The organism is Isoptericola sp. S6320L, assembly GCF_023015685.1.
Lineage (GTDB): Bacteria > Actinomycetota > Actinomycetes > Actinomycetales > Cellulomonadaceae > Isoptericola > Isoptericola halotolerans_A.
In genome coordinates this window covers 1-53,416 of record NZ_JALKAT010000026.1, presented here as the reverse complement: position 1 = coordinate 53,416, position 53,416 = coordinate 1, and the positions used below count along the sequence as shown (strand labels likewise).

42 protein-coding genes and 1 pseudogene are annotated in these 53,416 nt (G+C 73.4%); 5 read left to right on the top strand and 38 right to left on the bottom strand.

The annotated features are described in order from the left end of the window. Positions 1-145: 145 nt before the first annotated feature. Positions 146-973 (bottom strand): hypothetical protein, encoded by an 828-nt coding sequence (locus MWU57_RS13535; protein WP_246909714.1) that lies wholly within the window; start codon positions 971-973, stop codon positions 146-148. Positions 974-1,169: 196 nt separating this feature from the next. Here MWU57_RS13535 and MWU57_RS13530 point away from each other — a divergent pair, with 196 nt between their 5' ends. Beyond that, positions 1,170-1,430, top strand: coding sequence for a hypothetical protein (locus MWU57_RS13530; protein WP_106265073.1), 261 nt, complete (start codon positions 1,170-1,172; stop codon positions 1,428-1,430). Positions 1,431-1,470: 40 nt separating this feature from the next. On the opposite strand, the gene MWU57_RS13525 is transcribed toward MWU57_RS13530, so the two are convergent. The 20 genes and pseudogenes from MWU57_RS13525 to MWU57_RS13435 form a co-directional block, all read right to left on the bottom strand. Further along, positions 1,471-2,118, bottom strand: a complete 648-nt coding sequence (locus MWU57_RS13525; RefSeq protein WP_106265071.1) for a hypothetical protein — start codon at positions 2,116-2,118, stop codon at positions 1,471-1,473. After that, entirely contained in the window at positions 2,115-2,750 is a 636-nt protein-coding gene (locus MWU57_RS13520; protein WP_106265069.1) for a hypothetical protein, read from the bottom strand. Before MWU57_RS13520 ends, MWU57_RS13525 begins: the two co-directional genes overlap by 4 nt. Beyond that, positions 2,747-4,210, bottom strand: a complete 1,464-nt coding sequence (locus tag MWU57_RS13515) for a hypothetical protein (protein ID WP_246909712.1) — start codon at positions 4,208-4,210, stop codon at positions 2,747-2,749. The genes MWU57_RS13520 and MWU57_RS13515 overlap by 4 nt, the downstream gene beginning before the upstream one ends. A 14-nt stretch (positions 4,211-4,224) precedes the next feature. Next, positions 4,225-4,527, bottom strand: coding sequence for a hypothetical protein (locus MWU57_RS13510; protein WP_106265065.1), 303 nt, complete (start codon positions 4,525-4,527; stop codon positions 4,225-4,227). A 107-nt stretch (positions 4,528-4,634) separates the two neighbouring features. Continuing rightward, complete coding sequence (locus MWU57_RS13505) at positions 4,635-9,128, bottom strand: FtsK/SpoIIIE domain-containing protein (RefSeq protein WP_246909710.1); 4,494 nt, start codon at positions 9,126-9,128, stop codon at positions 4,635-4,637. 33 nt (positions 9,129-9,161) lie between these two features. Further along, positions 9,162-9,422 (bottom strand): hypothetical protein, encoded by a 261-nt coding sequence (locus MWU57_RS13500; protein ID WP_246909708.1) that lies wholly within the window; start codon positions 9,420-9,422, stop codon positions 9,162-9,164. Beyond that, positions 9,419-10,120, bottom strand: coding sequence for a hypothetical protein (locus MWU57_RS13495; protein WP_106265059.1), 702 nt, complete (start codon positions 10,118-10,120; stop codon positions 9,419-9,421). Before MWU57_RS13495 ends, MWU57_RS13500 begins: the two co-directional genes overlap by 4 nt. Then, positions 10,113-11,762, bottom strand: a complete 1,650-nt coding sequence (locus tag MWU57_RS13490) for a serine/threonine-protein kinase (RefSeq protein WP_246909706.1) — start codon at positions 11,760-11,762, stop codon at positions 10,113-10,115. Before MWU57_RS13490 ends, MWU57_RS13495 begins: the two co-directional genes overlap by 8 nt. Further along, positions 11,763-13,379, bottom strand: coding sequence for an FHA domain-containing protein (locus MWU57_RS18470; RefSeq protein WP_246909704.1), 1,617 nt, complete (start codon positions 13,377-13,379; stop codon positions 11,763-11,765). It lies immediately after the preceding gene. Further along, positions 13,376-14,212 (bottom strand): PP2C family serine/threonine-protein phosphatase, encoded by an 837-nt coding sequence (locus MWU57_RS13480; protein WP_106265053.1) that lies wholly within the window; start codon positions 14,210-14,212, stop codon positions 13,376-13,378. Before MWU57_RS13480 ends, MWU57_RS18470 begins: the two co-directional genes overlap by 4 nt. After that, positions 14,209-15,681 (bottom strand): RDD family protein, encoded by a 1,473-nt coding sequence (locus MWU57_RS13475; protein ID WP_246909701.1) that lies wholly within the window; start codon positions 15,679-15,681, stop codon positions 14,209-14,211. Before MWU57_RS13475 ends, MWU57_RS13480 begins: the two co-directional genes overlap by 4 nt. After that, positions 15,678-18,191 (bottom strand): transglutaminase-like domain-containing protein, encoded by a 2,514-nt coding sequence (locus tag MWU57_RS13470; RefSeq protein WP_246909699.1) that lies wholly within the window; start codon positions 18,189-18,191, stop codon positions 15,678-15,680. The genes MWU57_RS13475 and MWU57_RS13470 overlap by 4 nt, the downstream gene beginning before the upstream one ends. Beyond that, positions 18,184-19,536: a DUF58 domain-containing protein gene (locus tag MWU57_RS13465; RefSeq protein ID WP_106265047.1), complete on the bottom strand. Its 1,353-nt coding sequence runs from the start codon at positions 19,534-19,536 to the stop codon at positions 18,184-18,186. The genes MWU57_RS13470 and MWU57_RS13465 overlap by 8 nt, the downstream gene beginning before the upstream one ends. A 70-nt stretch (positions 19,537-19,606) precedes the next feature. Continuing rightward, positions 19,607-20,581 carry a MoxR family ATPase gene (locus tag MWU57_RS13460; protein ID WP_106265046.1) on the bottom strand — a complete coding sequence of 325 codons (975 nt, stop codon included), beginning with the start codon at positions 20,579-20,581 and terminating at the stop codon, positions 19,607-19,609. A 61-nt stretch (positions 20,582-20,642) separates the two neighbouring features. Further along, a complete protein-coding gene (locus MWU57_RS13455) occupies positions 20,643-26,690 on the bottom strand; it encodes an Ig-like domain-containing protein (protein WP_246909697.1) in 6,048 nt (2,015 codons plus the stop codon). A gap of 155 nt (positions 26,691-26,845) precedes the next feature. Further along, positions 26,846-27,892, bottom strand: coding sequence for an FAD-dependent oxidoreductase (locus MWU57_RS13450; RefSeq protein ID WP_246909694.1), 1,047 nt, complete (start codon positions 27,890-27,892; stop codon positions 26,846-26,848). Further along, positions 27,889-28,434, bottom strand: coding sequence for an isoprenylcysteine carboxyl methyltransferase family protein (locus MWU57_RS13445; RefSeq protein WP_246909691.1), 546 nt, complete (start codon positions 28,432-28,434; stop codon positions 27,889-27,891). The genes MWU57_RS13450 and MWU57_RS13445 overlap by 4 nt, the downstream gene beginning before the upstream one ends. Further along, positions 28,431-28,865 (bottom strand): 3-oxoacyl-[acyl-carrier-protein] synthase III C-terminal domain-containing protein, encoded by a 435-nt coding sequence (locus MWU57_RS18465; protein WP_308221180.1) that lies wholly within the window; start codon positions 28,863-28,865, stop codon positions 28,431-28,433. The genes MWU57_RS13445 and MWU57_RS18465 overlap by 4 nt, the downstream gene beginning before the upstream one ends. 48 nt (positions 28,866-28,913) lie before the next feature. Then, positions 28,914-29,513, bottom strand: a pseudogene (locus MWU57_RS18460) (type III polyketide synthase); the annotation flags it as partial. Positions 29,514-29,555: 42 nt separating this feature from the next. Then, positions 29,556-29,936: a cupin domain-containing protein gene (locus MWU57_RS13435; protein ID WP_243400813.1), complete on the bottom strand. Its 381-nt coding sequence runs from the start codon at positions 29,934-29,936 to the stop codon at positions 29,556-29,558. Between the two features lie 54 nt (positions 29,937-29,990). Between MWU57_RS13435 and MWU57_RS13430 the strand changes: the two genes are divergently transcribed. Continuing rightward, entirely contained in the window at positions 29,991-30,833 is an 843-nt protein-coding gene (locus tag MWU57_RS13430) for a UbiA family prenyltransferase (RefSeq protein WP_246909688.1), read from the top strand. Positions 30,834-30,843: 10 nt separating this feature from the next. On the opposite strand, the gene MWU57_RS13425 is transcribed toward MWU57_RS13430, so the two are convergent. Beyond that, the gene (locus MWU57_RS13425; RefSeq protein ID WP_246909687.1) at positions 30,844-31,443 is read right to left on the bottom strand and encodes a hypothetical protein; all 600 of its coding nucleotides are present in this window, start codon (positions 31,441-31,443) and stop codon (positions 30,844-30,846) included. Positions 31,444-31,564: 121 nt separating this feature from the next. Here MWU57_RS13425 and MWU57_RS13420 point away from each other — a divergent pair, with 121 nt between their 5' ends. Together MWU57_RS13420 and MWU57_RS13415 are read left to right on the top strand one after the other, a co-directional pair. Then, on the top strand, positions 31,565-32,143 hold the full coding sequence (locus MWU57_RS13420) for an A24 family peptidase (protein ID WP_246909686.1): 579 nt from the start codon (positions 31,565-31,567) through the stop codon (positions 32,141-32,143). Between the two features lie 220 nt (positions 32,144-32,363). Then, complete coding sequence (locus tag MWU57_RS13415; protein WP_246909685.1) at positions 32,364-33,854, top strand: S1 family peptidase; 1,491 nt, start codon at positions 32,364-32,366, stop codon at positions 33,852-33,854. Positions 33,855-33,944: 90 nt separating this feature from the next. Here the strand turns inward: MWU57_RS13415 and MWU57_RS13410 are convergent, their stop codons facing one another. From MWU57_RS13410 to MWU57_RS13335, 16 genes are all read right to left on the bottom strand, one after another. Beyond that, entirely contained in the window at positions 33,945-34,988 is a 1,044-nt protein-coding gene (locus tag MWU57_RS13410) for a polyprenyl synthetase family protein (RefSeq protein WP_106265031.1), read from the bottom strand. Positions 34,989-35,032: 44 nt separating this feature from the next. Next, positions 35,033-36,775, bottom strand: a complete 1,743-nt coding sequence (nuoN, locus tag MWU57_RS13405; protein ID WP_246909684.1) for an NADH-quinone oxidoreductase subunit NuoN — start codon at positions 36,773-36,775, stop codon at positions 35,033-35,035. Beyond that, positions 36,772-38,382 (bottom strand): NADH-quinone oxidoreductase subunit M, encoded by a 1,611-nt coding sequence (locus MWU57_RS13400; protein WP_246909683.1) that lies wholly within the window; start codon positions 38,380-38,382, stop codon positions 36,772-36,774. Before MWU57_RS13400 ends, nuoN begins: the two co-directional genes overlap by 4 nt. 15 nt (positions 38,383-38,397) lie before the next feature. Continuing rightward, positions 38,398-40,347 carry an NADH-quinone oxidoreductase subunit L gene (gene nuoL, locus MWU57_RS13395; protein WP_246909717.1) on the bottom strand — a complete coding sequence of 650 codons (1,950 nt, stop codon included), beginning with the start codon at positions 40,345-40,347 and terminating at the stop codon, positions 38,398-38,400. 20 nt (positions 40,348-40,367) lie between these two features. Beyond that, positions 40,368-40,667: an NADH-quinone oxidoreductase subunit NuoK gene (nuoK, locus tag MWU57_RS13390; protein WP_106265027.1), complete on the bottom strand. Its 300-nt coding sequence runs from the start codon at positions 40,665-40,667 to the stop codon at positions 40,368-40,370. Further along, a complete protein-coding gene (locus tag MWU57_RS13385; RefSeq protein ID WP_106265025.1) occupies positions 40,667-41,464 on the bottom strand; it encodes an NADH-quinone oxidoreductase subunit J in 798 nt (265 codons plus the stop codon). Before MWU57_RS13385 ends, nuoK begins: the two co-directional genes overlap by 1 nt. Continuing rightward, the gene (nuoI, locus tag MWU57_RS13380; protein WP_246909682.1) at positions 41,461-42,285 is read right to left on the bottom strand and encodes an NADH-quinone oxidoreductase subunit NuoI; all 825 of its coding nucleotides are present in this window, start codon (positions 42,283-42,285) and stop codon (positions 41,461-41,463) included. Before nuoI ends, MWU57_RS13385 begins: the two co-directional genes overlap by 4 nt. After that, entirely contained in the window at positions 42,282-43,619 is a 1,338-nt protein-coding gene (gene nuoH, locus MWU57_RS13375) for an NADH-quinone oxidoreductase subunit NuoH (protein WP_246909681.1), read from the bottom strand. The genes nuoI and nuoH overlap by 4 nt, the downstream gene beginning before the upstream one ends. Continuing rightward, positions 43,616-46,249, bottom strand: a complete 2,634-nt coding sequence (locus MWU57_RS13370) for an NADH-quinone oxidoreductase subunit G (RefSeq protein WP_246909679.1) — start codon at positions 46,247-46,249, stop codon at positions 43,616-43,618. Before MWU57_RS13370 ends, nuoH begins: the two co-directional genes overlap by 4 nt. Next, positions 46,246-47,586, bottom strand: a complete 1,341-nt coding sequence (nuoF, locus tag MWU57_RS13365; protein ID WP_106265017.1) for an NADH-quinone oxidoreductase subunit NuoF — start codon at positions 47,584-47,586, stop codon at positions 46,246-46,248. Before nuoF ends, MWU57_RS13370 begins: the two co-directional genes overlap by 4 nt. Then, complete coding sequence (nuoE, locus tag MWU57_RS13360) at positions 47,579-48,427, bottom strand: NADH-quinone oxidoreductase subunit NuoE (RefSeq protein ID WP_106265015.1); 849 nt, start codon at positions 48,425-48,427, stop codon at positions 47,579-47,581. The genes nuoF and nuoE overlap by 8 nt, the downstream gene beginning before the upstream one ends. Continuing rightward, positions 48,424-49,794 (bottom strand): NADH-quinone oxidoreductase subunit D, encoded by a 1,371-nt coding sequence (locus MWU57_RS13355; RefSeq protein ID WP_246909677.1) that lies wholly within the window; start codon positions 49,792-49,794, stop codon positions 48,424-48,426. Before MWU57_RS13355 ends, nuoE begins: the two co-directional genes overlap by 4 nt. After that, positions 49,791-50,558, bottom strand: a complete 768-nt coding sequence (locus MWU57_RS13350; RefSeq protein ID WP_246909676.1) for an NADH-quinone oxidoreductase subunit C — start codon at positions 50,556-50,558, stop codon at positions 49,791-49,793. Before MWU57_RS13350 ends, MWU57_RS13355 begins: the two co-directional genes overlap by 4 nt. Then, entirely contained in the window at positions 50,555-51,106 is a 552-nt protein-coding gene (locus tag MWU57_RS13345) for an NADH-quinone oxidoreductase subunit B family protein (protein ID WP_106265009.1), read from the bottom strand. Before MWU57_RS13345 ends, MWU57_RS13350 begins: the two co-directional genes overlap by 4 nt. A gap of 58 nt (positions 51,107-51,164) precedes the next feature. Further along, positions 51,165-51,527: an NADH-quinone oxidoreductase subunit A gene (locus tag MWU57_RS13340; RefSeq protein ID WP_106265007.1), complete on the bottom strand. Its 363-nt coding sequence runs from the start codon at positions 51,525-51,527 to the stop codon at positions 51,165-51,167. Positions 51,528-51,673: 146 nt separating this feature from the next. Further along, positions 51,674-52,999, bottom strand: coding sequence for a geranylgeranyl reductase family protein (locus tag MWU57_RS13335; protein WP_246909675.1), 1,326 nt, complete (start codon positions 52,997-52,999; stop codon positions 51,674-51,676). A gap of 223 nt (positions 53,000-53,222) precedes the next feature. Between MWU57_RS13335 and MWU57_RS13330 the strand changes: the two genes are divergently transcribed. Beyond that, complete coding sequence (locus MWU57_RS13330; protein WP_165799945.1) at positions 53,223-53,381, top strand: hypothetical protein; 159 nt, start codon at positions 53,223-53,225, stop codon at positions 53,379-53,381. Positions 53,382-53,416 lie beyond the last annotated feature (35 nt).

Here is a 53,416-nt window from a genome sequence, read left to right as displayed (position 1 = left end):
GTCGTACGTCACGTTCATGTTCGCCATGACAAAACTCCTCGTTCGTCGCCTCGGCCGGCCCCCTTGCCGGCCGCCCGTCGTCGAGCACGACCCTATCCGCCGCCGCGAGCAACGGTCGATGGGCAGACCTCCCCAAGCCGACCCCTCAGCCCGCGTCCTCCACGCCCTCGCCGAGCCGGCGCTCACGCTGCCTGCGCAGCTCCGTCAGGCGCCGCGACCGCTGCTCGGCGGTCAGCTCACCGACCCCGCCGTCCGGCAGGGGCCCCACCGGTCCGGAGAGACGCGCGCGGAACGCCCGGACGCCCAGCACCGCCGACGTCGCCAGCAGCACGACGGCGAGGAGACCCGCCACCAGATGCACGGCGCCGGACACCCCCGGGACCAGGGCGGTGATCGCCGCCGGCCAGGCCAACCCGGCCGGGAGCATCGCCAGGACGGTCCGGCCGTCCACGCTCCAGCCGGCGGCGTAGAACCGCATGACGGCGTCCGTGAACGGGGTGGCGCGCACCGGCTGCAGGGAGAGGGCGACCCGACCCACGGTGGGTGGGCCCAGGCTGCTGCCCCATACCGCGGTGGACGTGCGCGACAACCGTTCGCCGCGGTAGTCGCTCCGCAGCGCCCGCACCGCATAGGTGAAGGACAGCACCGCGAGCGGCCACGACGCCGTCAGGACGTACCAGCCGCCCGCACCGATCGCCAGGGCGAGGACCGGCAGGCCGACGACCACCAGCCCGAGGACTCCGAGCGGGGTCGTCAAGCGGTCCTCGACCCCCGCCACGAGCCCTTCGGAGTCGACGAAGGCCAGGTACGGGACCGACCCCACCAGGAGCAGGACCGCGAGCAGCCAGATCGTCGTCCAGACGAGCCCCACCAGCAGGTACCCCAGCGGCCGCAGCACCAGGGCCGCCCGGCCGGGTGGTTCCGCACCACCGCCGGCCGCCGTCCCCGCCGCGCCGTTGCTGCTCTCCGGCATGTTCGTCCCCGTCCGCACGCTCGGGCCATGGTCGTGGCGCCCTCGACGCCTGCCGGAACCCTAGACCACGGGAACGCACCGACGTCGTCCCACCACGTGGCACGATGGCGTAGGTCCGCGCCCACGGCCAAGGAGCCGCCGGGCGGGCGGACGACGCAAGATGTTGACCTGCAGGCCTCGACACAGGAGCAGACGGATGGCGAACAAGAAGGACACCGATGCCCGGGCCGGCCAGGCCATGCGGCCGGCGAGCTACGCTCTCGGCGCTGCCGTGGTGATCTGCGTGCTCGGGGTCGTCGCCAACGTCGCCGCACCGAGCGCCTTCGCGGCGGTCGGCGGCTGGGTCACGGTCGTCGTGGTCCTGCTCCTCGTGTCCGTCTGGGCCGGCCTGTCGATGGTCCGGCGGACGAACCAGAACGTGGCCCGCATGGAGGACGACTCCAGCACCGGGGCCTGACCCACAGGAGCCTGACCTCCGCGGACCGCGCGGCCCGTCGTCAGGCGGACGCGCGGTCGCCCTCGTCGTCGTCCAGGAACTCGATGGAGTCCACGATCTCGTCGAACAGCACGGCGAACGGCTCCGCCGAGGGGATGTCGGAGACGTTGACGCGGACGAAGAGCATCCGGGACGGATCCTTCGGGTGCGGCATGTGGTACTCGAGCCGCATCGTGAGCACCTGGACGGCCTCGTCGCCGTCACCGGCGCGGCCCTGCGTCATCTCGACGACACGGGCGGCCGGCCGGCCGTTGCGCTGCACCGCGACCTCGCCGTCCGGGTACGCGGCGCGCAGCGCGCCCTCGTCGTCGCCCTCCGCGAGGAACGGGAGCGCCGCGGCGGGCCACTCGTCGTCCGTCATGAGCAGCGCCGCAGGGAACGGGACGCCCGGAGCGATCTCCAGCGACATCAGGTACGTGTGCACACCAGCGCCCACGGCCTCGCGGGCCGTGGCGATGAGCTCCTCGACCGCCTGGCGGCGCATGCGTGCCAGCTGGTCCGCGGTGCCGACCTGCCGTCGCACGAGCTTCTTGATGAACGCCGTCGCCCGCTCGGCGGAGTCCAGCGGGATGCTGACCCATGTACCGGGCACGATCACCCGCACCTCACCGCCGAGAACCTTCAGCTCCGGGGATGCGCCCTGCGTCATGCCGTCTCCGTCTCCACCGAGAGCCCCTCGAGCAGCTCGAGCATCTCCTGCGGCATGTCCTCGAACGTCCCCACGCTGCGTGCCACCGCCGTCACCTCGACCATGTCGCGGGAGCCGGCGGGGAAGACCCCGAGCACGACCCGCTCCTCGAGCGTGCCGCTGCCGTCCTCGCCGAGCTCACCGAAGTGGGTGATCATCGCGTGCAGCCCGGTGACGTCCCCCGCCGCGACGGTGCCGTCGAACCGGCCCGCGAACGCGTAGTCGTGCTCGTCCGACTCCTCCACGGCCGCGGCGAGCCCGGCGGTGAACTCGTCCGCGGCCAGGTCCTGCTGCGCCGTGACGGTCACCATGGCGTCCACGACGCCGAGCTCCGGGCGACGGACGAGCACCGCCGTCACCAGGCCGGGGATCCCCGTCTCCGCGACCGCACGGGCCACGTCCTCCAGCTGCCGGGCGATCTCGTCCGCGAGCTCGTCGGGCGCGACGTCGTGACCGCCCGAGGTGCCGACGTCGGCGACCAGGGCCGCCGCCGTCGACCGCGCCCACTCCGGGACCGACTCCGGCGCCTCGGTCGGCACCGCCCACCACGAGTCGGGCAGCCGGAGCTCGAACCCGGCGATCTGCCGGCTCACCAGGAGCCCGCTACGTAGCCGTCGTTGCCGAACACGTCCTGCACGGCCGTCACGCCCTTGTCGACGTTGACGGGCAGGCCCGTGATCTTGCCCCAGCTGCCCCCGGCGCCGCTGGTCGCGAGGGAGTTGCCGCCCTCGTACGAGCCCCAGCCGTCGCCGCCGCCGATCGCGCTCCCGAGCTTGGCCGCGTTGTTCGCGAGGTTCGCCGTCTGGTTGAACACGGCACCGACGGTCGCGATGGCCTGCGCGCTGCTCGTCACGCTGTCGATGCGCAGCCCGGTCTGGTTGAAGTGGCCGATCATGTCCACGACGTCGTCGTTGCCCATCGCGAAGCGGGCCGCGCCGTCCTTGTACGGCAGCGGGAACTGCGAGCCCCGCCACGACGTGAAGGCGTTCTTGTACAGCCCGTTCCGGACCATCCCGGCGACGGCCTTGTCCCCCGCCGTCCGCACGAACGGCGACTTGAGCACCTCGGTGACGCGCTGGCCCCTGGTCAGCGCGAAGGTCTTGCGCGAGCTCTTGAGCACGGCGGTGCCGAACTTCGCCTTCGCCGCCCCGTTGCTCATGCGCGACGCGGTCTGGACGACCGAGCGGGCCTTCGCGTACTTCGCGACCGAGCTGATCGCCTTGCCGCCGAACAGGCCCATCACCCCGAGGCCCACGCCGAGCAGCATCGCCCCGAAGCCGATCTCGCCCCGCGCGAACTTCACGATGTTCTCGACGATGGAGAGGATCGCGCCGATCGCCGCGAGCACCATGAGGATCTGGCCCAGGACCGGGACCCAGGAGAGGAAGATCGCCAGGATCCCCGCGATGTCGCAGATCACCTTGAAGACCTTGTAGATGCCCTTGGCGACGTTCTTGACCTTGTCCCAGGTGCTGTCCTCGAGGCCGTGGACCTTGTCGCCCGACACGACCTCCTCGATCTTCGACATCGCCGTGCCGGCCGCGCTGTTCTTGTCGCCGTGGCCGCTGTTCCAGTACGACTCCTGGACGGCGATGTCCTGCTCCAGGCCGGACACCGTGGCGTTCGCGCCCGAGGCCGCGCGGGTGGCGTCGTCCTTGTCGGCCTGGCTCGCGCTGTCGGGGAGGTCGTCCATCTGGCTCTCCGCGTTCCGCGCGACGGCGCGGGCGTCCTCGAGCTCCGACCGGAGGGTCCGCAGCTTCTCCGCTGCCGGGTCGGCCTCGTTCTTCGCGCCGCGCAGCGCCGCCCCGTAGGTGCTCAGCGCCTCCCCGGTGAAGGAGTAGCGGTCACGGGCCTTCTCGATGTCCTCGCGCACCTCCCCCGCGAGCTTGCGGGTCGCCTCCATGGACTTCGCGGTCGTGGTGGTGTCGTCGACGATCTGCTGGAGCGTGCCGACCGAGCGCGTGATCGCCTCGGCCAGCTCCGTGTACGTCCGGCCCTTGGCCTCGACGACGCTCGCCTCGCCGTCGAGCTCCTGCCACTGCGTGTCACTCATCGTGGTGCCAACCCCTACTTCTTCCCGGCCGACTCTTCGAGGGCCTTCGCCAGCTCCGTGTCGATCTCGGTGAACGTGTCCGCGATCTGGGTGATGATGTCCGACAGCTTCTTGACGTTCTCGAGCATCTCGCCGCGCTTGATCTCCCACTTGTCGGCGAAGTCGTTGACGCGGTCGCGCAGGCCGTCGTGCCCCGTCGCGTCGGCGGCCGACCGCGCGTTCGCGTCGGCGTTCTCCAGCTCGTCGGTGATCGCCTTCAGGTCTTCCTTGAGCGTCGTCAGCTGGTCCATGTCGATCGACAGGTCGTACCCGGCCACGCCTCCCCCTTCGTCTCGCCCCCACGTGGCGTCTTGCCGCCAGGCAGCACGCTAGCCCAGCGGGTCCGTCACGGTCGATGGGGAGACCTCCCCATCGGCCGGGACCCTCAGTCGTCCAGCACCAGCGGCAGCTGGACCCGGGTGTGCTTCCCGCGCGCGATCCAGGCACCGCGCCCCACCGGGAACTCGCCCTTGGCCGCACGGGGCAGCGAGGTCTTGAGGATCGTGTCTCCGTCGAGGTTCTCGGGTTGCAGGAGGAGCCCGCGGCGGCCGTTCTTGACCTCGCCGAGCAGCGGCCAGGTGGCGCCCCAGCCGGCGGTCTCGGCCTCGGCCACCAGCAGGTGGTCGCTGCCGCGCACCGCCTTGGTCAGGTCCTGGATCGGCTTGTCCGCCGGCGACTGCAGGTACTCGTTGATGCCCTCGATGACGACGACGATGCCCGGTTCGACGTCGTCGTCCCGGACGGCGTCGAGCAGGTTCGTGGCGAGCGCCTTGACGTTCTCGACCCCGGTCACCACCTCCTTCCAGGGCAGCTTGTCGGCGATCGCCGACCGCCCCTGCGCGAACAGGTACAGCCGCGCATCGGGGTTCGCCCGCAGGACCGACCGCGCGATCGCGACGAGCGCGTTGCTGCGCCCCGACCCGGGCGGTCCGGCCACCACCATCGTCCCGGCCGGCTCGAAGCCCACCGGTCCCAGCGTGATGCCGTCCAGGCCCAGGACCGGCTGCCCGTCCACCCGGGGTGGCAGCTCGTCCGCCCCGTACTCGGTGGGCAGCACCCGGACCTGCGGGGCCGGCCGCACCCCGGCCTCGAGCATGGACCGGCCGAGCCGTTCCGTGGCCGCCGCCTGCGCCGAGACCGACGTCGTCCCACCGATGACCGCCACCTGCACCTCGAGACCGTCGAGCAGCGCACGCCCGTTCGGGGAGTCCGTGGTGATGACGTCGCGGGGCGCGTTGAACGCCAGGTACCCGTCGTCCGTCATCCGCAGCAGCAGGTTGCGCTGGACCATGGAGCGCACGTAGGTCGGCACCGCGCCGGAGCGGTCGGCCGTGAACACCGCGTGCATGCCGAGCGCACGGCCGTCGTTGAGGATGTCGCGGAACACGTCGAACCACTCCGCCCGGCCGGCGCCGACCTCGAAGTCGTCCCGGAATCCGGGGAACCCGTCGACCAGCAGCAGGATGCGCGGCACGTCGGCCCGCCCGGTGAGCTGGCGGTACTCCGTGATGCTCGACGCCGACACCGCGGCGAACTCCTCGCCGCGCCGCTGCAGCTCCCCGCGCAGCATCCGCAGGACGGCGACCACCCGCTCCACGTCGTCGCCCTTGGCGATCCCGCCCACGTGCGGCAGGGACGACAACATCCGCAGCGCGCCCGCGGCGAAGTCCAACCCGTACACGTGCACCGGTCCGCCGCGCGGGGTGATGCCCGCCGCGGCGGCGATCGTACGCAGCGCGGTGCTCTTGCCCGCGCCGCCCGTGCCGTACACGCCGAGATGCCCGTCGGAGTCGGGCTCGAAGTACACCGGCCGCTGCGCCTGCTGCTCCGGGATGTCGGCGACACCGATCAGCAGCTCGGTGTCGGTGCGCTGGTGCAGCCTGGTGAGGTCGTAGGCGTCGGCCATCGAGTCGAGCCACGGCCGCCGCGGCAGCGGCAGCCGTGCCGCGCCGAACGCCGCGGTGATCTGTGCGACGAGCCGCTGCTGGTCGTTGGGGCCGAGGTCGACGTCGTCGTCCACGCCCGCCGACGGGTCGACCGGCTCGTCCCAGCGCTCCTCGCGGCCGAAGTGCAGCCCCGCCACCTCGATCGCCGCCCGCTCCGGCTCCCGCGTGCTCCAGGCACCGGCGTAGCCGGACTGGAACGCCTGCAACCGGCCGGGGCCGGTCTTGACGACGCCGCGCCCCGGGATCGCCGGGTCGATGTGCGCGGCGTCCTTGATGTCGACGACGTCGCTGGAGTCCGACTCGTCGGCCATCCGCAGGGCCACCCGCAGGTTCGTGTTCGCGCGCAGGTTGTCCTTGATGACGCCGGCCGGCCTCTGCGTGGCCATGATGAGGTGGATGCCGAGCGACCGGCCGCGCTGGGCGACGTCGACGACGCCGTCGACGAACTCGGGCACGTCGCCCACGAGCGCGGCGAACTCGTCGATGACGATGACGAGCGCAGGCGGCGTCTCGGGGTCGCCCCGCTTCTCCAGCTCGAGCAGGTCCTTGACCTTCTTGCGGTTGAAGAGGTGCTCGCGGTGGTGCAGCTCCGCCCGCAGCGACGTGAGCGCGCGCAGGACCAGGTGCTGGCTGAGGTCGGTGACGAGGCCGACGCAGTGCGGCAGCTGCACGCAGTCGGCGAACGCCGACCCGCCCTTGTAGTCCACGAAGAGGAACGTGACCCGGTCCGGGCTGTACTCGGCGGCCATCGCGAGCACCCACGCCTGGAGGAACTCCGACTTGCCCGCACCGGTGGTGCCGCCCACGAGGGCGTGCGGACCCTGGGTGCGCAGGTCCAGGTGCTGCGGGTCGAGCCCGGCCGAGCCGACGATCGCCCGCAGCGAGCCGGCCCGCTTGCGGGGCACCGCCTGCGTGCGGTCGTACATCGACAGGTTCTGCCGCCAGCGCTCGACCACGGCCCCCGGGTCCTCGAACAGGTCGTGACCGAGCAGCCCGGGCAGGGTGACCGAGCGCGGCAGGTCGGACGAGTCCTCCACGATGGCGCCGGCGTCGAACACCGGCGCCAGGCGCCGGCCGTACTCGAGGGCGGTGGTGGGGTCCACCTCCTCCAGCTCCACGTCGTCGACCCACCGGCCGAGCCGCACCATCCCCACGCGCGGCCCGTCCTCGCCCAGGTCGACGAACGTGCGGCAGGCCGCCGGCATCGCGGCGGCGTCGGCCGAGATCCACAGGGGGAACACGCCGGCGTCCGGCCCGTTCTCGGCGAGCTGCACGAGCCGGGCACGCTCGACGTCGATGTCGTCGCTGATGACCACCACCACCGCGGGCACCGGCGACTTCGTCCCCGCCTCGACCGTCTTCTCGCCGACGTCGGCGCCACGCTCGAGCGCGGCCTCGCCGTCGTCGATCGCGCCACGGCGCTGGGCGCCCCGTCGAGCCTTGAGACGGGTGGTGACGAGCTCTTCCAGCTCGGCGACGAGACGCGCCGCGCCGCTCGCCGAGTCGGCGAGGTGATGGCCCTCGACCGGGCTCTGCGGCGACGACGTGTGCGGGATCCACGTGAGCCACTGCAGGGACCGGGTCCACACCGGGCTGACGACGGCCGTGACCACCAGCTCGGACGGCGAGTGCAGCCCGGTGAGCTGCATGAGGGCCGCGTTGAGGCTGCCCGCCACGCGGGCGGGCGGACCGGCGAAGCCGAGCGCACCGGCGTCGTACAGGTTCTCCACCACCGGGACGCCCGCGACGTTCTCGTAGCGGTCGACCACGGCGTCCAGGCGCTCCTGGTACTCCTTGAGCAGCGCGCCCTTCGGCGCCTCCTTGACGGTGTTGCGCGACGGCATCGTCCCGATGCCGAACCGGACGTTGAGGAAGCTCCAGTGCTCGGGACGGCGCGTCCAGAGCATCGGCCCGTGGCGCATCGCCTCGGCGAACACGTGCGGCGTCGCGGGGGCCTCGCGCAGCCGCACGGAGCGCTCGGTCTCCTCCTCGGCGGCCAGCGCGTCGCGCAGCCCGTCCAGCCGCTCCTCGAAGCGGGCGATGTCGCGCTCCCGGCGTCGGCGCTCCTGGCGGCCGCGGGTGACGTAGTTGCCGACCAGCATGATCGGCGACAACGCGATGAACATGATCCCGATCGCCCCGCGGCCCATCGCCAGCATGAACCCGCCCATGAGCATCGGCGCGAGCATCGCGAGCCACGGGAAGTCGCGCGGCTCGGTCTCCGTGGGCACCTCGGGCGACTCGAACTCCTTGCCCTTGTACCGCGCCTCGACGCGCGGCGAGCGGGTGAAGGGCACCGGCCCGGCCTTCGGCGCGACCCCGGTCAGCGTGCGCGGCTGGCGCCGCTCGATCGTCATCGTCGTGTCGCCCACGACGACGCGCTGGCTGCCCTCGACCCGCAGGCGCTGCACGTGGTCGCCGTCGACCAGCACGCCGTTGGCCGACCCGAGGTCGACCACGTCGACGACGTCGCTGACGTCGAGGCGCAGGTGGCGCTTGGACACCAGCGGGTCGCTCAGGACGACGTCGCAGTCGGCCGCGCGGCCGAGCACCCAGCTGCCCTCCGGCAGGTCGATGCTGCTGCCGTCGGCGAACCCGAGGGAGGCCCGCACGTCGCGCGCACCCGGGTAGTCGAAGCCCGGCCGGTCCAGGTCGACGACGGCGACCTCCGCCCCGGAGCCGATCCACGCCTCGCCCAGCGCGGCGTCGGCGGGCAGGCGCATCGGCCGGTCCTGACCCGGCAGGCGGGCCTCCAGGGTGCGTGGCCGGCCGTCCGTGCCGCCGGGGGCACCGGACGCGGCGACCCGCGCACCGGCCGGATCGACCCGGGCCACGGTCGACGCCACCTCGCCGATGGTCGCGCCCGCGTCGGCGGTGATGACGACGTCGTCGTGCGTGGTGTCGGGGCGCCGGAGCGTCACCTTGACGCGCATCGTTCTCCTCGGGTCTCGGGGGTGGTCAGGGCGTCAGGGGCGCCGGGTCAGCAGCGCGGCCACGGCGGTCACGACCGCGCCGACCAGGGCGCTGACCGCGACGACCGTCCAGTTGGTCGCGTCCGTCAGCTCACGGCCCAGCGCACGGTAGAAGTCCGCGGGGCGACCGGTGCCGGCTCCGTCGGCGAGGACCCCGGCGGTCAGCATGACGACGAAGGCGATCGCGGCGGCGCCCATCGCGACGACGAGGGCGAGCTGCCACCACGTCGGGCGGGCACGGCGTCGCTGAGTCATTCGTCCTCCGCCCCGACGTCCAGCAGCGGCAGGTCGTCGGCGCTCACGAGGCGGGAGGCCACCGCGTACTCGACGAGCCGCGCACGCCGGTTCGTGGCCAGCCCGTTGCCGGCGCCGCCGCGCAGCCCCTTCACGCCGACCCGGTCCAGCTTCTCGCACACGTTGTCGAGCTTGCGGTTGAAGCGCGTCGTGGTCCAGCCGAGCCGGGCGGCGGCGTCCACCGACGACGGGATCTCGGACAGCCCGGTGCCGTCCCGCCGCAGCATCGGCTCGCAGAGCGCCACGACGAGCTGCCGCTGGCTCGTGGTGAAGGGGATCATCCCGATGGTGGTGGCGCCGCCGTCGGGCTCCTCGGTGCGGATCTCCGCGTACGGAGCAGGTTCCAGGCGTGCCAGCAGCTCGTAGGTGGTGGGGCCCGCCGTGAAGACGATCGAGGTGGACGGGAAGACGATGGGCAGGGAGTTGCCCGGGGAGAGCCACGACTGCACGCCGCCCGCGGCGTCGCAGACCGTCACCGACAACCGCGCCCCGACGTTGCCGAGCCACCACAGGCCACCGGTGTGGGTGATCCGCAGGAATCGCCGGTGCAGGTAGGGGTTGTCGTCCAGCTCGATGTCACCCTCGCGACCGATCTCGAACGCGCTCTGCGGGTCGGGCCGGAACCACTCCCCGGCGAACTCCACGGCCAGCTCAGTCATCGACGCACTCCAGCTGCGACTGCACCGACATGGCGCCCGACCGGTTGATGACCACCTCGACGCACGTCTGGCCACCCTCCACCCGCGGCACCCGCACCTCGGTCTCCTCGGTCGACTGGTAGCGGGTCTCCGCGCCGATCTCGGGCACGCGCCAGCCGTAGACGTCGCCGTCCTGCGGCTCGGGGTTGGTCCACGTGAACACCACCTCGTCACCGTCCACCGTGCCCTCCAGCTCGGTGACGCCGGGCACGAGCCCCCCCAGGTTGTCGGCGGGACCACCGGGCTCGTCGACGGCCTCGGTCGCGGCCGTCTCCGGCACCGCGTCGTCCTCGGCGGACGCGTCCGGCTGGAGCGCGACGACGAGACCGACGACGGCCGCCACGGCCACGAGGCCCGCGACCACCAGGGCCGCCACGACCCCGCGGCGCCCCGTACCGGATCGCTCCCCCGGACCCGACGGTGCCCCGTCCGACGGTGCCGGAGCCGGGGCCGGGGTCGACGCCGTCGCCATGGACCGGTGGACGGTGTCGCCGAAGTCGTCGGCGGGCTCGGCGCCGCCCGGTGTTGCGCGGTGGACGGCGGGCGACCCGGCGCTCGCCGCCGTCGCCGGGGAGGCCGGAGAGGATCCCGAGCGAGCCCCCGACGCCGGGACGCCCGCGGCCGGTCCCCGCGGGTCGACCGAGACGACCTCGCGCAGGCGGGTGCCGACGTCGTCCTCGTCCGCCGAGCCGTCGGCGTCGTCCCCGCCGGCGTTCTCGTGCACGACCCCGCGGTCGTCGAGCAGGTCGATCGGGGTGACCGCGAAGGACAGCTCCGTCTGCACGGCCTGCAGGGCGCGCGCGAACGCGAGCGCCGTCGGGTAGCGCGACCCCGGGCTCTTGGACATGGCCGTGCCGAGCACCCGCTCCAGGGAGGCCGGCACGTCCGTACGTCCGGTGGGGCGCACGGGCGCCGACTCGATCCGGGCCACGAGGTCCGCGCTGGAGTTGGGGCCGCCGGGCACCTCGAACGGGGTGCGGGACGCGAGCAGCGAGTAGGTCGTGGCGGCCAGCCCCCACACGTCCGTGCCGACGCCGGTGCCGGGCGGGTCCGCGAACGACTCCGGCGGCGACCACGGGATGGACATGCCCTCGGCGCGCCCGGCGTCGTCGAGGGTCGACGAGATGCCGAAGTCGGTCAGGGCGGGGTGCCCGTACTCGGTCACGAGGATGTTCGCCGGCTTGATGTCGCGGTGCAGGATGCCGGCGCGGTGCGCCGTCTCCACCGCGCCGGAGATCTGCACGGCGATCCGCAGCACGTCCGGCACGCTCAGCCGCTCGCTGCGGTAGCGCGCCCCCAGGTTGGGCCGCGAGCAGTACTCCATCGCGAGGAAGGGCCGGCCGTCCGCCGCGACGTCGGCCTCGTACATCGTGACGATCGACGGGTGCGTCGACAGCGTCGCCATGAGGTCGGCCTCGGCGTCGAACGCCTCGCGCTGCCCCTCCCCGGTCCACTCGTGCAGGAGGACCTTCATCGCCACCCGGCGGCGCGGCCGCCGCTGCTGGTAGAGGAAGACGTCGGAGAACCCGCCGGACCCGATGAGGGAGACGTAGTCGAAGCCGTCGATCTCGGGCGGCGGGGAGGGCGGGCGCTTGCTGCTCACTCAGAGGATCCCTTCGAACGTCAGCGTGACCCCGTCGCCGAGGTCGACGACGTCGCTCGCGACGACCAGGACCGGCTCGCCGGGGTGCAGGCGCAGCGGTGGCTGCCCGGACCGCAGGAGGGTGGTGCCGTTGGTGGTGCTCATGTCGCTGACCAGCACGTGCCAGCCCTCGAGCCGCACCTCCAGATGGGACCGGGAGATGTCCTGCTGCGGGCTGGGGACGGTCACGAGCCGGGGCAGGTCGTCGCTCGCGGCGCGCGGCGAGCGGGGCCGGCGTCCGACCACGACCGGCCGGTCCAGGGCCACCCGAGGTCCGCCGGACACGGCCATGACGCCCAGCGAGGGCCGAGGCACCTGCCGCGCCTCGCCCACGAGGGCCTGTCCGCAGGTGGCGCAGTGGTCCCGTTGCGGCGGGTTGGGGTGGCCCGCGCCGCACGAGCGGGCCAGGATCGCGGGACGCCCGGGCAGCGGCGCGGACGCGAACGACGGACCGGGCAGCACGGCCGGGTCCGGTACGCCGGCAGCCACGACGTGCTCGACGGCGGGGTCGGCCGAGGTCACCGGGTCGGCGAGGGTCTCGCCGGCGACCGCCCGGAGATCGGCGATGGCCGAGGACATCACGGTGCTGCCGTCGATCTCGTCCTCGGGTGCCGGCCTGCCGGGCTCGGCGGTGCTCGGCTCGGCGGTGCTCGGCTCGGTGGTGCCGGTCTCGGTGGTGCCAGTCCCGACGGTGCCCGGCTCGGCGGTGCCCGGCGAGGGCGACGCTGGTTCCTCCGGACCGTCCTCGTCCTCGTCGTCCTCCTCGGGGGGACGGACGGCTGCGGCCTCCACGCCACGCATGACGGTGGAGCCCCACAGGTGCCCGAAGCCCGTCGTCTCCTCCACCGGAGGTTCCCCGGCCGAGGGTTCCTCGGCAGGGCTCGAGCCCGTGTCATCGGACTCCGGCACGGGCTCGGGCTCGGCGCCCGCTCCCGGGGCGAGACCGACCGGCGCGAAGGTGGCCTCCGGCACGATCGTGGCGTCCGAGGCATCTGAGGCGCCTGTGGCGACCGGGGCCGGGGCGACCGGGGCATCGGTGACCGGGACAGGGTCGACGTCGTCGAGCTCCCACGGGTCGGGTGCCGGATCGGCCCGGCGCGGGGCCGCCGCCGCCACGGCGTCCTGCGTGAGCCGGACGCCCACCGACGCGACGAGGACCACCCCGGAGGTCAGCGGCAGCGCCCGGACGTCCACCAGGTCGGCGTCGGGCTCGGTGGTACCCACCTGCACCGCGAGGTCGACGACGTCGTCGAACGTGCGCTCGGCCCACGTGGTCACGCCGTCACCGGAGACGTGGTCACGGCCGTCCGCCCGGGCCACCGTCACCGAGGCCGCGCCGCGGGCCGCGACCTGCACCCGCCGGCCGTCCGCCACGGCGAGGGCGAACGGCGGCAAGGAGGCCAGGCTCGCCCCGAAGGCGCCGGTGAGCACCTCGAGCACGGGCACGACGCCGCCTCCGTGCTCCAGGACGCCCCACAGCTCGGCCACCAGCTCGGGCGTCACCTTCTCGGGGAGCACCACCACGGTGCCGCCGCGCACGACGGCGTACGCCGGGCCGATCACGTAGCGTGCCGTCACGTCAGTGCCCCTCTCCACGGCGACCGCCGGGGCACCGTGTCCTCTTCGTCCTGGTGGTCGGCGTGCCCGTCCCGCGGGGCAGTGCTCTCCAGGGCCTCCGTCAGCCCGCTCGCGTCGACCACGACGACCGTGATGTTATCCCGGCCACCCGCCTCCAGCGCCTCGCGCACCAGCCTGTCGGCCGCAGCCTGCGGGTCCGCCTCCACGAGGAGGACCAGGGCGATCCGGGCGTCGGAGAGCTCGCCGGTCAGCCCGTCCGAGCACACCAGGAGCCGGTCCCCGGCGTGCACGGGCAGGAACCAGAAGTCCGCGTCCGGGATCTCGGGCGCGCCCAGCGCGCGGGTGACGACGTGCCGGCGCGGGTGGGTCTGCGCCTCGACGCGCGTGATGCTGCCGGCGTCGACGAGCTCCTGCACCTCGGAGTGGTCCACGCTGACCTGCTCCAGCTCGCCGTCGGCCAACCGGTAGGTCCGCGAGTCGCCGAGGTTGACGACCAGCCAGTAGGGCTCCCCGCCCTGGGCCGTGAGCGCGACCCCCGTCAGGGTGGTGCCCGCGCCCCGACCGGGCGCCGTCTCGATGCGGCGCACGGCGTCGTGGGCGGTCCGCACGCGGCAGCGCACGTCGTCGACCCCCACGACCTCCGCGGTGACGAGCGGCCGCAGCGCCTCGACGGCCGCCGCGCTCGCCACCTCGCCGGCCTCGTGCCCGCCCATGCCGTCGGCCACGAAGAACACCGAGCCGCCCGCGAGGTACGAGTCCTCGTTGAGCCGACGCCGGGCACCGCGGTGCGTCGCGGCGCCCCACAGCAACCCGATGCTCGCCAGGTCGCTCATGCCCCGCCGTCCGACCCGATCACCGTCAGACGGCGCTCGCCGGCCTGGACGACCCAGCCCGCGGTGACCGTCACGGGCTCGCCGGCGACGAGCTCGCGCACCGACCCGTCCGGGGCGATCGCGGCGCTGCCGTTGGTGCTCGCGAGGTCCGTGACCCGCAGCCCGTCCGTCGTCGGGACCAGCTCCAGGTGTGTCTTGGACACCGAGCGCGTGGCGTCCTCCACGCGCAGCAGCGTGGCGGCGGGACCGGCGTCCTGCTGCGGGTTCCTGCCCACGAGCGCCCGCGTGGTCACGTGCACCCGCCGGTCCGGCCCGATCTCCACGACCATGCGCGGCGGCACCGTCGCGGATCCCTCGCTGCGCCGCGACGAGACGCTGAACCGGGTGGCCTCGAGGTCGTCGTCGAGCGGGGCGTCGACGGGACCGACCGCGTCCGCCGGGTACTGCGCCGGTGCCGGGGCCGGGGCCGGGGCTGAGGCTGGGGCCGGTGACTGCTCCGCCGGCGTCTGCTGCGGTGCTGGCTGCGGTGCCGACTCAGGTGCCGGCGACACGCCGGGGACGCCGGTGATGACCCCGCCCGACAGGTCTCGCTGCGCGGCGGCCGGGAAGGACCACGGGTCGGTCCCCACGGCTCCCCGGGGAGCGGCCGACGCTGCCGAGGTCGGCGAGGGCTCGGCGGGCCGGTCGGCCGGCGGCGGAGCGGTGGCGGACGCGCTCTCCGAGGCCGGGGCCGCCGTCGCCGGGGCGAAGCTGCGCGGCGGGACACCGCGGACGTCCCGCACCAGCGCACGGGCGGCCTTGTCGTGCCAGCCCTGGCGCCGACCGCTCCCGTCGAAGGTGGGCGAGACGAGCACCAGCACCGTGCCGACCAGGGGCAGCACGCCGCACAGCGCCAGGACGAGCCAGCGCAGCAGGCCGCGACCGACGCCGACGGGGCCCTCCCCGTCGACCGCGACGGTGCGGACACCCAGGAGGGCGTTGCCGGGGGTCCGGCCGGTCAGGCCGTCGGCCAGCGCGAGGCCGACCCAGCCGAGGAGACCGACCAGACCGACGACCCCGTACACCACGCCGAGGGCGGCCAGCAGCTCGCTCGTCGCCGCCTCGAGCCCCAGCGCCGTCGTCGCGGCGCCGAGCGCGGCGTAACGGTCCGGCACGCCCGTCGCCAGCGCCACGAGCACGGCGACGACACCGGCGACCAGCGAGACCGCCGTCACGTCGAGCACGTAGGCGCCGGCTCGCCGGCCCACCCCGGCCAGCGGCGGGCCGGCCTGCGCGGCCGCGCCCGCACGAAGCATGCCCGCCACGCCGTGGCGGGTGCTCTCCCGCAGCTCCGGCTCCGTCGTCGCCTCGAGCCGTGTGCTCATGGCGCCGGGCGCCCGGTGCGGGGTCGCCACGGTCGGCGTCCCGCACACCGTGCAGAACGCTCCGCTCTGCTCGGCCGCCCCGCAGGCGGTGCACGTCGTCGTCATCGATCCTCCCGCTGCTGCGCTCGTGCCTTCTGCCGGCGCGCGCGGGCCATCCTGTCACGCACCGACCGGACTCCTGCCGCGGCCGCACGCCCGACCGCCCGCGGGCCGGCCGCCAGGCCTCGCAGCAGGACGGTCCGCAGCGGCGGGGCGTCCGCTCCCCGTACCGAGCGGAGGGAGAATCGCCCCGCGACCCGACGACGCCAGGGCACCGCGTGCTGCATCTCGTGCACCAGCGCGTCGACCTCGGCCCAGTACCGGTCCACGTCGTCGTCCGTCGGTGTCTGGGCACCGAAGACGACGTGGTCGGCGCGGTGGGCGAGCCCCGTGGTGGCCGCGGCGCCGGACGGGACGCGCTCGGCGAGCAGGACGGCCCCCTCCCGCCGCGTCGCCGCGGGCGGGACCCCGGCACCGAGGTCCGTCGCGACGTCGAGCACCTCGCGCCACCCGCCGCTCACACGGTCGACGAGCACGGGGGCCGACCGGCGCCGACCTCGCCGGCGCGCCTTGTACGCCAGCACGAGCAGCAGCGGCAGCACGAGGATCGCGAGCGGGATCGCCACGGTCACGACGACGGCGGCGACCGCGCGCCAGTCGACGCCCTCGGAGTCCTCCTCGTCGTTGTCGTCGTCCTCGACGTCGCCGGCGTCGGCCCGCGGCGGTTCCTCCGGCGACTCGGGAGCCTCCAGGACCGGCGGCTTGGGCACCTGACGCGAGCGCGGCAGGGGCTCGACCTTGTTGTCCTCGTCGGGGATCACGTCGAACGGGACCCAGCCGTGGCCCTCGAACGGCACCTCCACCCAGGCGTGCACGTCCGCGCCGGTCACGACGTACGGCGTGCCGGGCGTCCACGTCTTCTCGTCCGGGTAGAAGCCCATCACCACGCGCGCCGGGATGCCGGCGCTGCGCGCCATGAGGGCGAGCGCCGTCGCGAACTGCTCGTCGTCGCCGACCATCTCGTCCTTGTCGAGCAGCTCGTCGATGCGCGCCGCGGAGTGCCCGGGGCGCGACGCCGGCTGGTTCTCCAGCCCGTTCGAGTAGACGCCCGTCGCCACGAGGGCGTCGCGGATGTTCGTCAGCCGCTCGAACGGCTCCGTCGCGTCCGCGGCGAACTGCTGGGCCTTGGCGGGCACCGCGTCGGCGACGTCCCGGGGGTCGGGCAGGTCGGTGTCCACGATCGGCGTCGAGGCGAGCGAGTCCTCGGACGGAACAGGGGTGACGACGGCGTCGAGCCGGTAGGAGTCGCCCGGGCGCAGCCCCGCGGTGACCAGCGCCGTCCCGGACGTGCCGTTGTAGTAGGTCGAGGCGGACAGCTCCTCGGCCCGGTCGCCGGAGAACTCGATGCCAGCCAGCTCGCCCAGGTCCGGGAGCCAGACGCCCGAGTAGCCCGTGACCGTGACGTCGACGGGGACCCGCTCGCCGTCGGCGACGGTGTCGATGACCTCGCCCGCCCGGCTGAACACCCCGGCCTCGCCCCCGCTGGACACGTCGTAGACGGTGCCCGCGTACGTGTCGAGGGTCGCGAGCCGCACCCGGCCGCCTTCCGGCATCCCGTCCACCGTGAACAGCGCCGTGTCGGCCAGCTCCTTGGTGTAGCTGCGGAACCCGACCAACGGGCTCGTGTACTGGTGCAGGTCCAGCGGCGGCGTGATGATCTCGCGCAGCACTGTTCGTTCGCCGGCGGAGATCTGGGGTGCGACGAGGACCGCGGCGACGCCGCCCAGCACGAGCATCGCCGCCCCTCCCCGGAGCCGCTGGGCGCGCAGACGCCGCGTCGCGCTCCGGCTCGCGTCCGACAGCAGCCGGTTGGCGCCCATGCGGCTCTCCGCGGCACGCCACGAGGCCCACAGCAGACCGACCACGGCGACGACCAGCCCCTGCACCAGGGGGAAGGCGGGCAGGATCGTGCCGAGCAGGGCCACACCGGCCAGCGCCACGACCACGGGGAGGACCGCCCACGCCGCGTGGCTCGCCCGCCAGGCGATCGTCCCGGCCAGGACCCCGGCGAGGAGCATCAGGAGGAACGGCACGACGGCGAGCTCGGGGAAGGACGACAGCGGCGGCACGGAGGTGACGAACTCCTTCCACCCCTGCACGGCGCCGAGCGCCAGCTCCTGCCAGGTGGCAGGGGTCGGCACGACGCCGGCCACCGTGCTCCCCGGGAGCGCGAGGGCCCCGCCCAGCAGGAAGTACGCCAGCACCGAGGCGAGCGCCGTGAGGACGACCGGCCAGCGCTGCCAGGCGGCGACCCACGCGACGATCAGCCCGACGCCGGCACCACCGAGCGCGGGCAGGAGATAGCCGTCGGTCCCCCAGGCGGGCCCGAAGCCCAGCGCGACCACGGCGAGCATCGCCGCCAGGGCGACGCCGTCGACGGCGCCCGCGGCGGTCAGCGCGCGCGGTCGCGCGCCGTCGTGGCCACGGGCCCGGGTCGTGGCGGCGCGCGCCTGCGTGCGCGACGTCCCGCCGGTGCTGCCGGTGCCCTCCTCGGGCCCGGTCCGCTCGTCAGTCATGCATCCTCCGCAGCGCGAGGGGGAGGTCGGAGAGCTCGCCGAGCGTCAGCACCTGCATGTCCGCGACCCGGCCGCGGCTCACCGTGCTGCCGGGCGCGCAGCGCAGCGCGACGAGCCGGGCGTCCACCGGCAACCGGACGGCCGCCGCCCGCAGGTCGGTGGGCGTCACCGTGCTGCCCACCACGACCGCGACGACGGAGGCGTCGGTCGACGTCCTCGAGGCGACGCGGGCGACCTCGGCCAGGCTGGTGCGGCCGGCGGCGAGCTCGAGACGGGTGAGGTCGTCCAGCAGGCGGGTGCGGTGGTCGCCGCGCACGCGGCCACGCTGCACCAGCACGGTCAGGCCGCCGTCCTCCCGGATGGCCTGGAGACCCAGGGAGCCGCACACCGAGACCGCGAGCTCGAACTCGTCGGGGTCGGCGTAGTCCTCCGCGCGGGTGGACAGGATGACCGCCAGACGCGACCGCCGGGTCTCCTCGAACTGGCGGACCATGAGCTGGCCCGTGCGCGCGGTCGACTTCCAGTGGATGTGCCGGCGGTCGTCCCCGGGCACGTAGTCGCGCAGGGCGTGGAACGACACGTCCGAGTCGGAGATGTCGGGGGTGACGCGGCCCTCGAGGTCGTGCAGCAGACCGGTCGACGAGCCGGACAGCGGCATCGTGCGGGGATGGACGAACAGCTCTTCCGGCTCCGTCCAGACCAGCTCGCGGCGCAGCAGCCCGAGCGGGTCGGCCCGCACCGAGCGCACGGGGCCCAGCGGGATGACGGCGCGCCGCTGCGTGGGCACGGCGAAGATCTCCTCGTGCTCCGCGTCGGGGCGCAGCCGCGGCACGGGGAACGTCGCGATGCCACGGCCGACCTGCAGCTCCATGACCGCGGGCAGCATGGGCCGGGCCGAGCCGTTGCGCACGACCAGCCGGCCCACCGCCCGGTCGCCGACGACGACGCGGCGCGAGGCCACGTCGAGCGTCACGTCGTACCGGAGGCGGCCGAGCACGAAGACCACCGCGCCCAGCAAGGCCACCGTCACGGTGACGGCGACGACGGCCCACTCCTGCCAGCGCAGGGCGAGACCGGCCCACCAGGCCGCGACGGTCAGGGCGAGGACGCACCAGCCGAGCGGCGAGACGACGCCCAGCACCGGCGCGCTGCGGGCCCGCACCAGTGCTGCACCCTCAGCGACCGCTCGCCCCACGGAGGCGGCTCGCGTCCGCAGGGCGGCGGATCCACCCCACCGGCGCCCCCGTCGCGGTTCCGGTGCCGCGGCGCCGGGGTCGCCGGCGCCCGAGGGCGCGTCGGGCGACGCGGTGGAGACCTCCGGCTCGGCGGTCGTGGTGCTGGTCATCGTGGCTCCGGGGACGGCAGAAGGGACGGTGGGGGCCGGCGCAAGCGGGGTCGCGCCGTGGAAGCGGCCGTCAGGCGGTCCGGCGCTCCTGCGGCGCGGCGACGTCGGCCAGCAGGCGGCTGATGGCGGCCTCCGCCGTCGCGCCGGCGAACTCGGCCTCCGGGTCGAGCACGATCCGGTGGCACCACACCGGACGCAGCAGGTCCTTGACGTCGTCGGGCAGCACGTAGTTGCGCCCGTGGGCCGCGGCCCACACCTTGACGCAGCGCACGAGGGCGAGGGCACCACGCACCGAGACGCCCACGTGGACGTCCGCGGCGTCCCGGGACTCCTCGGCCAGCCGCGAGACGTACTCGAGCACCGCGGGGTCGACGTGGACGGCCGCGGCCAGCGCGCTCATGTCCACCACGGCCTGACCGGTGATCACCGGTTGCAGGGCCGCGCTGCGGTCGCGCACCGCGGAGCCCGCCAGGATCTCGACCGTGGAGGTCAGGTCCGGGTAGCCGATCGAGGTCTTCATGAGGAACCGGTCGAGCTGCGCCTCGGGGAGCCGGTAGGTGCCCGCCTGCTCGATCGGGTTCTGGGTGGCGATCACCATGAACGGCGCGCCGACGTCGTGGCCGACGCCGTCGACGGTGACCTGCCCCTCCTCCATCACCTCGAGCAGCGCGGACTGCGTCTTGGGCGAGGCGCGGTTGATCTCGTCCGCCAGGACGATGTTGGCGAAGATCGGGCCCTTGTGGAAGTCGAAGGTGCCCGACTTCTGGTCGTAGATCGTCACGCCCGTGACGTCCGAGGGCAGCAGGTCCGGCGTGAACTGGATCCGGTGGTTGGTGCCCTGGACGCTCGCCGCCATGGCGCGCGCCAGCATCGTCTTGCCGGTGCCCGGGGCGTCCTCCAGCAGCAGGTGGCCGTCGGCCAGCATGCAGGTCAGCGCGAGGCGGATCTGGTCGTCCTTGCCGAGGACGGCCTGCGCGACGTTGCCGACGATGCGGTCGAACGTCTGGGCGAACCAGGCGGCCTGCTCGGGGGTCATGGTGCTCATCGGGAGGCTCTCCAGGTCGTCGTGCTCGGTGAGGTGCGCGGAGCGGTCGTGGGGTCCGTGGTCATCGCGGCCAGGCCCGCTTCTCGAAGGTCCAGTCCTTGCCGTCGACGGTCGCCCACACGTTGGCGCCGTTCATGATGCCGACGACGCAGTACAGGTCCGCATAGCCGCCGGGCCTGAGGTAGGCGGACTGGGTCGAGAAGTTGCTGGGCCCGTTGCGGTCGTTCCAGCAGCGGAAGCTGTAGGTCCCGGCCGGGACGTCGGCGTTGGCGTGGACCCGCACCCGCGTGCAGTTGTTCGTGTTGCAGCCATTCACCTTGTAGATCCGGCCCGAGTCCGACGTCCAGATCGTCGGGTTCGGCGGGGCGTCCGTCTTGCCGCTGGCCGACCGCCAGGCCGAACAGCCGGCGTCGTTGCAGGCGCGGGCCTGCAACGTGTACGACTTGCCGTAGCCACCGCTGACGCCGACGTTGCCGGTGCCCGTCCCGGACTTCCGCTCCGACCCGGACAGGCTCCAGGAGACCGTGCCGGACTGGCCGTTCCAGCTCCCCGGGCCGCTCACGTTGAACCGGCCGTCCGTCGCCGACGTCTGGGTCCAGCTCACGCTGGGAGCGCTGGGGGCGGAGAACGGCTTGACCGAGTTCGACGCCGGGCTCGGCTGCGAGGGGCCGCCGGCGTTGGTCGCCGTCACGGTGAAGGTGACGCTGGTGCCGTCCTTCAGCCCGGTGAAGGTCATGGTTCGACCGGAGGTCGTCCTGCTCGAACCGTCCGACCCCGTCACGGTGTAGCTGGTGACCGGCGACCCGTTGCCGTCCGCAGCGCCCCAGCTCACGACGGCATCGCCCTTCGAGATGGATGCCGTCGGCTTCGGCGGAGCGAGCGGGCGGCCGTACGGGATGACGGCCGCAGACTGCGGCCCCTGCTTCCCCCAGCCGGCCTTGTTCTTCGCTGTCACGGCGAACCGATAGGCGGACTTCGTCGCCAGGGCGTTGAACGAGTACGACGTCGCAGTCGTCTCGACGGTGTCGACCTTCGCCCCGTCCTTGAACACGTCCACGGAGTACTCCGACACGGCGTCGCCGTTCGCGAACGGCGCCTTCCACGTCACCTTCACCTGCCCGCCGAGCGGTGTGTCCACACGAGAAGCACTGGGAGCAGCCGGTGCGTCCGGCGGGCCGGCCGGGATCTCGGTCGCCGAGTACGCGCCCCAGTCGGACGGGTCCGGCGCCAGGTTCACGGCCTGCACGCGCACCTTGTAGGCGGTGCCGTTGGTCAGGCCCTCCCAGACGATCCGGTTCCCGGTCACGCCGACCTTCTGCGTCTCTCCCGAGGCCGGTGCCGGGGAGATCTCCAGGTTGACCGACTGGATCGGCGAACGGTCGGTGTAGTTCGCGTTCTCCCAGGTCACCGTGAGCGACTCGTCACCGAACTCCAGGCTCGGGGCGGCGGGCGGGTCCGGCTTCTCGTCCGGGCGGGCCTCGGCGGACGCGGGCGACGGGTCGGAGTCACCGACCTCGTTGGTCGCCACCACCTGGAAGGTGTACGTCACGTTGTTCGTCAGCCCGTCGAGCGTGCAGGTGGTCGTCGCACACTCGAAGGTGTCGCCCTGGTCCGACGTCACCGTGTATCCCGTGATCTCAGCACCGTTGTTCAGCGGCGGCGTCCAGGACAGCACGACGGTCTCGGAGCGCACCTCCTCCACGGTCGGGGTCGCCGGCGCCTCGGGCACACCGAGGACGTTGAGGGTCACGCGGCCCTCGACCTGCCGGTCGGGGTCCTTGGTGACGTCCTGCAGCCGGTAGACGACCACCATCGTGCCGACGAAGTCGGGCGCCGGGCTGACGATCACCTGGTCACCGTCGAGGACCGCTTCGCCGTCCCCCGTCTCGACGTTGGTCCCGACCAGCTCGAGGCCCTCCGGCTCGAACGGGTCCACGTCGTTCGCCAGCACGTCCACCGGCACGGCCACGCCCTGGTGCGCGTCGTCGACCGTGTCGGCGTTCGCCACGGCCAGGGGCCGGGAGGAGGCGACCACCTCGACGGCCAGCTCGCCGTCCACCGAGGGGTTCTCACCGTCGGTGACGGTGAACGGGATGCCGAACGTCGATCCCTTGCTGATCTCGGGCTCCGCCTGCAGCGTGACGACGCTTCCCGTCATGGTCGCCGACAGCCCCTCCGGCGTGCTGCCCAGGCTGAACGTCAGGTCGTCCCCGTCGGGGTCGCTGGCGTACCGCCCGAGGTCCACGGTGCTCTCCTCGCCCGCGGCCACCTGACCGGCAGGCGCGCCGGGCTCCGGCGGCAAGTTCTCCGGGGGCAGCACCGTGATCGGCACCTGGACCAGGGCGGTGCGGTCCTCCGGCTCGCCCTCCAGCCCGTCGGTGACCTGGACGCTCACCGACGCGGGCCCCACGTAGTCCTCGTTCGAGGTGTACGTCAGGTGCTGCGCGTCCTTGACGGTCACGCTGCCGGCCACGGCACTCGCGCTGTCCGCGTCGGCGATCTCGGGGGCGCCGCCCTCGGCGACCACGACGGCGTCGCGGAGGTCGACGTCGAGCGGCTCGCCCGACAGCACCTCGAGCGGCACGAAGTCCGGCTTGAGCCGTGGCGCGGGCCCCTCGGGCTGCTGCTCGGCGTCGTCCGCCAGTGCGTCGTAGGCCGGCGGCACCTGCAGGAACGCCTTGGCCGACAGACCGTCCTGGTCCGTCACGGTGTAGGTGAGCAGCTGGCGCTCGGCGGTGAGCTCCACGTCCACCACGCCGTCCTCGTCGACGGTGGCGGTCGACGCGTCGAGCGTCACGGTCAGCTCGCTCGCCGCACCGTCCGGGTCCTCGTCGTTGTCGAGGACCGGGACCGTCACGCTCGTCATGTCGGGCGTGACCTCGGCCGGCAGCACGATGTCGTCACGCGCGACCGGCGCGAGCAGCGGGGCGTCCTCGGTCACCTCGACCGACACCGAGCCCATCGCGCGGGCGCCCCAGGTGTCCTCCACCGCGTAGTAGAAGCTGACGGTGCCCTCGTCCCGCGGGGTCCGCAGCACGATGCGGTCCTGCTCGACCTCCGGGTCGAGCGGGGCCTCGGCCTCGATCCCGCCGGGCACGAGCCCGATCTGGTCGCCGTCCGGGTCGGAGTCGTTGCGCAGCGCGGGCACGGCGACCTGCCGGTCGGGACGCACGGTCATCACGTCGTCGGCGGCGACCGGCGGGTGGTTCTTGGCGCCGGGCAGCGAGATGCCGATGCGGACGGTGCCGGTCGCCGTCTCGCCGCGCGAGTCCTGCACCGCGTACGTCAGGGTGTCCTGGCCGCTGACGCCGTCGGTGGCCCGGAAGTCGATGTACCGACCGTCGACGATCTCGGCGATGCCGCGGGTGGGCGGCTTGACGACGTTGAGCAGCCGCACGGAGTCGCCGTCGGGGTCGATGCCGTCGAGCGGCACCTCGACCCGGACCGTGCCCCCGGACAGCACGCGCGCCTCGACGTCCCGCGGCACCGGCGCCGTGTTCTCCTCGCCGTCACGGATGTGGATCGTGACCTGGGCGGAGTCCTCCTGCCCGTTCGGGTCCTGGACCCGGTAGATCGCGTACGCCGTGCCGGCCTCGGCGCCGGCACGGAAGCGCAGCCGGCCCTCCGAGGCGAAGATCTCGCCCTGGCCGGGCTCGACGGTCTGCTCCAGCTCGTCGTCGAGGATCAGCTCGAGACCGTCGGGATGGGTGTCGTTGGCCAGCACCGGGATGTTGACGTAGTCGCCCGTGTGCACGGTGACCTCGTCGGGCGCCGCGTGCGGCGGCTGGAGCCGGTCGGGCGCCGGGATGGGCAGGATACGCACCTGACCCGTCGCCGTCTCCTCGCCGTTGGAGACCGTGTACCGCAGGGTGACGGCGTCGGAGATGCGCCGCGACTCGGTCACCCGCAGCATCTGGTGCCCCAGCACGGCGACGGTCACGCCGGCGTCGTCCGGCACGTCGACGGACTGCACCACGAGCACGCGGCCGGCCGGGTCGGAGTCGTTCGCCAGGACGTCCACCAGCGTGGAGCCGCCGGCGGGCAGCAGGGCCGTGTCCGCCACGACGACGGGCGGGCCACCTGCCTCGTCCGGGTCCTGCACGTCCACGCGCACCACGCCCGTGGTCGAGCCGGGACCGTCGCTGACCTGGTAGAGCACGTCGTAGGACTTCGGCTCGTTGGCCAGGAAGGTGAACGTGCCGGCGTCGTAGTTGGGGGTGATCTCGGCGGGTGCCGCCTCGCTCACGGACGCGAGCCGCAACGCGTCACCGTTCGGGTCGGAGTCGTTCTTCAGCGGCTCGATGGTCACGGGCTCCCCGGCGGACACCACGACGTGGTCGCCCACCGCCACGGGCGGCTCCTGGGAGTCGCCGAGCACGTCCACCCACAGCGTGCCCTCGACGACCTCGCCGCGGCCGTCACCGACCGTGAGGTTGACCTTCTTGCGCCCGGTCGCCGAACCGTCGTCCTGGAACTCCACCAGACCGTCCGGGTAGGCGCGCACCTCGTCGCCCTTGACCGTGGACGACGCCGTGGCGAGGTAGACGTCGTCGCCGTCGGCGTCGCGGAAGTACGGCAGCACCCGGATCTGGGCGGACTTGCCCTGCTGCACGCGCAGCACCGGTTCCCCGGTCTGCTCCGGTGCCGCGTTCTCGTCGTCGGGCACCACGCGGACCCGCACGGTCGCGGTGTCCGTGCCCCCGCGCCCGTCGCTGACGGTGTACTCGAAGGAGACCTGGCCGGTCGCGTCGTCGGGGACCACCGCCTGCAGCGCCTTGCCCCCCAGCACCTCCTGGATCTCCAGGCCGTCCGGCTGGTCGCCCTCCAAGGCGGCGGTGATGACGTCGCCGTCGGGGTCGAGGTCGTTGGACAGCACGTCCAGGACGGTCGCCCGGCCGGGCCGCACGCCGAACGAGTCGTCGTTCGCCTCCGGCGGGTCCTGGCGCTCCCGGTCGACGATCGTGTTGTCGACCAGCTCCGGGGTGTCGTCGTCGGCGTTGACGTCCTCGCCGTCCCCCTCGTCGGGGCGCTGGACGTCCCAGTCGTCGACCTTCTCGTACTCGTCGAGAGCCATCCAGACGGTGCCGGCCGACAGGTCGTTCAGCACCACGTTGTTCCGGTTGACCCGGTACTCGAGCTGCGTCTGCGGGTCGATGCCCTCGAGCACGCGGTCCAGGTCGCGGTCCGTACCCGGGCAGTCCCGGACGATCTGACCGCTGGCCGACCACGCCCCGTACAGGCAGCCGTCGAGCTGCACCGGGGCGGCCGGGACGCCGGAGGCGCGCCGCTCGGTCGCCGGGCCACCGTCCAGCGGCTGCTGCACCAGGCCGGCCGACGTCGCGTAGGCCACCGACTCCGCCGCCGCGCCCGGCTGCTGCAGGCGGGCTCCCTGCGCGTCCGCCACCGTGACGACGTCGCCGCCGGGGAGCCGCAACGCGCCGGACGTCCGGTCGAGGACGACGACGTCGTCACCCACCGCCGTCAGGACGACGTCGTGCGACTCCTCGAGGAGCTCCAGCTCGATGCTGGTGGGTTCCTCGCCGGGCGCCAGGGTCCACAGCCGGTCGGTCGTCGGGACCGCCGCGAGCACGGTGCCGTCCTGGGCGACCGCCACCTCGGCGGGCCCGCCCAGCTCCACCGTGGGGTCGGCCTCCTCCAGGTCCAGCGTGGCCAGCCGGTCGAAGGCCGTGACCCACATGTCGCCCGACTCGCCGTCGGTCACCGCCACGCGGCCACCGCCCGAGGCGACGCCGGCGCCGGCCGGGACGGCGGTGGTGGAGTGGTACTTGAGCCGGGCGACGTCCACGACGCTCGCGGCGCTGTTGCCCTCGTCCGGGACGAGGACATCGCCTGCCTGCTGGTCGACGTCGAAGTCCGCGCTGCCCGCGAGGAGGGTGCCGTCGATCGCCTGCGCCTCGGTGTTGAACCGGCCCACGAGCCCGGCCGACTGCTTCGTCACCCACACGCCGGAGTCGTCGAGGTCGACGTCGGCGGTCGCCTCGCCGTCGTAGAGGAACGCAGCGGCCGCGACGCCCCCGGACAGCACGACGACCACCGCCGTCGAGATGCTCGTCCGTCGGTCGCCGCGCAGGCGCGTGAGCAGACTCAAGATTCCCCCTGGTTCGTGATGACCGAGCGGAGATCCTGAGCAGGTCCCGGCGCTCTACAGGCATCGCCTGCACAGAATAGCCAGGTGACACCCGCCCGGGGCAACGCATCTCGCGGACTGGGGATGGGTAGTTGTCCCCATCCAGGTCCCGGACGCTATCGCGCGAGACGCTCCACGACCGCCCCGTAGACCCCCGGCAGCCGCCGGGCCGCCGGCACCACGCCCCGCCGCAGCGGCGACGCCGCGGCGCTCACCAGCCCGGACGTCAGCAGCCGGTAGTCCCGCGTGGCCCGCCGCCACGCCCGCTCGTACCCGGGCGCGTCGTCCAGGTGGACGACGGCGGCCCGCGCCTGGGCGAACCCGACGCGCAGCCCCTCGCCCGTCAGCGCGTCGACGTACCCCGACGCGTCACCGACCAGGCGCACGCGCCCGGCCGTGCGCGCCGTGGTGCGCACGCGCAGCGGACCGGCGCCGCGCACGGGACCGTCCGGCACCGCCCCGGCGAGGCGCGTGGCGAGCTCGGGGATCGTCGCGAGCTCGACGTCGAAGTCCGCCCCCGGCGGGCCGAGCAGGGCGACACCCACCAGGCCGTCCGCCACGGGCGTCACGTACGCCTCGGCGCGCGGTCCCCAGTGGACCTCCACCAGGTCCGACCACGGCGCCACCCGGTAGTGCCGGCGCAGGCCGAAGCGACGGCCCGGGCCGCCCGTTCGTCCGCGCACGCCGCCGCGCGCGGCCTGCTCGAGCCCGACCTCGCGGCGCACCCGCGAGTGCAGGCCGTCGCACGCCAGCAGCCACGCGGCGCGCACGCCGCCCGCCGTGACGCCGTCGTCGTCCTGGGTCACCGACGTGACCCGGCCAGGCTCGACCGCGGCACCCGCCGCGAGCGCCGCCGTCTGCAGCGCCGCGTGCAGGGTCGTCCGGCGGACGCCCCGGCCGGGGCCGGACCGGAAGACGTGGTCGGCCACCCGCCCGTCCTGCCGGTAGGAGATCCCTCGCAGGTCCCGGCCCGGCGGGTCGACGCCGAGCCGCCGCGCCGCGGCGAGCGTGCCCGGCATGAGCCCTTCGCCGCACGCCTTGTCGACCGGGGCGGGGCGGGGTTCCAGGACGACGACGTCCAGCCCGGCGCGGCGCGCCTCGATCGCGGCGGCGAGGCCGACCGGTCCGCCGCCGACGACCAGGACGTCGACGTCGGGGCTCACCGCCGGCCCGGGTCCTGCGCCGGTTCCACCGCGGCCTCCAGCGCCCGCTCCTCGGCGGGGATCCGGAACCCGAGGAGCAGCCAGGCGTTCAGCACGGTGAAGCCGACGGCGGTGATCCACGCCGAGTGGACCAGCGGCAGCGCGATCCCCTCGAGGACCACCGCGACGTAGTTCGGGTGCGGGATCCACCGGTAGGGGCCGCGGCGCACGAGGGAGAGCCCCGGCACGACGATGACGCGGGTGTTCCACTGCGGGCCGAGCGTGCCGATGCACCACCAGCGCAGCCCCTGGCTCGCCAGGACCAGGACGAGCATCGGCCAGCCCAGCCACGGCAGGAACGGTCTGTCCAGCGCCACGACCTCGACGACGCACGCCACGAGGAGCCCCGTGTGCAGCAGGACCATCGGACCGAAGTGCCCGCGCCCGGACTCGACCCCGCCGCGCGCGAACGACCAGCGGGCGTGGCGGGCGGAGACGACGAGCTCGGCCAGCCGCTCGAACCCCGTCGCCAGCACGAGGACCGCGTACAGCACGACGCTCATGCCGACTCCCGCCCGCTCAGCAGCACCAGCTCGGCGGCGACACCCGGGCCGAACGCCATGAGGACGGCCCACTCCCCCGGCCGGGGCGCGCCGTCGTCCAGCGTCGCGGCGAGGACGTGCAGCACGGACGACGACGACAGGTTGCCCTCGGCGGCGAGCGTCGCCCGCGTGCGCGCGACGTCGCTCTCGGACAGCGCGAGGGCGTCACGGACCGCGTCCACCACCTTCGGGCCCCCGGCGTGCACGACCCACGTGCCGACGTCGTCCGCCGTGAGGTCGTGCGGGGCGAGGAGGTCCTTGACGTCTCCCGCCAGGTGGGCGCGCAGCAGCTCCGGCAGCTCCGGCGAGAGCACGATGCCGAACCCGGTGTCGCGCACGTCCCAGCCCAGGGCGCCGGCCGTGCCCGGGTAGAGGTGGCTGCGGCTGCCCATCACCTGGGCCGTCGGCCCGGTGCCGTGGCGGACGGCGTCGCCGCCGACGACGACGGCCGTGGCCCCGTCCCCGAACAGCCCCGACGAGACGAGGTTCGCCGTCGAGGTGTCGTCGCGCTGGAAGGTCAGCGAGCACAGCTCGACGGAGACCAGGAGGGCGACCTGCCGCGGGTGCCCGGCCAGGTACTCGTGCAGGTGGGCCAGCCCGGCCGCCCCGCCGGCGCACCCCAGGCCGAAGGACGGCACGCGCCGGACGTCGGGGCGCAACCCCAGGCGGTGCACCAGGGCCGCGTCGATCGACGGTGCGCCGAGCCCCGTCACCGACGTGAAGAAGACCAGGTCGACCTCGTCGGGGCGAACCCCTGCGGCCGCGAGCGCCGCCCGGCCCGCCTGCTCCGCCAGGTCGGTGCCGACCCGCACGAAGTGGGCGTTGGCGTCGCCGAACGAGGTCAGGTCCGCGTACTCGTCGATCGGCAGCGCCAGGTGGCGCGTGTCCACGCCCGAGGCGGCGTGCACCCGGTGCGCCAGCCTCCGGCGGCCGCCCTCGGGAGCGAGCAGCGGAACGATCGCCTCGGAGATCTGCTGCTGCGGGTAGACGTGCGGGGGAAGCGCGGGGGCGACGGCCAGCACACGGGACATGCAGGCATCGTGGCACCGCTGACGCCCCGACGCGCGGGGGACGGCCCGGACTCAGTCCCCGACGGCACCCGCCGCCAGCGCGGTGAGCAGGATCGACGAGTCCTCGAGCGCCTCCACCCGGTGCCGTACCGGCGGCACGACGACGAAGTCCCCGGGCGTCCCCTCCCACGACTCGTCCCCGGCGACCAGCCGCACGCGGCCGCGCAGGACCTGCACCGTGGCCTCGTCCGGGGAGTCGTGCTCGTTCATGTCGTGGCCGGCGGTCAGCACCGACACCACCTGGCGGAGCGCGTGGTCGTGGCCGCCGCGGACGGTGCGGGCGGCGCGCCCGTTCGTCTGCCGGGCCGTCGTCATGAGCTCGTCGGTCAGGGCGGACAGGGACAGCGACTCCATGGCGGGCTCCGGTCGGTCGACGTCGAGGGACGCCCTCATGCTGCCACCGGGCCTCGGGTCGTGCCCAGGTGCGAGCGGCACTAGGTTCGCGTCATGTCCGACGCCGGGAAGCTCGCGCGCGGGATGCTGGCTGCCACGCACCCCGCCCCGGCCGCGATGGTCACGCTGTTCGCCCTGGCGCTGGCGCTGCGCGTCGATCCGGAGGCAGGCCGGGCGTTGCTGGTCACGGTGACCGTCGGGGCCGGTCAGCTCTCCATCGGCTGGAGCAACGACTGGCTCGACGCCGCCCGCGACCGCCAGGTCGGTCGCCTCGACAAGCCGACCGTGCGCGGGGCCGTCACCGCGGCCACGCTGCGCACGGGCGCGTTCGTCGCCGCGGCGGTGAGCGTGGTGCTGGGCTTCGCCGCCGGGGCGGGCGCCGGGCTGGCGAACCTCGGCGTCGTCCTCGGCGGGTGGACCTACAACCTGTGGTTCAAGCGGACGGCCTTGTCGTGGCTGCCCTACGCCGTCGCGTTCGGCCTGCTGCCCGTGTTCGTCGTGGCGGCGGCGGGTGACGGACGGAGCGCGCCCGGGTGGATGGTGCTCGCCGGTGCCCTGCTCGGTGTGGGTGCGCACGTCGCCAACGTCCTGCCCGACCTCGAGGACGACCGCGCCACCGGGGTCCACGGCCTGCCGCACCGGCTGGGACGGCGCGGTGCCAGCGTGGTCGCACCGCTCGTGCTCGCCGCGGGCTGCCTGGTGACGATGACCGGCCCGCCGGGCGGGCCCTCGGCCGCGACCGTCGGGCTCACCGCGGTCGCAGGCCTGCTCGCCGTCGCCGCCGGCGCCCTGGGTCTGCTGCGTCCGCGCAGCCGGGCGCCGTTCCTGCTCAGCATGGCCGTCGCCGCCCTGTGCGTGGTGCAGATCGTCGTCGCGGGCGCCGCGGTGACCGGCTGAGCAACGATCCTCAGCGCGCCTCGGCGGCCGAGGCCGTCCCGCTCAGCTCCGCGACGGCACGGCTGATGTCCGTGCCCACGGTCCCGGCCGTCGCACGCAGCGGCCGGTAGGCGGGGACGAACACGACCGCCGCCAGTCCGTCGTGCGCCCACACCGCGGGGACCTCGCGCCCGCCGTAGACGGCGGGACCGTCGGTGACGCCGTCGGGCGTGCGCTGCACCACCCAGCGGGGTGCGTCGTCCCGGCGCCCCCACACCTCGAGCTCGGTCGGGGTGACGACCACGGCGACGGGGCTGCCGCCCATGGTCATCCACCCGCGCGCCGTCGCACCCTGGTGGCGCGCGATGTCCGGCATCTCCGCCGTGGTGAAGCCCGGCACCACGACGCTGCCCGGACGGTGCCGCGCGGCGTGGCGGGCGCACGCGGTGACCCGGCGGACGACCACCAGCAGCGTCACGGCGACGATGGCCAGGACGACGAGCAGCGCGATCCACACGGTGGCGGCCTCGGTGTCGCCGCTGCGCAGGTCCAGGACGAGCCGCAGCGCCGACACGACGGCGATCACCAGCAGGACGGTGACGTAAGTGACGCGCTTGTTCCGGGCGTTCACGAGACAGGGCCTCTCCGTCGACGGCAGGACGGGCACGGACACTACCGCAGCGGCGTTCCCGCCCGGAGCAGACCTGTGGACGGCCCGCCCGGCCCGCGCCCGGCTCCCCTACGATCCTCGCGTGCCGACCCTTGCCGAACGCGCCGCGCTCGAGGTGGCGCCGTTCCGGCGTCGCATCGCCGTCGGCGGCGTGCTCGCCGTGGTGTGGGCGGTCTGGGCGAGCGGTCCCGGCTGGTCGACGCCGGCGCTCGCCGTGGCGGCGGTCGCGGGCATCGCGCTCGGCGTCGTGGATGCGGCGACCCACCGCCTGCCGGACGCCGTCACCTACCCGACCACCGCCGTCGTCGGCCTCCTCCTCGCGGGTGCCGCGCTGGCCGGGGACGCCGGGGACGCCGGGCTGCGGGCCCTGGCCGGTGCCCTCTGCCTCGGCGGGGGTTACCTGCTGCTGCACCTGGCCAGCCCGTCCGGGCTCGGCCTCGGGGACGTCAAGCTCGCGGTACTGCTGGGCCTGGTGAGCGGCTGGTACGGCTGGCCCGTGCTGTGGGCCACGGCGGTGCTGCCGTTCCTGCTCGGGGGCGTGGCCGCCCTGGTGCTCATCGGCGCCCGGCGGGCGACCCGCCGGACGGCCATCGCGTTCGGCCCCTGCATGCTGGCGGGGACGGCGCTGGCGCTCACGGCCGCTCGGCTCGCTGCCGCCTGACCGTTCGACGGCTCCACCGTTCGACGGCTCCACCGTTCGACGGGCAGAAACCGCCCGCAGCGGCGAGGCTGGACCTGACCCCGACCGATGCTCGGGGCTACAATGACGTCCCTGAATACTGCCTTGGTATGACCTGAATGTTATCTGGGCAGATGCTGAGTACGGAGCATACCGTGGGTCTGCCGGGTACTCCGCCCGGCACCTGACGGAAGGAAGCTCCATGAGACGAACGACCTTCAGGACGCTCGCCACCACCACGGCGACGCTCACCCTCGCGGCCACGGCGTTCACCGCCCAGGCCGCGAGCCCGACCCCCGACGCCGAGGAACCGCTCGGCGAGGCGGACCTGGCGGAGAAGTACCCCGTCGAGCTGCTCGAGGCCATGCAGGACGACCTCGACGTGACCGAGGACCGCGCCGTCGAGCGCCTGGACTTCCAGGCCGACGCCTCGGACACGCTCGACGAGCTCGACGCCGCCCTCGGCGACGACTTCGCGGGAATGTGGATCGACGCCGAGGACGACGTCGTCTACGCGGCCGTCACCGACACGTCCCAGGTCCCGACGGTCCGCCGGGCCGGCGCCCGGGCCGTCACCGCGCGGTACTCGCTGGAGGACCTCGAGCAGTGGCAGTCGTCCCTGACCGCCCCGCTGTCCGACGTCGAGGGCGTGCCCGGCACCTACGTCGACCTCGCGGAGAACACGATCGTGGTCCAGGTGCACCGCGGGTCCCGCGGCGAGGCCCGCCAGGCGGCGAGGGCGGCCGGGGTCCCCCAGCGGGCGGTCACCTTCGAGCGCACCACCGAGGAGCCGCGGACCTACCAGGACGTCGTCGGCGGCAACGCCTACTACATCGGCGGCGGGTCACGGTGCTCCGTCGGCTTCGCCGTCACCACCGGGTTCGTCACGGCCGGGCACTGCGGCTCCACGGGGGCGACGACGTCCCAGCCGAGCGGCACGTTCGCCGGGTCGGTCTTCCCCGGCAGCGACATGGCGCACGTGCGCACCGCGGCCGGGAACACACCCGTCGGCGCGGTGAACGACTACGCCGGTGGCGTCGTCGCGGTCGCCGGCTCCGCCCAGGCCCCGGTCGGCTCGCAGGTGTGCCGCTCCGGGTCCACCACCGGCTGGCACTGCGGCACCATCCAGGCCTACAACGCGACCGTGACCTACCCGCAGGGCAGCGTGAACGGGCTGATCCGCACCACCGTCTGCGCCGAGCCCGGCGACTCGGGCGGCTCCCTGCTCGCCGGCGACCAGGCGCAGGGCGTCACCTCCGGGGGGTCCGGCAACTGCAGCTCCGGCGGCACGACCTTCTTCCAGCCGGTCAACCCCATCCTCAACCGGTACGACCTGACCCTCGTGACCAACGGCGGTGGCGGGGGCGGCGGCGAGGACCCGTCCTGCACCGGCACCTCCTACTCGAGCGACGGCTCGCTGAGCCAGGGCGGCCAGGCCGTGCACCCGGACGGCAGCTACTGGAACCAGAGCGGCTCGGCACAGATCGCCGCGTGCGTCGAGGGTCCCTCGAGCGGCGACTTCGACGTCTACCTGCAGCGCTGGACCGGGAGCAGCTGGTCCACCGTGGCGCAGGGCACCACGACGTCGAGCCTGGACTCGCTGACGTACTCGGCGTCGTCGGGCTACTACCGCGTCGTGGTCCACGCCTACTCGGGCTCGGGTGCTTACACGACGGGCATCACGGTGTCGTGACGCCCGGACCCGCTCCCGACCGCACGTGACCCGTCGGCCGGGGACGGCGCGGGCGCGAGGACGGCACGTCCTCGCGTCCGCGCCGGTGGGTCAGGCGGCCCGGTCGGCCAGTGCGGTCGCCAGGTCGCCGAACGCCTGCTTCACCGGGCCGTCGGGCAGCGGCGCCAGCTCGGCGGCCGCCTCCCGCGCCCACCGCACCGCGAGCTCTCGCGTCTCGGCGAGCACGCTGTGCTCGCGCAGGTCCGCCACGACGGCGGCCAGCGCCGCGTCGTCGGACAGGTCCCCGTCGAGGCGGGCCAGCAGCGCGGTGTCCGACGGCGAGGCCTCCCCGCGCTCGACGCGGCGGCGCAGCAGCAGCACGGGCATGGTGGGCACGTGCTCGCGCAGGTCGGTCCCGGGCGTCTTGCCGGACTCGGTCCCCGAGGAGGCGATGTCCAGCACGTCGTCCGCGAGCTGGAAGGCGGTGCCCACCTTCTCGCCGTACCCGGTGACCGCCTCGACGATCTCGTCGGGGCACCCGCCGAACATCGCACCCAGGCGCGCCGACGTGGCGAGCAACGACGCCGTCTTGTCGCTGAGCACCTGCAGGTAGTGGTCGACGGGGTCGTCCCCGGCGGCCGGCCCGGTGGTCTCGTGGAGCTGGCCGAGGCACATCCGCTCGAAGGTGTGCGACTGCAGCACCACGGCCTCCGGCCCGAGCCCGGCGACGAGCGCCGACGCCCGGGCGAACAGCAGGTCCCCGACGAGGATCGCGATCGAGTTGCCCCACACGGTGTGCGCCGCCGGAGCCCCCCGGCGCACGGGGGCGGAGTCCATCACGTCGTCGTGGTACAGCGAGGCGACCTGCGTCAGCTCGACGACGACGGCCGCGTCGACGAGGCGCGGGTCCTCGCCGTCGCCCAGCTCGCCGGCGAGCAGCGTGAGCAGCGGGCGGAACCGCTTGCCGCCGGCCGCGATGAGGTGCCGCGACGCGTCGTCGGCCAGCCGGTCCGTGGAGGCCACCGCCTCGGCCAGGACGGCATCGACCCGTGCGAGCCGGCCCGCGAGCCGGTCGGCCAGCTCGGGGTCGCTCACGGGGATGGCGGTCGGCAGCGTGGCAGAAGCGCCGGCCGAGGCATCAGAAGCACGGGTCACGGTCCGAACCTATCTGGCCGGACCGGCCCGCAGCGAACCGGGAGTCACGGCTGCAGCGGGCGGAACGTCGCCGCCTGAGCCGCCCAGTCGAGGGCGACCTGCGGCACGACCCCGAGCAGCACGACCCCGACCGCGCACAGCACGATCGCCACCGTCGCCGGCCCCCGGGAGGCGACCACCACCACGGAGGCCCGGGCGAGGGTGGCCCGCGCGGCGGTGAGCGTGCCCGTCGCCGGCGCGGCGTCGTCGGCCGGCGCGGCGTCGTCGGCCCGCGATGTCCCGGCGGCAGCAGGTTCGGCGCCGTCCTCGACGTGCTCGGCGTGCTCGGACTCCTCGGTGGGGGGCGTGAGCACCATGAGCACGATGAGCCGCACGTAGAAGAACACCGCGACGGCCGAGGCGAGCACGCCGAGCACGGCCAGCGGCCAGGCGCCGGCCGCCACGGCCGCCGAGAACACGCCGAACTTCGCGATGAACCCCGCCGTGAGCGGGATGCCGGCCATCGACAGCAGGAACAGCGAGAACGCGGCCGCGAGCCACGGCGAGCGACGGGCGAGCCCGGCCCACTGCGACAGGTGGGTCGCCTCCCCGAGGACCACGCCGTCGGCGTCCTGCTCGCGCACGAGGGTCGCCACCGCGAAGGCTCCGAGCGTGGCCAGCCCGTAGGCGAGGACGTAGAAGAGCACCGCGCCGGCGCCGGTCTCGGAGAAGCCTACGAACGCGACCGCGAGGAACCCGGCGTGCGCGATCGACGAGTACGCGAGCATCCGCTTGACGTCGGTCTGGACGGCACCGGCGACGGTGCCGATCAACATCGTGAGGATCGCCACGGCCCACAGCCCGACCTCGAGATCGCGTCGCAGGGGCTCGTCCAGCCCGGCGGCCAGGGTGAAGACCACCCGCACCAGCGCGCCGACGGCGGCCGCCTTGACGCAGGCCGCCATGTAGCCGGTGATCGGGGTGGGCGCACCCTGGTAGACGTCCGGCGTCCACGTGTGGAACGGGGCCGCCCCGATCTTGAACAGCAGACCCACCGTGATGAGGAGCACCCCGGCGATCACCAGGGACGGCATCATCTCGAGCACCTGGCTCTCGGGGTGCACCAGCACGAAGAGCGCACCCTCGAGGCTCACCGTGCCCGCGAACCCGTAGACCAGCGCGATGCCGAAAAGCATGATCGCGCTCGCGAACGACCCGAGCAGGAAGTACTTGAACGCCGCCTCCTGGCTCAGCAGCCGGCGGCGGCGGGCCGTGGCGCACAGCACGTACAGCGGCAGGGACAGCACCTCGAGGGCGATGAACAGCACGATGAGGTTGTCCGTGGCGGGGAAGAGCAGCATGCCACCGGTGGCGAAGAGCACCAGCGGGTAGATCTCCGTCTGCTGCAGCCCGGCCTCCCGCGCGGCGTCCTCGTAGGTGGTGCCGGGCACGGCCGCGGCCGTGGGGGCGAACGCGTCCTGGCCGGTGCGCGTCCGGTCGGCGATCACCAGCACGCCGAGCACGGCGAGCACGGCCACCACGGCCTGGATGCCCAGCGTGAACGGGGTCAGCAGGAACGTGCCGTCGACGACGAACGCGTACCCCTCGGTGGTCACGCGGTCCCACAGCAGCACCACCGACACGAGCGAGCCGGTGAGCGCCGCCAGCGTGAGCACGATCTGCGTGGTGCGGCGGCCCCGGTCGGGCACGAACGCCTCGATCAGCACGCCGACCACGCCGGCGGCCAGCACCACGAGGACGGGGGTCAGGACGGCCCAGTCGATGACAGGTGCCTCGAACTCGATCACTGGTCGCTCCCCTCGAGGGCCCCGAGCACGGGCTCGGGATCGGTCTCACCCACGTGCTCCACGGAGACGCCCGCGGGCTCGCGCACGTAGTCCAGCGCCGGTCCGGGCATCAGCCCCAGCACCACCAGCGCGGCCACCAGCACCCCGGCGACCGTCTTCTCGCGGACGTCCAGGTCCTTCGCCCCGACGACGTCGGCCCCCACCGCGCCGGTGAACATGCGCTGGTAGGTCAGCAGCACGTAGACGGCGGCGAGCACGACGGCAGGGACCGCCACCAGCACCGGGACGGGCCACCGGGCGAACGCGCCGAGGAAGACCATGATCTCCGAGACGAACGTGGCCAGCCCCGGCAGGGCGAGCGCCGAGAGGCCCGCCACGAGGAACGTCCCGCCCAGCACCGGTGCGACCTTGCGCATCCCGCCGTAGTCTGCGATCTGCTGGCTGCGCCGCGGGTGCCGGACGATCGCGAAACCGGCCAGGAGGAACAGCGCGCCGGTGGAGATGCCGTGGTTGAGCATCATGAAGCTGGAGCCCGCGATCCCGAGCGACGTGAAGGTGAAGATCCCCAGGATGATGAACCCGAAGTGCGACACCGAGGTGTAGCCGATCAGCCGCAGCACGTCGGTCTGGCCGATCGCGAGGATCGCGCCGTACAGGATCGAGATCACGGCGAGCACGATGATCGCCGGTGCCGCCCACCGGCTCGCCGCCGGGAAGATCGGCAGGCAGAGCGTCAGCATCCCGAAGGTGCCCACCTTGTCGAGCACGCAGATGAGCAGCGTCGACGTGCCCGGGGTGGCGTTCTGCGTCACGTCCGGCAGCCAGGTGTGCACGGGGAACATCGGCGCCTTGATCGCGAACGCCAGGAAGAAGGCGCAGAACATGAGCCGCTCGGCGGTCGGGTCGAGCGCCAGACCGGTGAGGTTGTCCGTGAGGAACGCGTCCTCGGGGCGCAGCCCCGTGGCCGGGTCGACCGGCACCTGGAGGTACAGCGCGACCACGGCGGCCAGCATCACGAGCCCGCCCGCCAGCGAGAACAGCAGGAACTTCACCGCCGCGTACCGGCGCTGCGCCCCCTGCCCGAACCCGCCCACGAGGAAGTAGGCCGGGATCAGCATGGCCTCGAAGACCACGTAGAACAGGAACACGTCACGCGCCGTGAACACCACGACCATGAAGGACAGCAGCACCAGCACCGTGGCGAGGTAGCGCCGCAGCCGGACGTGGTCACCGCCCTGCTCGTGCCACGCGGCGAGGATCACCAGCGGCACCAGCCCCACGCTGAGCGCCACGAGCAGCAAGGACACCCCGTCGACGCCGACGGCGTAGCTCGCCCCCAGCGCCGGGATCCACGCGTACGTCTCGGTCAGCTGGTGGGTGCCCGCCGCCGAGGTGTCGAAGGCGAGGAACGCCCCCACCAGCAGCGCCACCTCGACCAGCGCGCCCACCAGCGCCACCGTGCGGGCCGTGCCGGCGCTGAACGCGCCGCCTCCGCTCGCGGCACCCGACGCCGGGCGCCCGCGCCCCACGCCGGTCAGCACCGTCGCCGCCGCCGCGACCAGCGGCCACACCACGAGGGCAGTCACCCAGGGAAAGCCGGACATCATCATCCCTTCCACGCCTCAGCTCGCCCCCTGGCCGGAGACCAGCCAGATCACGAGCACGATCACGCCCAGACCACCCAGGGTCATCGCGGCGTACTGCCGGACGTACCCGGACTGCATGCTTCGCAGCCGCCCGCCCAGGCGTCCCACGCCCCCGGCCAGACCCAGCCACCCGGCGTCGACCGCCGTGCGGTCCGCGAAGACCAGCGACCGCGTCAGCACCCTGCCCGGCAGCATCACGAGCCCTTCGTTGACGTCGTCCTGGTGCAGGTCCACCCGAGCCGCACGCACCAGCGCCGGGGCCGGTGGCGGCGTCGTCGGCACCCGCCGCACGGCGTACTGCACGAACGCGAGGGCCGCGCCGAGGACCACGAGGACGAGCGTCAGGGTCACGATCAGCCAGATCGGCAGGACCGGCTCGTGGTGCTCGGCGTGCCCCGTCACCGGCTCGAGCCAGTGCACGAACCGGTCGCCGGCGTTGAGCACGAAGCCGAGCCCGACCGACCCGATCGCGAGCACGATCATCGGCAGCGTCATGAGCCACGGGGACTCGTGCGGGTGCCGCACGGGGGCCTCGTCGCCGTCCGCACCGTCGCGCCCCGCACCGCCCGCGAGCTCGGTGACCCACCGCCGTCGGCCCATGAACGTCATGAAGAACAGCCGCGACATGTAGTAGGCGGTGATCCCGGCGCCCACCAGGGCGACCGTCCCGAACACCCACGGCCGCCAGCCCTCGCCCACGAACGCGACCTCGATGATCTTGTCCTTGGAGTAGAAGCCGGAGAACGGCGGGACGCCGAGGATCGCCAGCCAGCCGAGGCCCATCGTGATCGCGGTGACCGGCAGCAGCCGGGCCAGGCCGCCGAACCGGCGCATGTTCACGTCGTCGTCCATCGCGTGCATGACCGAGCCCGCCCCGAGGAACAGGCCCGCCTTGAAGAAGCCGTGCGTCAGCAGGTGGAAGATCGCGAACGCGTACCCGACGGGGCCGAGGCCCGCAGCGAGCATCATGTAGCCGATCTGGGACATCGTCGAGGCGGCCAGCGCCTTCTTGATGTCGTCCTTGGCGCAGCCGACGACCGCCCCGAACAGCAGGGTCAGAGCACCCACGACCGCGATGACGAGCTGGGCGTCCGGCGCCGCCTCCAGCAGCGGTCCCGAGCGGACCAGGAGGTAGACGCCCGCGGTCACCATCGTGGCGGCGTGGATGAGGGCGGAGACCGGCGTCGGGCCGGCCATCGCGTCGCCGAGCCACGCCTGCAGCGGCAGCTGGGCAGACTTGCCGCAGGCCGCCAGCAGGAGCAGCAGGCCGATCGCCGTCGTCGTGCCCTGGTCCGCCGCGTCGGCCGAGCCGAGCACCGTGGCGAAGTCCACCCCGCCGAACGTCGCGAGCATGAGCATCATCGCCGCGATGAGGCCCATGTCCCCCACGCGGTTCATGACGAACGCCTTCTTGCCCGCCACCGCGTTGGGCAGGTGGTGGTCCCAGAACCCGATGAGCAGGAACGAGGCCAGGCCCACGCCCTCCCAGCCGACGAACAGCAGCAGGTAGGAGTCCGCGAGCACGAGCAGCAGCATCGCGGCCACGAACAGGTTGAGGTACGCGAAGAACCGGCGGCGGTCGCGGTCGTGGGACATGTACGCCACGGAGTACAGGTGGATCAGCGAGCCGACGAAGGTGATCAGCATGACGAACGTCATCGACAGCGGGTCCACCTGGAACCCGAGGTCCACCTGCAGCGGGCCGACGTCGATCCAGCTCGCCGTGGTGTGGACGCCCACCCGGTCCTCGGCGGCCACGCCGAGCATGTCGAGCAGGATCACGAGGCCGATCACGAACGTCGCCGTCGAGGCCAGCACGCCGAGCCAGTGCCCCCAGCGGTCGCTGAGCCGGCCGACCAGGAGCAGCAGCGCCGCTCCGACGAGCGGCGTGGCGACCAACCAGGGCGCGAGCGAAAGAGTCTGCATCATCGAAGTCGTCGGCCCCTCTAGCTCTTGAGCAGGTTGACGTCGTCGACCGAGGCCGACCGGCGGGCACGGAAGATCGTCACGATGATCGCCAGGCCGACGACGACCTCCGCGGCGGCCACCACCATGACGAAGAAGGCGAGGACCTGTCCGGTGATGTCGCCGTGCAGGCGGGCGAACGTCACGAGCGCCAGGTTGGTGGCGTTCAGCATCAGCTCGACCCCCATGAACACGACGATCGCGTTGCGCCGCAGCAGCACCGTGGTGGCACCGAGCGCGAACAGGATCGACGCGAGATAGAGGTAGTTGACGAGGTCCATCAGCGGTCCTCCCCGTTCTCGGCCGGCGCGGGCCGGTCCAGCTGGATGCGTTGCACCAGCGTCTCCTCCGCGGTGAGGAGCTCCGTCGCGGAGCGCTGCTGGCCGCGGATGCGCAGCACGCGCGGCACGGAGTGCTCCAGCGGGCGGCCCTCCGGGTCGAGCGCCGGGGTGTCCATCGCGTTGTTCTGGGCGTAGACGCCCGGCGCGGGCAGCGGCGTGAGCTGGCGACCGGTGGGCAGCAGGGCCACCTTCGCCTCCGCCAGCGCACGCTGCGTCGGCTTCTTGCCGAGCCGGCGCCGGTGCGTGAGCACCAGGCCCGCGAGGGCCGCCGTGACCAGGAGGATCCCCACGACCTCCATCGCGACCACGTAGTCCTGCATCAGCACCCTGGCCAGCGCCACCGGGTTGGTGACGGCGTTGGCCTGGGCGAGCCCGACCGACGGCGGGAAGGTCGCCTGGGCGACGACGCCGAGCAGCACCGCGGCCAGACCGGCACCGAGCAGCAGCCCGATCCAGCGCTGGCCGCGGATCGTCTCCGTGAGAGAGTCCGCGGCGTCGACCCCCACGAGCATCAGCACGAAGAGGAAGAGCATCATCACGGCGCCGGTGTAGACGACGACCTGGACGATCCCGAGGAACGGCGCCTCCTGCGCCACGTAGAGCACCGCCAGGCCGATCATCACGAACACCACGCAGACGGCGGCGTGCACGGCACGGCGGACCACGAGCAGCCCGGCGGCGGCGATCACCATCAGCGGGGCCAGCGTCCAGAAGAGGACCTCCTCGCCGCCGCTCATCGCGCGCCCCCCTGACCCACCCGCGACGACCCGCGGGCCTCGCGCTCGCGCGCCGCGGAGCGGCCGTCGATGTTGGACTCCTCGGCCGCGGCCCGCGTCGCCACGGCGCGGTCCTGGTCGGGCCGCAGCCGGTGCTGGTCGGGCGTGGGTGGCGGGGCGTCACCGGCGACGACGGCGGCGGCCGCGTCCAGCGTGGGCTCGTCCGGGCGGCGCTCACGCACCCAGTCCACCTGCGCGGCGGTGGGTGCCGTGACCTCGCCCCGGTAGTACTCCGTGTCGGTGGTGCCCTCCACCATCGGGTGCGGACCGGCGAGCATCCCCTCGGCCAGCGGCGCCAGGATGTCCTGCTTCTCGTAGATCATGCCCTCCCGGCTGGGGCCGGCGATCTCGTAGTCGTTGCTCATCGTGAGCGCCCGCGTGGGGCACGCCTCGATGCACAGCGCGCAGAAGATGCAGCGCAGGTAGTTGATCTGGTACACGCGGCCGTACCGCTCACCGGGCGACATGTGCACCGGCTCGGCCGAGCCGTCGTTCTCCGCCAGGTCCGCGTTGTCCGCACCTTCGACGTAGATCGCGTCGGCCGGGCACGCCCAGGCGCACAGCTCGCAGCCGATGCACTTCTCCAGGCCGTCGGCGTACCGGTTGAGCTGGTGGCGCCCGTGGTAGCGGGACTGGGGGGCCGTCTTCTTCCGGGGGTACTCCTCGGTGACGGCCGGTCGGAACATCGACGAGAACGTCACGCCGAACCCGGCGACCGGGGCGAACAGCTCGCCCACCGGTCCCTTGGTCGGGCGCAGCGGCTCGTACGGCTTGTCGGTCATCGCGTCTCCTCCGCGTCGACGTCGGCCGGGGAAGCCGGGGGGTCCTGCGGTGCCGGCGGCACCGTGCGACGGGCGCGCGGCGAGGCCGGCAGCGCCTGTCCGGGCAGCGGCGGGACGGGGTAGCCGCCCGCGAACGCGTCGAACCCGCCGCCCTCCGGGCCTGCGCCGTCGGCCGCCGGTCTGTCGGGCGTCTTGCGCTGCGGCCACAGCCACAGCACGACCATCACCAGGGCGAACACCACCAGGATCGCCACGATCATCTGCGTGCGGGTCACCCCTGACAGACCGGCCCAGCGGAACGACGCCAGGGCCACCAGCCAGACGAGGGCGAACGGGATGAGAACCTTCCAGCCGAACACCATGAACTGGTCGTAGCGCAGCCGCAGCAGCGTGCCGCGCACCCACACGAAGAAGAACATCAGCACCCAGACCTTGGCCAGGAACCACAGCACCGGCCACCAGCCGGTGTTGAGGACCCCGTCGCCGATCATCGACAGCGGCCACGGGGCGCGCCACCCGCCGAGGAACAGCGTCGTGGCGACGGCGGAGACGTTGATCATCGCGATGTACTCGGCCAGGAAGAACCAGGCGAACTTCATCGACGAGTACTCGGTCATGTAGCCCGAGACCAGCTCGCCCTCCGCCTCGGGCAGGTCGAAGGGCAGCCGGTTCGTCTCCCCCACCATCGAGATGATGTACACGACGAACGCGGGCGCCAGCGGCAGGAACCACCACAGGGCCGTCTGCGACTCCACGATCGACGAGGTCGACATCGAGCCGGCCATGATGAAGACGCTCACCAGGGAGAGCCCCATCGCGAGCTCGTAGCTGATCACCTGGGCCGTGGACCGCACGGCGCCCAGCAGCGGGTAGGTCGAGCCGGAGGACCAGCCGCCCAGGACGATGCCGTAGACGCCGATGGAGGCGCACGCCAGCACGTACAGCGTCGCCACGGGGAAGTCCGTCAGCTGGGCCGGCGTGGAGTAGTCGGTGAAGGGGATCGTGACGCTCGGGCCGAACGGGATGACGGCGAAGACGAGCAGCGCGCAGAACACCGAGATCATCGGCGCCAGCAGGTACATGACACGGTCGGCCCGCGTCACCGTCAGGTCCTCCTTGAGCAGCAGCTTCATCGCGTCGGCCAGCGACTGCAGCAGTCCGATCGGTCCGTGCCAGTTCGGGCCGGGGCGCAGCTGCATGCGGGCCACGACCTTGCGCTCGAACCAGATCGCGAAGAGCACGCTCGTGAGCAGGAACACGATGATGAGCACGGCCTTGACGATCGTCGTGACGATCGTGTCCGCGCTGAAGTCGGCGGCGACCCCGGGGATCATGCGTCGTCTCCCTTCTCGGCCGGCGCGATCCGCACCGGCGCGCCCGGCCCGGCACCCAGGTCGTCGTGGACCCGGCACCCGCGTGACGCCGTCGGCAGCCAGACCACGTGGTCGACCATCTCCGTGATCGCCACCGGCACGGTGATCGAGCCGCGGTCGGTGGAGACCGTCACCAGGTCACCGTCGAACACGTCGAACCCGGCCGCCGTGACCGCGCTGACCCGGGCCACCGGACGCTTCGCCGAGCCCGCCAGGTGCTCCTCGCCGTCCTGCAGGGCGCCGTCGTCGAGCAGCAGGTGCCAGCTCGCCAGGACGGCGGTGCCGGCCGCCACCGCGGGAGGCTCCGGCGGGCCGGCCTGCGGGGCGTCGGCCCGCTGTCCCCGCCAGGCGCCGAACGCCGCGATCGCCCGGTGCGCCGCGAGGGGCTCGGCCGCGCCGAGGTCCACGTCGAGCTGCGCGGCGAGCGCGTCGAGCACCCGGTGGTCGGGCAGCGCGGAGGACTCCAGCGCCTGGCCGAAGGACCGCACGCGGCCCTCCCAGTTCCAGTAGGACCCCGCCCGCTCGACGGGCGGTGCGACGGGGAGCACGACGTCGGCGAGCGCGGTGGCCTCGGTGTGCCGCACCTCGAGGGCCACGACGAACCGGGCGGCCCCGAGGGCGCGGCGGGCGTGCTCCGGGTCGGGCAGGTCCGCCAGCTCGAGTCCGCCCACCAGCGCACCGGTGAGCTGACCGACGCTCAGGGCGTCCAGGATCCCGTCGGTGTCCAGCCCGGGGGTGTCCGGCAGGGTGCCGACGTCGACCCCCCAGGCCGCGGCCGCCTCGGCCCGGGCCTCGTCGTCGACGAGCGGGCGACCACCAGGCAGCAGGCCGGGCAGCAGACCGGCCTCGACCCCGCCGCGCTCACCGGCGCGCCGCGGGATCCAGGCGAGCCGTGCTCCCGTCGACTCCGCGAGCCGCAGCGCCGCGGTGTACGCGCCGGGTGCGCCGGCGAGCCGTTCACCCACGAGCACGACGGCGCCCTCCTGGCCGAGCGCGCCGGCCACGTCCTCGAGGGTCTCGCTGTCCGCGCCGGCGGGCACCAGGCCGCCGGACGCCTGGGTGGCCAGGGTGCCGAGCCAGTCCGCCTCCGTGCCGGGCGCCGTCGGGAGCAGCGTCCCGTCCAACCGGGCCAGTCCGCGGCTGCGGAACGGCGCGACGGAGAACACCCGCGCCCCGGCCTTCACGGCCTTGCGCAGGCGCAGGAACGTGATGCCCGCCTCCTCCTCGGCCTCCAGACCGGCGAGCAGGACCGCGGGAGCAGCCTCCAGGTCGGCGAACGTGACGCCGACGCCGCTTCCTGCCACCTCGTGCGCCAGGAATGCGGTCTCCTCGACGGAGTGCACGCGGGCGCGCTGGTCGACGTCGTCCGTCCGCAGCACCGTCCGGGCGAACCGGGACCAGGCGAAGGCGTCCTCGACCGTGAGCCGGCCGCCCGGCAGGACGCCGACCCCGCCGTCGTCGCGCGCCGTGGCCAGGCCCTGCGCGGCGACCTCCAGCGCCTCGACCCACGACGCCGGCCGCAGCTCGCCGTCCTCACGCACCAACGGCGTCGCGATCCGGTCGGGTGCCGACTGCCACGTGAACGCGAAGCGGTCCTTGTCGGTGATCCACTCCTCGTTGACGGCCGGGTCGTCACCGGCCAGCCGGCGCATCACCTTGCCGCGGCGGTGGTCGATGCGGATCGCCGCCCCGCACGCGTCGTGCTCGGCGACGCTCGGGGTCGAGACCAGGTCGAACGGCCGCGACCGGAACCGGTACGCGGCGCTGGTCAGCGCGCCCACCGGGCAGATCTGCACCGTGTTGCCCGAGAAGTAGGAGGCGAACGGCTGGCCCGAGGTGTCGGGCTGCGCGATGCCGAGCGGGACGTCGACCGGTCCGGCAGACGGGCCCGCCGGGCCTTCTCCAGGCGCGCCCTCGCCGTGACCGCCGCACGGCGGCGCGAAGTCGAGCACCTGCTCGTCGAACCGGCCGATCTGCTGGTCCGCCCCGCGCTCCTGCAGCGCGATGAACTCGTCGCCGGCGATCTCCTCGCTGAAGCGTGTGCACCGCTGGCACAGCACGCACCGTTCCCGGTCGAGGAGCACCTGGGAGGAGACGTGGATGGGCTTGGGGAAGGTGCGCTTGACGTCCGCGAACCGCGACGTCGCCCGGCCGTTCTTCATGGCCTGGTTCTGCAGCGGGCACTCGCCGCCCTTGTCGCAGACCGGGCAGTCGAGGGGGTGGTTCATGAGCAGCAGCTCCATGACACCCTCCTGCGCCTTGTCGGCGACCGCCGAGGTCCGCTGGGTCTTGACGACCATGCCCGGGGTGACCGTCATGGTGCAGGACGCCTGCGGCTTGGGCATCGCCCGCACGTTGCCCTCGCGGTCGGGCATGGCGACCTCGACGAGGCACTGCCGGCACGCACCGGCCGGCTCCAGCAGCGGGTGGTCGCAGAACCGGGGGATCTCGATGCCGACCTGCTCGGCGGCGCGGATGATCAGCGTCCCCTTCGGCACGGTGACCTCGACCTCGTCGATCGTGCAGGTCACCGTCTCGACGGCCTCCCCGGCGGGGCCGCCGGGCGTCGCCTTGTCCGTGGTGGCGGTCATCGGTGGCCTCCCGCACCCGCGAGCGCCGGCGGCGCCTCGGGCGTGTCGTCGAACAGCGTGGACCGGGCCGGGTCGAACGGGCAGCCCCGCCCGTCGAGGTGCGCCTCGTACTCGTCCCGGAAGTACTGGATGCTCGAGGTGATGGGCGACGTCGCCCCGTCCCCCAGCGCGCAGAACGCGCGGCCGAGGATGTTGTCGCACAGGTCGAGCAGCAGGTCGATGTCGGGTCCGGTGCCCTCGCCCGCCTCGATGCGGTGCAGCACCTGCTTGAGCCAGTAGGTGCCCTCGCGGCAGGGCGTGCACTTGCCGCAGGACTCGTGCGCGTAGAAGTCGGTCCACCGGCTCACGGCCCGCACCACGCAGGTCGTCTCGTCGAAGATCTGCAGCGCCCTGGTGCCGAGCATGGACCCCGCGGCCCCGACCGACTCGTAGTCGAGGGGGACGTCGAGGTGCTCCGCCGTGAACAACGGCGTCGAGGACCCGCCGGGGGTCCAGAACTTCAGCTCGTGGCCCTCACGGACCCCGCCGGCGAGCTCCAGGAGCTCGCGCAGGGTGATGCCCAGGGGCGCCTCGAACTGCCCGGGCCGGGTCACGTGGCCGGACAGGGAGAACAGCCCGTGGCCCTGGGACTTCTCCGTGCCCATGGACGCGAACCACTCGGCTCCCTTCGCCAGGATGCCGGGGACCGAGGCGATCGACTCGACGTTGTTGACCACGGTGGGCCGCGCGTACAGGCCGGCGACGGCCGGGAACGGCGGCTTGAGCCGCGGCTGGCCGCGCTTGCCCTCGAGGGAGTCGAGCAGGGCCGTCTCCTCGCCGCAGATGTAGGCGCCGGCCCCCGCGTGCACGGTGACCTCGAGGTCGAACCCCGACCCCTGGATGTCGGTGCCGAGGTACCCCGCGTCGTAGGCCTCCTGGACGGCCGCCAGGAGGCGGCGGTAGACGTGCAGCACCTCGCCGCGGACGTAGATGAACGCGTGGTGGCACCCGATGGCGTAGCTGGTGATCGCGACGCCCTCGACCAGGTGCTGCGGGCTGGCCAGCATCAGCGGGATGTCCTTGCAGGTGCCCGGCTCGGACTCGTCGGCGTTGACCACCAGGTAGCGGGGTCCGCCGTCGGGCGCGGGGAGGAAGCCCCACTTCATGCCGGTGGGGAACCCGGCGCCGCCCCGGCCGCGCAGGCCGGAGTCCTTGACGGCCTGCACCACGTCGGCGGGGTCCTGGGCGAGCGCGGCCCGCAGGCCCTCGTAGCCGCCGTGGTCCAGGTAGGACTCCAACGTCCACGACCGCTGGGCGTCCCAGGTGTCGGTGAGGACCGGCGTGAGCATGTCAGTCATCGGAACCCTCCGTCCGCTCGCCCGGCTCCGAGGCGTCCGGCATGCCCGGCTTCTCGTCCTGCGTCGTCGTCGGCTTGCGCTCCGCGCTGGACTGCGCCGTGCCCGTCTCCGGCGGCACCTCGGCCGCGGGCTCGCCGGCGGCGTCCACGCCGTCCGGCTCCGGGGCCGTCCAGCCCCGCTCGCGCGCGATCCGCAGGCCCTCGAGCGTGGGTCCCCCGGCGCCCGTGCCCTCGTCGGCACGTCCGTCGGGGAACCCGGCGAGCACCCGGCTCGTCTGCTTGAACGAGCACACGCTCGCCGCCCCGCGGGTCGGCGTGACGTCCTGGCCCGCGCGCAGCCGGTCGGCGATCTCCGTGGCCGACTCCGGGGTCTGGTTGTCGAAGAACTCCCAGTTGACCATCATCACGGGGGCGTAGTCGCAGGCCGCGTTGCACTCGACGCGCTCCAGCGTGATCGAGCCGTCCGGCGTGGTCTCGTCGTGCCCGACGTCGAGGTGCTCCGACAAGCGGTCGAAGATCGCGTCGCCGCCCATCACCGCGCACAGCGTGTTGGTGCACACGCCCACGGTGTACGTGCCGTTGGGGTGCCGCTTGTACTGGGTGTAGAACGTCGCGACCGCCGAGACCTCGGCCGCCGTCATCTCCAGCTGCTCGGCGCAGAACAGGATCCCGTCCCGGCTGACGTAGCCGTCCACCGACTGCACCAGGTGCAGCATCGGCAGCAGCCCGGAGCGGGGGTCGGGGTAGCGCGCCGTGATCTGCTCGGCGTCGGCCGTCAGCGCGGCCAGGGTCTCGGCGTCGTACCCCGTGCGCGACCGCGCGCCCACCGGTTCGGCCGTCATCGGTCCACCCCTCCCAGCACCGGGTCCAGGGACGCGACGGCGACGACGACGTCGGCCACCTGGCCGCCCTCGCACAGCACCGACACGGCCTGGAGATTGTTGAACGACGGGTCGCGGAAGTGCGCCCGGTAGGGTCTCGTGCCGCCGTCGGACACGAGGTGCACGCCCAGCTCGCCGCGCGGGTGCTCGACCGTCTGCCACGTCTGCCCGGCCGGGACCCCGAACCCCTCGGTCACCAGCTTGAAGTGGTGGATGAGGGCCTCCATCGAGGTGCCCATGATCTGGCGGATGTGGTCGAGCGAGTTGCCCTGGCCGTCGGACCCGACGGACAGCTGGGCGGGCCACGCGACCTTCTTGTCGGCGACCATCACCGGCGCGCCCGCCGTGTCGTCCAGGCGCTGCAGGCACTGCTCGACGATCTTCAGCGACTGGTAGCACTCCTCGAGGCGCAGCACCACGCGCGAGTACGAGTCCGCCGCGGTGTCGGTCGGGACGTCGAAGTCGTACGTCTCGTAGCCGCTGTACGGGAAGGTCTTGCGCACGTCGTACGGGTGCCCGGCCGAGCGCAGCACCGGCCCCGTGATGCCGAGGGCGAAGCAGCCGGCCAGGTTGAGCACACCGACGTCCGTGAGGCGCGACCGGAAGATGGGGTTGGCGAGCATCAGGTCACCGAGCTGGCCCAGGTACCCGCGGACCTTCGGCAGCGCGGCCCGCACCTGGTCGGTGAAGCCCTCCGGCGCGTCCGTGGCGACGCCGCCCGGGCGCACGTACGCGTGGTTCATGCGCAGGCCCGTGATCGCCTCGAAGAGCCGCAGGATCTCCTCGCGGGCGGTGAACCCGATCGTCATGACCGTCGTCGCGCCCATCTCGTTGCCGCCCGTGCCGAGGCAGACCAGGTGGGAGGCGACGCGGTTGAGCTCCATCATGAGCACCCGGATCACGCTCGCGCGCTCCGGCACGTCGTCGGTGATGCCCAGCAGCCGCTCCGTGCCGAGACAGTAGGCGGTCTCCTGGAACAGCGGCGCGAGGTAGTCCATCCGGGTGCAGAACGTGGTGCCCTGCGTCCAGGTGCGGAACTCCATGTTCTTCTCGATGCCGGTGTGCAGGTACCCGATGCCGCAGCGGGCCTCGGTCACCGTCTCGCCGTCGATCTCGAGCATGAGGCGCAGCACGCCGTGGGTGGACGGGTGCTGCGGCCCCATGTTGACGACGATCCGCTCCTCGCCGATCGCCTCCCGCGCGATCTCTTCCCAGTCGCCGCCGGACGCCTCGAAGCCCGGCACGCTGGGCCCGTAGTCCTCGCTCGGCGGGCGCGTCGAGCGCGCCGCGTGCGGGGCGGGCGGGCTGTCATGGGCAGGCGCGGTCATGAGTACTGCCTCCTCGTGTCCGGCGGCGGCACCGTGGCGCCCTTGTACTCCACGGGGATCCCGCCGAGCGGGTAGTCCTTGCGCTGCGGGTGACCCGGCCAGTCGTCCGGCATCTCGATGCGGGCCAGGCCGGGATGGCCGTCGAACACGATCCCGAAGAAGTCCCACGTCTCACGCTCGTGCCAGTCGTTCGTCGGGTAGACGCCGGTGGTCGTCGGGATGTGCGGGTCCGCGTCCGGGCACGCGACCTCGAGGCGCAGCCGGCGCGCGTGCGTCACCGACGTCAGGTGGTAGACGGCGTGCAGCTCGCGCCCGGCGTCCTCGGGGTAGTGGACGCCCGAGACCCCGAGGGAGAGCTCGAAGCGCAGGTCCTGGTCGTCGCGCAGCACCTGGCAGACCGGCACGAGGTGCTCGCGGGCGACGTACAGCGTCAGCTCGGCGTCGTCGCTCGGGTCCGTGCCCGGGTCGGCGTCGTCCCGCCGGCGCGGGTCGGAGACCGTGACCCGCTCGACCGCGTCGCCGAACGTGACACCCTGCTCGCCGAGGACCTCCGCGAGCACGTCGACGGCCTCGTCGAACCAGCTCCCGTAGGGGCGGGCGGCGGCCGGCGGCATCGTGACCGTGCGCACCAGCCCGCCGTAGCCGGAGGTGTCGCCCGTGCCGTGCGCGCCGAACATGCCCGTGCGCTCGGCGACGAGCTCCGCCGTCGGCTCCGGCAGGTCGTGACCGCCGCGGGCGACCTCGCGCCCCTCGTCCGGCGTCATCGCAGCAGGCCGATCATCCGGGAGGTGGGCGTCGCCTCGAGCGCCGCCGCCTCGGCGGCCTTCGCCGCCTCGACCCGGTTCACGCCGAGCGGCGCGTCCTGGATCTGCTGGTGCAGCGCCAGGATCGCGTTGATCAGCATCTCGGGGCGCGGCGGGCAGCCCGGCAGGTAGATGTCGACGGGCAGGATGTGGTCGACGCCCTGCACGATCGCGTAGTTGTTGAACATGCCGCCGCTGGACGCGCACACACCCATCGACAGCACCCACTTGGGCTCGCTCATCTGGTCGTAGACCTGCCGGACGACGGGCGCCATCTTCTGACTGACGCGCCCGGCCACGATCATCAGGTCGGCCTGGCGCGGTGACGCCCGGAAGACCTCCATGCCGAACCGGGACAGGTCGAACCGCGACGCACCGGCCGCCATCATCTCGATGGCGCAGCACGCCAGACCGAACGTCACCGGCCACACGGACGCCTTGCGCAGGTAGCCCGCGAGGTCCTCGATCGTCGTGAGCAGGAAGCCCGACGGCGATTCCTCCAGCCCCATGTCTCCTCCTTCGCGGAGCGTCGGTGCCACCGCAGCGGCACCCTTGCCGAACTTCCTGTCAGACCCAGTCGAACCCGCCGCGCCGCCACTCGTAGACGAACGGCACGGTGATCAGCACCAGGAAGACGAGCATCGCCGCCAGCCCGAACCCGGCCAGGACGGCGAAGTCCACGGCCCACGGGTAGAGGAAGACCACCTCGATGTCGAAGACGATGAACGTCATCGCCACCAGGTAGTACTTGATCGGCAGGCGGCCGCCACCCATCGCGAGCGGGGTCGGCTCGATGCCGCACTCGTACGCGTCCAGCTTGGCGCGGTTGTACCGCTTGGGCCCGATGACGGCGCTCGCCGCCACCCCGCCGAGCGCGAGCACGGCCGCGATCCCCATGAGGACCAGCACCGGGACGTACGGGTTGCTCATCGGATCTCCTCGCCTGGATCGATCACGTCGGTGTCACTCCCTCGTGCCACGTCGGGTCTCATGCCACGCTCCTCCGCGCGAGCTCTGCGGTGCCGCGCTCCGGCACACGTCGTCCCTCGGCGTCCCTCTGCGGGGGCTCCTGGACCTCACGCATTCGGGACCACCCTGGTGAGCCCGGCGATGACCCGGTCGACCCAGTCACCGCCGCGGGGCTCGTAGCAGTCCGAGAGCAGCTTGAGGACGAACTGCATGACGACCCGCCGTGGCAGCCCGTACCGCACGCACAGCCGCATCACCGCGGGGTGCTCGATGAGCCGCACGAACCAGCGCCCGAGCGTGTAGTAGCCGCCCAGGTCGGCACGCATGCGGTCGGTGTAGGTGGCCAGGGTGCGCTCGCGGGCGTCGTCGGTGGTCCGGGTGCGGGCCTGCGCGATCGCGTCGGCGGCCACCCGCCCGGCCTGGAGCGCGTAGGCGATGCCTTCGCCGTTGAACGGGCTGACCATCCCGGCGGAGTCACCCACCAGCAGCGTGCCGTCCGCGTACATCGGCGACCGGTTGAACCCCATCGGCAGTGCGGCACCCCGCACCGGACCGACCTGGTTGTCGGGGGTGAAGCCCCACTCGCTCGGGGTGTTGCGCATCCACGCGGCCATCAGCGCGCGGTAGTCGTGCCCGGTGGCGGACTGGCGGGCCGGGGTGGAGCTGACCGCGCCGAGACCCACGTTCGCCGTGCCGTCGCCGAGGGCGAAGATCCAGCCGTAGCCGGGCAGGAGGTTCGACTCCCCCGGCGCGCCGTCCCACAGCTCGAGGTGGGACTCCATGAAGGGGTCCTCGTGGCGCGAGGTGACCCCGCCCGCGTGCTCGGTGCGGAAGTAGGTGCGCACGGCGGTGCCCAGGGGGCGGTCGTCACGGCGCGTGATGCCGAGCGTGGTCGCGAACCGCGAGGACACGCCGTCGGCGGCGACGACGACGGGAGCGCGGTACGTGGTCACGGGGCCGTCGGCGCGGCCACGCCCGTCGAGAGGCTGCGCCGTCACGCCCACGACGCGGTCGCTGCGCTCGTCGGTCAGCGCGCCGGCGACCCGCGTGCGCTCGACGAGCTTGGCGCCGGAGGCCTGCGCGTGCTGGACCAGCCGGTGGTCGAGCGACATGCGGGCGCGGGCCATCCCGTAGCCGGGGTAGGTGGTCAGCTCGGGCCAGGCGAGCTCCCAGGACCGCCCGCCGGCGACCACGCGCAGACCCTCGTTGCGGATCCAGCCGTCGTCGGGCCGCGTGTCGACGCCCATCCGGGCGAGCTCGGCCACGGCGCGTGGCGTCAGGCCGTCGCCGCAGATCTTGTCCCGGGGGAACGACGCCTTGTCCAGGAGGAGCACGTCGAGGCCGGCGGAGGCGCACCAGTGCGCGGTCGAGGCACCGGCCGGCCCGGCGCCCACGACGATCACGTCGGCGTCGTCGCGATGCGATGCTCGCACTGCCTCACCTCCCTGGACGAGAGACCCCGACTCCGTTGCCGGGGACGTCTTGTGAACTCAGTCACAACGTACTGCGCGTCACTCTAGTCACGATCCTCGGCAGATGTGTAGGAAGGTGAACCTTCCCTCGGGCCCAGGGTGGCGTCGAGGCAGGTCGCGGCATACGGTCGAACCGCATCAGCGCACCGTCCGACCCGCATCTGCCACCAGGAGGCACCGCACCATGAAGGCAACGACCGCACTCGTCATCGGCGCCGCGCTGGGCTACTTCCTCGGCACGGAGAAGGGTCGCTCGACCCTCGACCAGGCCAAGGGGTGGGCCACCGAGACGTGGAACGACCCCCGCGTCCAGGAGAAGGTCAGCGAGTTCACCAAGAGCTGACGCCACCACCCGCCGAACGTCGAGGTCCGGACCGC

Excerpts from the sequence above, each read along its gene's own strand:
- MWU57_RS13460 (WP_106265046.1), bottom strand. The coding sequence starts at position 20,581 with ATGAGCACCATGACCCCCGAGCAGGCCGCCTGGTTCGCCCAGACGTTC.
- MWU57_RS13430 (WP_246909688.1), top strand. The coding sequence starts at position 29,991 with ATGTCCGACGCCGGGAAGCTCGCGCGCGGGATGCTGGCTGCCACGCAC.
- MWU57_RS13370 (WP_246909679.1), bottom strand. The coding sequence starts at position 46,249 with ATGACCGCCACCACGGACAAGGCGACGCCCGGCGGCCCCGCCGGGGAG.
- MWU57_RS13505 (WP_246909710.1), bottom strand. The coding sequence starts at position 9,128 with ATGCGCGTCAAGGTGACGCTCCGGCGCCCCGACACCACGCACGACGAC.
- nuoK (WP_106265027.1), bottom strand. The coding sequence starts at position 40,667 with ATGGACCTCGTCAACTACCTCTATCTCGCGTCGATCCTGTTCGCGCTC.
- nuoF (WP_106265017.1), bottom strand. The coding sequence starts at position 47,586 with ATGACTGACATGCTCACGCCGGTCCTCACCGACACCTGGGACGCCCAG.
- MWU57_RS13330 (WP_165799945.1), top strand. The coding sequence starts at position 53,223 with ATGAAGGCAACGACCGCACTCGTCATCGGCGCCGCGCTGGGCTACTTC.
- MWU57_RS13400 (WP_246909683.1), bottom strand. The coding sequence starts at position 38,382 with ATGATGTCCGGCTTTCCCTGGGTGACTGCCCTCGTGGTGTGGCCGCTG.
- MWU57_RS13525 (WP_106265071.1), bottom strand. The coding sequence starts at position 2,118 with ATGACGCAGGGCGCATCCCCGGAGCTGAAGGTTCTCGGCGGTGAGGTG.
- MWU57_RS13435 (WP_243400813.1), bottom strand. The coding sequence starts at position 29,936 with ATGAGGGCGTCCCTCGACGTCGACCGACCGGAGCCCGCCATGGAGTCG.
- MWU57_RS13385 (WP_106265025.1), bottom strand. The coding sequence starts at position 41,464 with ATGAGCGGCGGCGAGGAGGTCCTCTTCTGGACGCTGGCCCCGCTGATG.
- MWU57_RS13515 (WP_246909712.1), bottom strand. The coding sequence starts at position 4,210 with ATGAGTGACACGCAGTGGCAGGAGCTCGACGGCGAGGCGAGCGTCGTC.
- MWU57_RS13500 (WP_246909708.1), bottom strand. The coding sequence starts at position 9,422 with ATGACTCAGCGACGCCGTGCCCGCCCGACGTGGTGGCAGCTCGCCCTC.
- MWU57_RS13475 (WP_246909701.1), bottom strand. The coding sequence starts at position 15,681 with ATGACGACGACGTGCACCGCCTGCGGGGCGGCCGAGCAGAGCGGAGCG.
- MWU57_RS18465 (WP_308221180.1), bottom strand. The coding sequence starts at position 28,865 with ATGGGCAGCCGCAGCCACCTCTACCCGGGCACGGCCGGCGCCCTGGGC.
- nuoE (WP_106265015.1), bottom strand. The coding sequence starts at position 48,427 with ATGACGGCCGAACCGGTGGGCGCGCGGTCGCGCACGGGGTACGACGCC.
- MWU57_RS13495 (WP_106265059.1), bottom strand. The coding sequence starts at position 10,120 with ATGACTGAGCTGGCCGTGGAGTTCGCCGGGGAGTGGTTCCGGCCCGAC.
- MWU57_RS13355 (WP_246909677.1), bottom strand. The coding sequence starts at position 49,794 with ATGACCGCGCCTGCCCATGACAGCCCGCCCGCCCCGCACGCGGCGCGC.
- nuoH (WP_246909681.1), bottom strand. The coding sequence starts at position 43,619 with ATGATCCCCGGGGTCGCCGCCGACTTCAGCGCGGACACGATCGTCACG.
- MWU57_RS13530 (WP_106265073.1), top strand. The coding sequence starts at position 1,170 with ATGGCGAACAAGAAGGACACCGATGCCCGGGCCGGCCAGGCCATGCGG.
- nuoL (WP_246909717.1), bottom strand. The coding sequence starts at position 40,347 with ATGCAGACTCTTTCGCTCGCGCCCTGGTTGGTCGCCACGCCGCTCGTC.
- MWU57_RS13340 (WP_106265007.1), bottom strand. The coding sequence starts at position 51,527 with ATGAGCAACCCGTACGTCCCGGTGCTGGTCCTCATGGGGATCGCGGCC.
- MWU57_RS13535 (WP_246909714.1), bottom strand. The coding sequence starts at position 973 with ATGCCGGAGAGCAGCAACGGCGCGGCGGGGACGGCGGCCGGCGGTGGT.
- MWU57_RS13415 (WP_246909685.1), top strand. The coding sequence starts at position 32,364 with ATGAGACGAACGACCTTCAGGACGCTCGCCACCACCACGGCGACGCTC.
- MWU57_RS13445 (WP_246909691.1), bottom strand. The coding sequence starts at position 28,434 with ATGAGCGTCGTGCTGTACGCGGTCCTCGTGCTGGCGACGGGGTTCGAG.
- MWU57_RS13350 (WP_246909676.1), bottom strand. The coding sequence starts at position 50,558 with ATGACGCCGGACGAGGGGCGCGAGGTCGCCCGCGGCGGTCACGACCTG.
- nuoI (WP_246909682.1), bottom strand. The coding sequence starts at position 42,285 with ATGACCGACAAGCCGTACGAGCCGCTGCGCCCGACCAAGGGACCGGTG.
- MWU57_RS13480 (WP_106265053.1), bottom strand. The coding sequence starts at position 14,212 with ATGAGCGACCTGGCGAGCATCGGGTTGCTGTGGGGCGCCGCGACGCAC.
- MWU57_RS13465 (WP_106265047.1), bottom strand. The coding sequence starts at position 19,536 with ATGACCAGCACCACGACCGCCGAGCCGGAGGTCTCCACCGCGTCGCCC.
- MWU57_RS13470 (WP_246909699.1), bottom strand. The coding sequence starts at position 18,191 with ATGACTGACGAGCGGACCGGGCCCGAGGAGGGCACCGGCAGCACCGGC.
- MWU57_RS13345 (WP_106265009.1), bottom strand. The coding sequence starts at position 51,106 with ATGGGGCTGGAGGAATCGCCGTCGGGCTTCCTGCTCACGACGATCGAG.